This is a genomic window from Campylobacter lari (assembly GCF_001017575.1).
Classification (GTDB): Bacteria; Campylobacterota; Campylobacteria; order Campylobacterales; family Campylobacteraceae; genus Campylobacter_D; species Campylobacter_D lari_C.
This window is the reverse complement of the sequence record NZ_CP011372.1, coordinates 1,150,231-1,207,901: the sequence shown is the minus strand read 5'-3', so window position 1 is coordinate 1,207,901 and position 57,671 is coordinate 1,150,231. Positions and strand designations below refer to the sequence as shown.

Genomic DNA, 57,671 nt, shown 5'->3' with positions numbered 1-57,671 from the left:
AATGCCATAGTGCCGGTTAAGCCTATGGAAGATCTTGGTTTAAAATGTTTTGTAGCCAAAGAATTACGTGAGGTTTTAGAATGGATGTAAAATTTGATGTAGTTATTATAGGTTCAGGTCTTGGGGGCTTAAGTGCGGGTGCTTTTTTAGCTAGAAATGGTAAAAGAGTTTTGATTTTAGAGCAGCATTCTTTAATCGGTGGTTGTGCTACTTGTTTCAAAAGAAAAGGCGCTTTGATTGATGCGGGGCTTCATGAGATGGATTTAGGTGAAGCAAAAACTGACATGAAGCATTTAGTTTTTGAAAAGCTTGGTATAAAGAATAAAATTGAAATTTTACCTTTACCAAGTGCTTGGAGCATTAAAAGTAAAAACTATAATTTGACCTTGCCTCATGGTATAGAAAAAGTAAAAGAGGTTTTAAAAAAGGAATTTCCACAAGAAAGTAAAGGTATAGATAAATATTTTAAAGCTATAAGATTGCAAGCTTATGCTATTCGAAGATTTCCTTGGGATTTAAAATTAAGCGAGTTATTGTTATTTCCATTTAGCACTGCTTGGATATTTATTAAAAACAGATTGTTTAATAAAAAAGTTTATGATGTTTTAAATGCTTATATTAAAAATGATAAGCTAAAAAAGATTTTAAATGCAAATTTAAGTTATTATCATCATGATAGTAAAGAATTTATTTTTTCTTATCATGCTATGGCGCAAAAACATTATTACGATGGCGGAGTATACATTAAAGGTGGCTCGCAAGCTTTAAGTGATGCTTTGGCTGAGGTTATCAAAGAAAATCAAGGGCAGGTTTTAGCCAAGGCTGAAGTTGTTAAAATACTCACAAAAGATCAAAAAGCTTATGGAGTAGAATATACTCATAAAAATGAAACTCACATGGTTTATGCGCAAAAAATTATTGCTAATTGTGATCCTTTAATCGTATATAAAGACTTGCTTAAAGATTTAAATTTAACCCAAGAAATCAAAGCAATAGAATCTAAAAAGCGTGCTTGTTCTTTGGTAAGTGCTTATTTTATTTATGATAAAGATATTTCTAAAATTTATGAAAATATGGATTATTGTAATTTTGTATTTGAAGATGATTTTTTAAATAGTTCATATGAAAATACTAATATTTTAAAACTAGATATCAAAAAAAGACCTATGGCTTTTGTAAATTATTCTAAGGTTGATAGTGGCTTAGCTAGCGATAAATATATAGGTGTTGTAGCTTTTAGTTCAAATTATCAAGAATGGGATTTAAATAAGGAAGATTATAAAGCCAAAAAAGAAGAAGTATTGAAAGCCATAGTGCAAAGACTAGATGAGATTTTTCCGAATTTAAGCTCATACTTAATCCATCAAGAATTAGCCACTCCAAAAACTATACAAAGATATACTAAAGCTTATGAGGGTGCAATTTATGGATTTTCTCAAGATCAAGAAGGGGCTAAATATAGATTACATTATAAAAGCAAAAGTGTAGAAAATTTGTATTTTGCCAATGCTTTTATATTTCCTGGTGGTGGTTTTACAGGTGCGATTTTGGGTGGATATTTTTGCGCTAATAAAATGAATTTTCATTAAAATATAAGCAAATTTTTTCTATAATATTAGCTTTGAAATATTTATTCTGCTAAGGATTTTTAATGAAAGATTTATTTTTATTTAGTTCTTTTATAGATTCTAGTCACACTTTTGCATACTTTTTTCACTTAGGTATAGTAGTTGTGATTTCTTTGATTTTAGCAAAACTTGCTACAAGATCCATGCAAATTGTTCCAAGAGGTAGTCAGAATTTAGCTGAAGCTTATATGGAAGGCATTCTAAGTATGGGTAGAGATACTATGGGTAGTGATGAAGCTGCTAGAAGATATTTACCTTTAGTTGCAACTATAGGTTTTATGGTGTTTTTTAGTAATATTATAGGGATTATACCAGGTTTTGAGGCTCCAAGTGCTAGTTTAAATTTTAGTGCGACTTTAGCTATTATAGTATTTATATATTATCATTTTGAAGGTATTAGAACTCAAGGATTTTTTAAATATTTTGCACACTTTATGGGACCTGTGAAAATTCTAGCACCTTTAATGTTTCCTATAGAAGTGGTTTCTCATATTTCAAGAGTTATTTCTTTATCTTTCCGTTTATTTGGTAATATCAAGGGGGATGATTTATTCTTAGCAGTTATTTTAGCTCTTGTGCCTTGGGTTGCACCACTACCTGCTTATATGCTTTTAACTTTTATGGCATTTTTGCAATCTTTTATTTTTATGATTTTAACTTATGTTTATTTAGCAGGTGCAACTGTAGTTGATGAACATCATTAATATTGAAAAAGCAAAAATATTTTTTTTGCTTTTTCTTTTTTTAATCTTCTTCTTTTATTCTTTTTTAAACTCTTTTTGAAATAAAAAACGCTAGAATAATCAAAAAATTCTAAGGAAAATTTTAATGTTTGAAGTTGTTATAGGACTTGAAGTTCATGCGCAATTAAATACAAAAACAAAAATCTTTTGCTCATGTGCGACTTCTTTTGGAGTAAAATCAAATACTAATGTATGCCCAACATGTTTAGCTTTACCAGGTGCTTTACCTGTATTAAATCAAGAAGCGGTAAAAAAAGCCATAGCATTTGGAAAAGCAGTTAATGCAACTATAAATAAAAAAAGTATTTTTAATAGAAAAAATTATTTTTATCCTGATTTGCCAAAAGCTTATCAAATTTCGCAATTTGATATTCCTATAGTAGAAAATGGCGAGTTGTTTATCAATGTAAATGGAGAAAATAAACGCATAGGTATTACTAGAGCTCATTTAGAAGAAGATGCAGGAAAAAATATACATGAGAGTAATTTTTCAAAAGTAGATTTAAATAGAGCAGGTACGCCTTTGCTTGAAATCGTTAGTGAGCCTGAACTTAGAAGTTCTGATGAGGCAGTGGCTTATTTGAAAAAGCTTCATTCTATTATAAGATTTTTAGATATTTCAGATGCAAATATGCAAGAAGGCAGTTTTAGATGTGATGCTAATGTTAGTATTCGTCCAAAGGGCGATGATAAGCTTTATACTAGAGTCGAGATTAAAAACTTAAATTCATTTCGTTTTATCCAAAAGGCGATTGAGTATGAAGTAAAACGTCAAAGCGAAGCTTGGGAAGATGGAAAATACGATCAAGAAGTTGTACAGGAGACAAGATTATTTGATACGGTTAATTTAGTTACTAGAAGTATGAGAGGTAAAGAAGACTCTGCTGAATATAGATATTTCCCTGATCCTGATCTTTTACCTGTAATTTTAGATGATGAAATGCTAAATCAAGATATACCTGAACTTCCTGATGAGAAGAAAGCTAGATTTGTTAGTGAATTAGGTATTAAAGAAAGTGATAGTGAAGTGATTGTGTCTTCATTGGAGCTTTGTAGATATTTTGAGTATTTAATTGATCAAAAATTAAACCCAAAACTTTGTGTTACTTGGCTTACGACCGAGTTAATGGGACTTTTAAAAGGTGAGTTAACTATAGAAAACTCACCTGTAAAACAAGAAAAATTAGCTATTTTGATCAAACGTATAGAAGAAGGTGTTATTAGTGCTAAAGCAGGTAAGGATATTTTAGCTTATGTGTTTGAAAACACAGAAGTTGAAATTGATGATGCTATTGAAAAACTTGGTTTAAAACAAGTAAGCGATGATGGTGCTATTGAAAAGATTATAGATGAAATTTTAGCAAACAATGAAGATAAAGTGGCTGAATATAAAAGTGGTAAAGATAAACTTTTTGGTTTCTTTGTTGGTCAAGCAATGAAAGCGGGTAAAGGTGCATTTAATCCTGCCAAGGTAAATGAAATTTTAAAAGCAAAACTTGGTTAAATATGAAAATAGCAGTTATTGGTGCAGGAAAATGGGGAAGTGCTTTATATGATGCATTGAGTGCTAAAAATGAATGCGTGATAACTTCTTTTCATGAAAAAGATCTTTCTTATTTTGTTAGCACCAAAGAAGCTTTAGAATATGAATATTTAGTTTTTGCTTTATATGCTCAAGGAATACATGAGTGGCTTACAAATAATTTTAAAGATTTAAATCAAAAAATTCTTGTAGCTTCTAAGGGTATTGACTGTAAAAGTTTAAAATTTATGGATGAGGTTTTTAGCGAGTTTATAAGTAGTGATAGACTTTGTTTTTTAAGTGGTCCTTCTTTTGCAAGTGAAGTGCTAGAAAAAAAACCTTGTGCTTTGGTTGTTAGCGGTAAAAATCAAGATCTTTGCAATCAATTTGCAAGTTTTTTTCCAAATTATATTAAAACTTATACAAGTTCTGATGTTAAAGGTGCTGAGATTTGTGGTGCATATAAGAATGTTTTAGCAATTGCAAGTGGGGTTTGCGATGGCTTAAATTTAGGTAATAATGCAAGAGCTTCTTTAGTCTCAAGAGGCTTGGTGGAAATGCACCGTTTTGGGCAGTTTTTTAACGCTAAAGAAGAAACATTTTTAGGACTTAGTGGGGCTGGAGATTTATTTTTAACAGCTTCTAGTAATCTATCAAGAAATTATAGAGTAGGTTTAAGTTTGGCTAGTGGCAAAAATATAAAAGATATTTTAATGGAGCTTGGAGAGGTAGCAGAAGGAGTGCAAACTGCTTATGCTATACATTCTTTATCAAAACAATTTCAAATTTATACCCCGATTGTTAACGAAGTAGTCTTAATGCTAGAGGGCAAGAATGCTTGGGAATCTTTGAAAGATTTGATGTCATCGAAGGAGGAAATATCATGATTATCAAAAATGCAAAAATTTATGGTAAGCAAAAGCTTGATCTTAAAATAGAAGATGGAAAAATCACTCAAATTGCTAATGATTTAAATGATGATGAGCATATTGTTGATATAGAAGGTAAGACTTTACTTCCTTCGTTTATTGATTTAAATGTTAGTTTACTTGATAATGAATTTAGTATAGATAAATTATATGATCTTGAAAAAGCATGCTTAAAAGGTGGGGTGGGGACTATTGTTTTAAAAGATAGTTTAGAAGCTAACACTCAAGGCTATGCGCTTTATTTTGATAAATTAAAATCTTTAGATATTAATGTTTTGCCTACTATTAATGTATTAGATAAAGCAGAAAAATTAAAAAATATTGCTACCTTAATTGATATGGGCGCAAAAGGCTTAGAGCTTTCAAGTACTTTAGGTGCAAATTATTTAAGACAATGTATGCAATATGCTAATATGAAATCAACTCCGGTGTTTTTAAAGTGTTTTGATGAGAGTTTTGATGATCATGGAGTGATGAATGATGGACAAACAAGCTTTGAATTAGGACTAATAGGAATTAGCGATATAGCTGAAACTAGTGAAGTGGCAAAAATGAAAGAATTAGTGGAATTTTATGAAAACAAAGTTTGTTTTAGCTCTTTGGCAATTACAAGGTCATTTGAATTATTGCATGATCAGTATAGTGAAATTTCAATTCATCATTTAATCAAAGATGAAAGTACATGTGAAAATTTCAATACTCAAGCAAAAATCTTGCCTCCATTAAGAGCAAAAGATGAATTAATACGCCTTAAAAAATTACTTCAAGATAAAAAAATTACTTTCTTAAGTTCTTTACATACTCCTAGCACTAAAAAAGATTTAGCTTTTGATGAAGCAGATTTTGGAGTTAATGCCATAGCTATGTATATGAGTTTATGCTTTACGTATTTAATAAAAGAAAATATTTTAACTTGGAAAGAATTATGTGATTTTACAAGTTACAATCAAGCGCAATTTTTAGGATTAAATAAAGGAAAAATAGAATCTGGTTTTGATGCTGATTTGGTTGTGTTTGATGAAAATTATTCTTTTAATGGAGAAGGTTTATATGTAAATGATATCTTGCAAGGCAAGGTAGAGAAAAGCTTTATAGCAGGAAAAGTTTTTAGCATTTAAGCTAAAAACTTTTTATTTATTTTGCATAGCTTGTGCTACTTGAGCTGAGCTATTTCTAATTTTTTCCATACAGTCTCTAGCTTCTTTAGCTAAGTCCACACTTTGATTTACGCCACTTAAGCCATCTTTTATACTTTGTACTACTTCAGCAGTTACATTTCTAATAGAATTAATCGTAGTGGTAATTTCATTTACCGAATGTCCAGTTCTTTCGGCGAGATTTCTAACTTCATCAGCAACAACAGCAAAACCTCTACCATGCTCACCTGCACGTGCTGCTTCAATAGCAGCATTTAATGCTAAAAGATTAGTTTGATCTGCTATATCACTAATAGTTTGAATAATATTTTTAATTTCCTCTGACTGCTCATTTAGTGAAGAAACTAAATTGCTACTATTATTCATCATATCAGCAATGCCTTGAATATTTTGAACCGTATTTTCTATGACGCTATCACCTTCTTGAGTTAAATTATCATTTTGCTCAGCTAATTCACTGATAAGTTTTAATTTTTCCTCATCTCTTACAACTTGCTCAGTAATATCTGTTGCAAATTTAATAACTTTGTAAATTTCTCCATCATCATTTTTAATTGGATTATAGCTAGCTTCTAAATGGATTAGCTTATTGTTTTTACCAAAGCGTATGAATTTTCCTGATTGAAATTTACCACTTCTTAGCTCTTCCCAGAAGATTGTGTATTCTTTTGAGTTTCTAAACTTTTCCTCACAGAACATACTATGGTGTTTTCCTTTGATTTCATTTAGTGAATAGCCCATAGTTTGAGTAAAGTTTTCATTAGCATTTAAAATCTCTCCATAAGGATTAAATTCAATGATAGCCATAGAGCGATTAGCTGCATCTATGGTATTTTTTAGATCAAGCATTTCATAGTGTCTTTGAGTGATATCATTTGCAAATTTAATAACTTTATATACTTCATTATTTTGGTTTAAAATAGGGAGATAATTTGCTTCAAGATAGATGTCTTTTCCACCTTTTGCAATACGTCTAAAAAGACCATTTCTTGATTTACCGCTTTTTAAATCTCTCCAAAAATCAACATAACGTTGTGATTTTACAACTTCAGGCAAGCAAAACATACTATGGTGTTTTCCTTTGATTTCATCTAGAGAGTAATTCATAGTTTTTAGAAAATTTTCATTAGCGCTAATAATAGTTCCATCTGTTTGAAATTCTATCATAGCCATAGTTTTGCTGATAGCATTTAGTATATCTTGAAAAGCTTGATTAGATTGCTCTAATTGAGTAATTTGTTCATTAAATTTTTTCCTACTTGTAAACATAATAACTCCTTTTATTTTAATACTATTATAAATTATATATTTTTTTTAAAATAAATAATTTTCTTGTGTTAGCTTTTTGTTAAATTAGAGAATTTTTCTTGTAAAGAAGTTCTTATTGAATCATTGATTTTTTCACTATCATTTAGATATTGCTCGTTAAGTTTTTCAAACTCTTTTAAAAACTCAAAAAGAGCTTCTTCCCATAAGGCATTGCTTTTTTTACTTAAATTCATAGTTTGAATATGGTTAAGTTTTCTACTCATATTACTTAAATTTTCTAAAAATTCATCTTTATGATTTTCATTTTGAAGTGTAAAAGTGCCTCGCAAAAAATTATTTTTGATATTTCTTATTTCTTCATTGATTAGATCGCAAAATTCAGAATATATGTCATTTTTTATAGGTTCAAGCAAAGCTTGCTCATCTAATTTTAAGGTGTATTTTTTAATAGCAAAGAAAAGAATTAAAAAAGCTACCGCGCTAATTAAGAGATAAAAAGCCATTTTTTAAAATTCCTTGAAATGGTGCGGTTAGCGAGATTTGAACTCGCACACGCTGAGCGCACCACCCCCTCAAGATGGCGTGTCTACCAATTCCACCATAACCGCGTAAAGCCCTAAAAGGGCTTAAAAATTAAGCTGCTACTAATGCTTGGAATGGATTAGCATAAAGAGCGATAAGAGCAATAACAAGTGCATAAATAACTTGAGCTTCAATCATCGCCAAAGCAATAAACATAGTAGTCATTAATTTACCACCAAGACCAGGATTTCTAGCAGTACCTGCTATAGTTGCTGCTGCAGTGTTACCCATACCAATAGCTCCACCTAAAGCTGCAACACCAAGTCCTAAACCTGCTGCTAAGATAGAAAAAGAAGCTAACCATTGATTCATAGAACCTTCAGCTGCAAATGCAAAACCGCTTAAAGCTAGCATTAAAAATACGATTTTTTTCATAGTTTTTCCTTATAAAAATTTAAATCCTTTCGGCTTGCGTATCCCTACTCGTGATTTATAAAAGCGAAATTATATATCAATATAGCTTTAAAATTATTGAAATTTAAATTAATATATCTATTTTAAAACAAATTAAAGTTTTTTTTAGCTACATTAAAAGTTTTTTATAGTTTTATAAATTTAAGGTTATTTTTATGAATGAAAAATTTTCTAAAATAGGTTTTGTATTAGCAGTAGCAGGCTCAGCTGTTGGGCTTGGAAATGCTTGGAAATTCCCAACTTTAGTAGGACAAAATGGAGGCTCAGCCTTTGTGCTTTTGTATTTACTTTTGACTTTGGGAGTAGGTTTTGTGATATTTTTAGCCGAACTTAGCATAGGAAAACTTAGTGAAAAAGACCCTGTAAATGCTTATTATACTTTAGCACCAAAACACAAAAGAGCTTGGTCTATAGTCGGTTTTTCACTAATAGGTGCTATTTTAATTGTTTCTTTTTATAGTGTGATTATAGGATGGATTGTGAAGTATGCTTATTTTGGATTTTTTCCTTTACCAAAAAGCATAGAAGAAAGTGGTGCTATTTTTGGAAATTTACTTTCTAATGATGTTTTATCTCAATTTATATGTTTTACTTTTGTATTTATAGTGATTTTTTATGTAGTATCAAAAGGTGTTAAAAGTGGTATAGAAAAACTCAATGTTTGGATGATGCCAAGTTTATTTATACTACTTATTTTAATGCTTGGGTATTCTTTTAGTATGGATGGTTTTTCTAAAGCGAGTGAGTTTTTGTTTTCTCCGGACTTTTCCAAGCTTGGGGTAGGAGCGTTTTTGAGTGCTTTAGGACTTGCTTGTTTTTCTTTATCTATTGGAGTGGGCTCGATTATAACTTATTCAGCGAGTTTATCAGATAAAACAAATTTTATTACAAGTACTATTAATATTATTATTATTAATATTATTATTGGTATTATGATGGGGCTTATTGTATTTACTTTTATATTTGAATTTAATGGAGATCCAGCTCAGCAAGGTCCAGGTTTGATTTTTGTATCTTTAATGAGTTTGTTTTCAAATATTGATCCAATCGGTTTTTTACCTTTAGGAAATATTTTAGCTGTGGCTTTTTTTATAGCTTTATTTTTTGCAGGGATTACTTCAGCAGTTTCCATGATAGAGCCTTTAACTTTTTACTTAATCAATTCTTATAATTTTACAAGAAAAAAAGCTTTGATTTTTATAGCTTTCATTGTATATTTTTTGGGAAGTTTGTGTATTTTATCAGGAATTGAGTGGAGTAAAGATTCTTTAGAATTTTTTGGAAAAAGTTTTTTTGATATATTGGATTTTATAGCTTCAAATTTAATGATGCCTTTGGGTGGATTATTTGGTGCAATTTTCGTAGGCTTTGTGCTTAAAAAAGAAGCTTTGCAAACTTTATTTTATCCTTATATGAGGGGTAAATACTTTGAGTGCTGGTATTTTTTTGTAAGGTATATCTCGCCTTTAGCGGTGATTTTAATCATGGCAAAACAATTATTTTTTTAAGGTTAAAAGATGAATGAAAAATTTTCTAAAATAGGTTTTGTATTAGCAGTGGCAGGTTCAGCTGTTGGGCTTGGAAATGCTTGGAAGTTTCCAACTTTAGTGGGTAATAATGGCGGATCAGCTTTTGTAGTGGTGTATTTGCTTTTAACCTTAGGTGTGGCTTTTGTGATATTTTTAGCCGAACTTAGCATAGGAAAACTTAGCGAAAAAGATCCTGTAAATGCTTATCATACTTTAGCACCAAAGAACAAAAAAGCTTGGTCATTTGCGGGATTTTTTATGCTTGGTGCTATTATTTTAGTGTCTTTTTATAGTGTTGTTATAGGTTGGATAGCAAAATATGCTTATTTTGGGTTTTTTGAACTACCTAAAGATACAAATGAAGCAGGCGCTATTTTTGGAAATTTACTTTCTAATGATGTTTTATCTCAATTTATATGTTTTACTTTTGTATTTATAGTGATTTTTTATGTAGTATCAAAAGGTGTTAAAAGTGGTATAGAAAAACTCAATGTTTGGATGATGCCAAGTTTATTTATACTACTTATTTTAATGCTTGGGTATTCTTTTAGTATGGATGGTTTTTCTAAAGCGAGTGAGTTTTTATTTGTGCCTGATTTTTCAAAATTAAGTGTTAATTCTATATTAGATGCACTAGGGCTTGCATTTTTTAGTATGTCTTTGGGTGTTTGTGTGATTTTAACTTATGCAGCAAGCTTGCCTGATAAAACAAATTTTATAAGTAGTGCTTTAAATATTATTATTATTAATACTATCATTGGTTTAATGATGGGGCTTATTGTATTTACTTTTATATTTGAATTTGGAGCTGATCCTACCCAACAAGGTCCAGGGCTTATATTTATATCACTAACAACACTTTTTGCAAAATTAGGATTTTTAGGAAATGTTTTAGCTATAGCCTTTTTTATCGCATTGTTTTTTGCAGGAATTACTTCGGCTATTTCCATGATAGAACCTTTTACTTTTTATCTTATAAATCGTTATCAAATTTCAAGAAAAAAAGCTTTGGTTTTTGTGGGTATGATTGTTTATTTTCTTGGAAGTTTATCTATACTTTCTTTTTATCATGTAAGTGCGCCAAGTTTAAATTTCTTTGGAAAAAGTTTTTTTGATATTTTAGACTTTTTCATACAAAATTTATTAATGCCAATTTCTGCTTTAATTACAGCATTTTTTGTGGGTTTTGTGCTTAAAAAAGAAGCTTTACAAATTTTATTTCAACCATTTATGCGCGGGATATATTTTGAAATTTGGTATATCTTTTTAAGATATATTTCTCCATTAGCAGTGATTTTAATCATGGCTAGACAGCTTTTTTTCTAAGGCATTAATATGAATGATAAATTTTCTAAAATAGGTTTTGTTTTAGCCGTTGCAGGCGGGGCTATAGGACTTGGAAATGCTTGGAAATTTCCAACCTTAGTAGGGCAAAATGGAGGCTTTGCCTTCGTGCTTTTGTATTTGCTTTTGACTATTAGTATAGGATTTTGCGTATTTTTGGCTGAAATTGCTATGGGAAGATTAAGTCAAAGTGATCCTGTTAATGCTTATAAAAGCTTGGCAACTAAATATGCTCAAAAATGGAAATTTGCGGGATTTTTTATGCTCGGTGGAATTTTTGTATTATCTTTTTATCTTGTTATTATGGGTTGGGTTTTAAAATACATGATAACTTCGATTTATTATTTGCCTAGCAATACCCAAGAAGCAGGAGTTTTATTTGGAAATTTAATACAAAATAGTATTTTAGAAAGTAGTTTGTATTTTTTGGTTGCTTTTTTTCTTACCTTGTTTATTGTTTCAAGAGGGGTTAAAAGTGGTATAGAAAAACTCAATGTTTGGATTATGCCAAGTTTGTTTATCATGCTTGTTTTAATGCTAGTGTATTGTTTTTTTCAAGATGGTTTTAAGGAAGCTTTTGCTTATTTGTTTTATCCTGATTTTACTAAGCTTAGTTTAAACTCTGTTTTAACAGCTTTAGGTCTTGCTTTTTTTACTTTATGTTTGGGTATAGGTTGTATTACTACTTATGCAGCTTCATTAAAAGATGATACAAATTTAATTACAAGTTCAATTGTAATTGTACTTTTAAATATTAGCATAGGTTTAATGATGGGGCTTATTGTATTTACTTTTATATTTAAATTTAATGCTAATCCCGCAGAAGGTGCTGGACTTGTATTTATATCTTTAACAACTTTGTTTTCTAATTTAGGCACTATTTTTGGGCATTTTTTAGCCTTTTATTTTTTCTTGGCTTTATTTTTTGCAGGGATTACTTCAGCAGTTTCTATGATAGAACCTTTTACTTTTTATCTTGTGAATGAATATAAAATTTCAAGAAAAAAAGCTTTGGTTTTTATAGGCTTTGTGGTTTTTCTTTTAGGGATGAGTTGTATTTTATCTTTTAGTGCTAGTTATGGAGCTAGCTTTAGCTTTTTTGGTTTAAGTTTTTTTGATATTTTAGATAAATTAACTTCTAATTTTATGCTCCCACTTGGAGCTATTGCAAGTGCTATTTTTGTGGGATTTTTTGTAGATAAAATGAAAATCTATAATTTATTTTCTAAATTTATGAGTAAGGCTGTTTTTGAAGTATGGTATTTTTTACTTAGATTTGTTGCGCCTGTTGCGATTATTATCATTATGTTAAATCAAATTTTATAAATTTATTTTTTAAGAAAGTAGAGTTATAATTTCAAAGATGTAAAAATAAGGAAAAATTATGGCTAAAAAGTTAATTGATGTAATGGATACCACATTTAGAGATGGTTTTCAATCTGTTTATGGTGCTAGAGTTTTAATGAATGACTTTTTTCCTGCCCTAGAAGCAGCTAAAGAAGCAGACATTAAACATTTTGAATTTGGCGGTGGAGCTAGGTTTCAAAGCCTATTTTTTTATTTAAACGAAAATGCCTTTGAAATGATGGATAAATTTAGAGCCATCGTTGGAAAAGAAGCAAATTTACAAACTCTTGCAAGAGGGGTTAATACCGTAGCACTTGATACAGGTAGTAAAGAAATTATTGACTTGCACGCAAAAATGTTTGCAAAACATGGCACAACCACCATAAGAAATTTTGACGCATTAAATGATGTAAATAATTTAAAATTTAGTGGAGAATGTATAGTTAAGCATGGTTTAAAACATGAAATTACTATTACTTTAATGGATTTACCTCCAAAATGTAAAGGTGCACATGATGTACCTTTTTATGAAAGAATTTTAAAAGAAATCCTACAAGCACAAATTCCTTTTGATAGTATTTGTTTTAAAGACGCAAGTGGAACTTCAAATCCAAATAAAATTTATGAAGTTATTAAAATGGCTAGAAAAAACTTGCCTGAAAATATGCATATAAGATTACATACGCATGAAACTGCAGGGGTGAGTATAGCATGCTATTTAGCAGCTTTAGAGGCAGGTGTTGATGGTATAGATTTAGCTGCTGCTCCTGTTAGCGGTGGTACTTCTCAGCCTGATATTTTAACTATGCTTCATGCTCTAAAGGGAAGTAATTTTGATCTTGGTCTGGATGAAGAGAAAATTTTAAAATATGAAGAAGTGTTAAAAGATTGCTTAAAAGATTATTTTCTACCACCTGAAGCAACAGCGGTAAATCCTTTAATACCTTTTTCACCTATGCCAGGTGGGGCATTAACTGCTAATACACAAATGATGAGAGATAATAATATTTTAGATAAATTTCCTCAAGTTATAAAAGCCATGCAAGAAGTAGTAGAAAAAGGTGGCTATGGTACTTCGGTTACTCCTGTATCGCAGTTTTATTTTCAACAAGCTTTTAATAATGTAATGTTTGGTCCTTGGAAAAAAATCGCAGATGGGTATGGTAAGATGGTTTTGGGATATTTTGGAAAAACTCCTGTTGCGCCAGATCCTGAAGTAATTAAGCTTGCAAGCGAGCAATTAAAATTAGAACCAACTATAAAATTAGCCACAGATATTGCTGATGCAGATGAGAGTAAAAGCATAGCTTATATTAAAAACTTATTGGAAAAAGAAAATTTAGAAACAAGTGAAGAAAATATTTTTATCGTTGCAGCTTGTAAAGAAAAAGGCATAGCTTTCTTAAAAGGCGAAGCTAAGGTTAATGTTAGAAAAAATAGCAAATTAAAACCAAGTCTTGTTAATGAAAATCAATTTACCGTTTCAGTTAATGGTAATAAATACCATGTGGAAGTAAGTGCAGGTTTTGATAGAGATGTTAATGTTAAAAGTGCTGTCAAGGTAAATTCAGACAAAACAGAAGTGAAAAAGGCACAAGTAGATGATAGTGCTAATGCCATCGTTGCGAGTATGAATGCAAATGTATTTAAAATTTTAGTCAAAGAAAATGATAGTGTAAAAGCAGGGCAAGTTGTAGCTGTACTTGAAGCTATGAAAATGGAAATTGAGGTTAGCGCAAGTAAAGATGGAGAAATCGCAGAACTTTTAGTAAATGCTGGTGAGAGTGTAAGTGAAGGCCAAGCTTTAATGACTTATAAATAAGGAGGCAAAAATGATAGGTTTAGAAAATTTAGGTTTAGAAAACATCGGACAAGTTTTTCATAATCTTAGTTATGATGAGCTTTTAAAGCACGAAAAAAACAACAATGAAGGTGTATGTACTAAAAATGGTACCTTTAGTGTGGATACGGGAATTTTTACCGGAAGAAGTCCTAAGGATAAATATTTTGTAAAACAAGATCCTTCACAAAAATATATTGCTTGGGGTAAGATTAATCAACCTATTAGTGAGGAATTATTTGAAAAACTTTTAGCAAAAGCTAAAAAGCAACTTAGTAATAGTGATATTTATATTCAAGATGCATATTGTGGAGCTTCATTAAAAAGTCGTAAAGCTGTGCGTTTTGTAACGCAAATTGCATGGCAAGCGCATTTTGTAAAAAATATGTTTATTCGCCCAAAAGAAGAAGATCTTAAAGAGTTTAAACCTGATTTTGTGGTATATAATGCTTGTAAATGTGCGAATGAAGACTATGAAAAAGATGGTTTAAATTCAGAGGTTTTTGTAATTTTTAACATAGAAAAAAATATAGCAGTAATTGGTGGAACTTGGTATGGCGGAGAGATGAAAAAAGGAATTTTTTCTATGATGAATTATTGGCTTCCACTAGAAAATAAACTTCCTATGCATTGTAGCGCTAATGTCGGAGAAAAAGGCGATGTGGCACTTTTCTTTGGGCTTAGCGGTACAGGCAAAACCACTCTTTCAACCGATCCAAAAAGAAAATTAATAGGCGATGATGAGCATGGTTGGGATGATGAGGGTGTGTTTAATTTTGAAGGAGGTTGTTATGCAAAATGTATCAATCTTGACCCTCAAAGTGAGCCAGAAATTTATGGAGCTATAAAGCAAAATGCACTTTTAGAAAATGTAGTTTTAAAAGATGATTTAAGTGTTGATTTTAATGATGGTTCTAAAACTGAAAATACTAGAGTTTCTTATCCGATAGAACATATTTTAAATCACGAGCCAAGCCTTAGTGCGGGTCATCCTAGCAATATCATTTTCCTTTCAGCAGATGCTTTTGGTGTTTTACCTCCGGTTAGTAAGCTTAGTAAAGAACAAGCAATGTATTATTTTTTAAGTGGTTATACTGCTAAAGTAGCAGGAACTGAAAGAGGTATTACTGAGCCTGTTGCGACTTTTTCGGCTTGTTTTGGGGAAGTGTTTTTGCCATTACACCCAACTGTTTATGCAAAACTTTTGGGCGAAAAAATTAGCAAGCATAATGTGAATGTTTATTTGGTAAATACCGGTTGGAGCGGTGGAGCTTATGGTGTAGGCAAAAGAATGAGTATAAAAGCTACTAGAGCTTGCATTAATGCGATTTTAGATGGTAGCATACAAAATTGTGAGTTTGAAAACTATGATTTATTTAATCTTGCAGTTCCAAAAGAGTTAGCAGGTGTAGAAAGTAAGCTATTAAATCCTATTAATACTTGGGAGGACAAAAAAGCTTATGAAGAAACTAAATTAAAGCTTGCGAAAATGTTTATAGAAAATTTCAAACGCTATGAAGATGTAAAAGAAGGAGCAGAATTTAAATTAGCTGGTCCTGCTATCTAAAAAGAGTTAAGCTCTTTTTAGAATAGTGATTCAGGATTGATTTGGGTTTCTTTATTTTTTGGAAGCTCAAATCCACCTAACATATGAAAATGTAAATGAAAAACTTCTTGTCCGCTATTTTTTCCACAATTTGTGATTAATCTATACCCACTTTTATCTAGTCCTAAAAGAGTAGCTAGTTCTTGGATAAATTGTGTCATTTCGCTCATTAATTCAGGTCTTAATTCTTGAAAGTTTTCAAAATGCTCTTTTGGAATGATTAAAATATGAATAGGTGCTTTAGGATTGATATCATGAAAAGCTAAAAATTTTTCACTTTCTAAAACTTTATTAGCAGGAATTTTTCCTTCTACGATTAATTCAAATACGGTTTTTTCTCTCATTTAATAGTCCTTTTTTTATTATTTTTGCTAATTTTAAATAATTTTACATTAGAATGTTTAAAAAAAATTTAGTTGGAGCTAAAATTGCAAGATATGTTAGAAAAAATTGCTTCTGCAAATACTTTAGCAGAACTTGAAAATATAAAAGTAAGTGTTTTGGGAAAAAAAGGTATTTTGACTTTAGAATTTGCAAAGTTAAAAGATTTGCAAGGTGAAGAAAAAAAAGAATTTGCTAATGGTTTAAATAAAGCAAGAGATGAATTTAATGAAGCTTATCAAATAAAATTAAAAGAATTAGAAGAAAAAGCTTTAAATGAAAAAATGAAACAAGATGTGCAAGATTTTAGCTTTTTTGATGAAACTTCAAATGCAGGTGCTTTGCACCCAATCATGCAAACTATGGATAAAATCATAGAATATTTTACAGCTTTAAATTTCAGTATAGAAAAAGGGCCTTTGATTGAGGATGATTTTCATAATTTTGAAGCATTAAATTTACCACAAAATCATCCTGCAAGAGATATGCAAGATACTTTTTATTTTGAAGATAAAACCTTGCTTAGATCTCAAACTTCTCCAGTGCAAATTAGAACTATGCTATCTCAAAAGCCACCTATTAGAATGATAGCACCAGGTGCAGTTTTTAGAAGAGATTTTGATATTACCCATACGCCTATGTTTCATCAAGTGGAAGGACTTGTGGTAGAAGAGGGAGATAAAGTCAATTTTGCAAATTTAAAAGATATGCTAGAACACTTTTTAAAACATATGTTTGGTGATGTAAAAGTGCGTTTTAGACCCAGTTTTTTTCCTTTTACAGAGCCATCTGCTGAAGTAGATATTTCTTGTGTGTTTTGTAAAGGTTGTGGATGTAGGGTTTGTAAGCAAACAGGATGGCTTGAAGTTTTAGGATGTGGCGTTGTTGATCCTAATGTTTATAAATTTGTTGGTTATAAAAATGTAAGTGGCTATGCTTTTGGTTTGGGTGTGGAGCGTTTTGCCATGCTTTTACACAAAATTCCTGATTTGCGTTCTATGTTTGAAGGCGATTTAAGATTATTGGAGCAATTTAGATGATTATTAGTAGAAATTGGTTAAATGAATGGATTGACTTAAGTGAAATATCAACACAAACTATAGTAAATACTTTAAATTCTATAGGATTAGAAGTTGATAGTTTCAAAAGTGTTAAAGCTCCCCAAAAAGTTGTAGTAGGTAAGGTTTTAGAAAAAGTTAAACATGAAAATTCAGATAAATTGAATATTTGTAAAGTAGATGTTGGGAATGAAATTTTACAAATTGTTTGTGGAGCAAAAAATGTTGATAAAGATCAATTTGTAGCCGTATCTTTAGTGGGTGCCGTACTTCCAAATGGACTTGAGATAAAACCTGCCAAACTTAGAGGAGTTGAATCTATGGGTATGATTTGCTCTTCTAGTGAGCTTGGTTTTGGAAAAAGCAATGAAGGTATTATGGTTTTAGATGAAAGCATGGGAGAATTAGTTCTAGGAAAAGCTTTAAATGATTATGAACTTTTTAATGATGAATTAATTGAAATAGAACTTACTCCAAATCGCGGAGATTGCTTGAGTTTATATGGTGTTGCTAGAGATTTAAGTGCAGCACTTGATTTAAATTTAAAAGAATTAAATCCTTTAAAAGAAAGCGAAAATAGCGTAGGTATAGGAAGAATACTAAGTGTTAAAAATCAAAGTGATGTTGAAGGCTTTTTTGCTTATAAAGCATTAGAGATTAAAGAAGAATTTAAGTTAAATATCACGATACAAATTCGCCTTGCCTTGATTGAAGCATATAAAAATAATAATATAGAAAATCTTTTAACTTATGCAACTCATGCAAGTGGGGTGATTTTTTGTGCTTATGATTTTCATAAGCTTTGTAAAGAATGTCAAATCGATGAAAAGATTGTTTTAGAAATTAAAACTCAAAAGCATGGGGAATATGGGGTTTATTATAATGATGAATTAATTGCTTTAGCAGGTATAGAGCAAGAAGATAAATTTAAAATCAATGATGAAAGTAAAATCATTATTATAGAAGCAAGTTATACTCATCCTCAAACTATAGCAAATGCAATAGCCTTTTATAAAAAGAAAAATGATACTATATATCGTTCTTTAAGAGGTAGTGAGCCTAAGCTTTCTTTGGGAATGGAATATTTATTTAATGAGTGCTTGAAGATTAATGCTATAAGTGTTTTTTCAGGAAGCCAACAAGTTTTTAAAGAAAATGAAGCAAATATTATTGGTATTTTTGGTGCAGAGATTGATAAAATCATTGGTATGCCTATAGATAAAAATAATTTAGTAAAAATTCTTAAAAAACTAGGCTTTGAAATAAGTGTGGTAAATGATGAACAATTTAATATCAAAATCCCACTTCATCGCAGTGATATAGCAAATATAGCTGATATTAGCGAAGAGATAGTAAGAATTATTGGCATTGACAATATCCCATCAAAAGCTTTAGAATTTAAAGAAAAAAATCGCTTAAATAAGGTATATTTTGATTATCAAGAGCTTAAAAATTTAAGATTAAAAGCAAGTAGTAATGGATATTTTGAAAGTGTGCATTATGTTTTAGATAATGAAGAAGAATTAAGTCAATTAGGATTTAAATGCATTAAAAATAAGCTTATTAATCCTATCACTAATGAGCTTAATACTTTAAGAAGTACTTTGATAAATCATCTTTTAAATGCAGCAAGTTTTAATCTAAGAAATTCAAAAAAGAAAATCAAACTTTTTGAGTGTGGTAGTGTTTTTGATGAGTTTTCAAACGAGCATGCTAAATTTGCAATGATCTTTAGTGGCTACAAAGAAGAAGCTAAAATTACAAATAAGGCCAAGCCTGTTTTGGTAGATTTTTATACTTTTTTAGCAGAATTAAAAAGCATTATAGGTGAGTTTAGTTTGCAAAAATCAGAATATGCATTTTTAAGCCCATATGAGCAAGCAAATGTATATAAAAATGGCAAGCGTATAGGGTTTATAGGCAGAGTGCATTTAAGTATAGAAAATAAAAGAGATTTGACTAAAACTTATATTTGTGAGCTTGATTTAGAAGGCTTAAAACAAGATTTTAAAACCGCTAAAGCTTATTCTAAATTTCCATCTATGAGCAGGGATTTAAGTATAGTTATACCTAAGGGTTTTGAATATGAAAAAATCAAACATACTATTGCTAAATTAGATATTGAAAGATTAGAAAGTTTTAGAGTGGTAGATTTATACACAGATGAGAATTTAGGCGATTTTTATAGCTTGACTATTAATTTAGTATTTAGAGATTTTGAAAAAACCTTAGAAGATAATATTATTCTTGGATATATTGATAAAATCATCAAAGCTTTAGATGATGAGCATGGTTTAAAACTTCGATGAAAATCAGTCCTATTGGTTCTTTTGCAGCAGAGCTTGAAGATATAGCTTCTGATAAGTCTATATCTCATCGCTTTGCTATCTTTTCTTTGCTTACTCAAGGAACTTGCAAAATTAAAAATTATTTAAAAGCCCAAGATACTTTACATACTTTAGCAATTATTCAAGCTTTGGGAGCTGAGGTTGAAGAAATTGATGGGATAATTTGCATTAAAGCTCCAAAATATATAAAATCTCCAAATTGTGTTTTAGATTGTGGCAATTCAGGTACAGCTATGAGACTTTTAATAGGTCTTTTAAGCGCTATTGAAGATGAAATTTTTGTACTTAGTGGGGATTGTTATTTAAATGCTAGGCCGATGAGACGTGTAAGTGAGCCTTTGATGAGTTTAGGGGCTAAAATTTATGGAAGAGCTAATGCAAATTTAGCACCTATTTGTATACAAGGAGCTAAGTTGGATGGTTTTGATTTTAGTAGTAATATTGCTTCAGCTCAGGTAAAATCAGCTTTAATCTTAGCAGCTTTATTTGCCAAAAAAGAAAGTTATTTTAAAGAAATTGAGCTTTCAAGAGATCATAGTGAGATTATACTTAATAAAATGGGAGCTTGCATTGAATATCTAAATGAGGATAAAACTTTTATCAAAATCAATCCTTTAAAAGAAAAATTAAAAGCATTTGAAGTATGTGTGCCAAATGATCCATCATCGGCCTTTTATTTTGCCTTAGCTGCTTGTATTTTACCTCATTCAAAAGTAGTTTTAAAAAATGTTTTGTTAAATAAAACACGCATTGAAGCCTTTAAAATTTTAGAAAAAATGGGTGCAAAGATCACTTATAATATCACCAATGAAGATTTTGAAAGTATTGGAGAAATTTGTGTTGAAAGTGCGCCTTTAAAGGCGGTAAATGTGAGTGAAAATATCGCATGGTTGATTGATGAAATTCCAGCTTTGGCCATAGCTTTTGCTTGTGCAAAGGGAAAAAGCGTTATAAAAAATGCTGAAGAATTGCGCGTAAAAGAAAGCGATAGAATCAAATCAATTGTATTAAATTTGCAAAAATGTGGCATAAAGGTAAAAGAATTTGAAGATGGTTTTGAAGTAGAAGGCGGCGAAGCTAAAAGTGCTAAAATAGAAAGCTTTGGAGATCATAGAATTGCGATGAGTTTTTTAATTTTAGGTTTAAGATGTGGAATGGAAGTAGATGATAGTGAATGTATTAAAACTTCTTTTCCAAATTTTATTGAGATTTTAAAGCAAATAGGAGCTAAAATTTGGAGATTGAACTAGCAAAAAGCTATGGATTTTGTTTTGGGGTAAAAAGAGCTATTAAAAAGGCTGAACAGATTAAAGATGCAGCTACCATAGGTCCTTTAATCCATAATAATGAAGAAATCACAAGACTTTGGAAAAATTATAATGTTAAAACATTAAATGATATTAATGAATTAAGCACAGAAAAAAAAGCTATCATTAGAACTCATGGTATCACAAAGCAAGATTTAGAAAAATTAAAACAAAAAGATATAGAAATTTTTGATGCAACTTGTCCTTTTGTGACTAAACCTCAAAAAATTTGTGAGCAAATGAGCAATGAAGGCTATGAAGTTGTGATTTTTGGAGATGAAAATCATCCTGAAGTAAAAGGGGTAAGAAGTTATGTAAGTACTAAGGCTTATGTAGTGCTTGATGAAAAAGAATTGCTTGATATTAAATTGCCTTCTAAAATTGCAGTGGTATCACAAACTACAAAAAAGATAGAAAAATTTATGGAAATTGTGAATTTTTTAATGCTTAGGGTTAAGGAAGTGCGTGTTTTTAATACCATATGCGATGCGACTTTTAAAAATCAAGAAGCAATCAATGAGCTTGCTAAAAAAAGTGATGTAATGATAATAGTTGGAGGAAAAAATTCAGCTAATACTAAGCAACTTTTTTTGATAGCAAAAAACTACTGTGAGAATAGCTATTTAATCGAAAATGAAAAAGAAATTCAAAAAGAATGGTTTAGTGGCAAAGAAAAATGTGGTATTAGCGCGGGTGCTTCTACACCTGATTGGGTGATTGATTTGGTTTTGGAAAAAATCAAAGAATACACCAAAATTAACTAAGTTTAAAGAAAACAATACTATAATCAAGAATTAAAATTTAAAACAAAGGACCACGATGAGCGAGGTGAACAAAAAAGTTCAAAACAGACTAGAGGATATTATCATAGAAGAAGATTTTGAGCAAATGCTTGAGGAATCTTTCAAGTCTGATGAGGAGGCAACTACACAGGGTATAATTGTCGCGATTAAAGGCGATGAGGTATTTGTAAATGTAGGGCAAAAATCAGAAGGTATTTTAGCAATAGAAGAAATTCAAAACGACAAAGGCGAATTTATCTTCAAAGAAGGCGATACATTAGAAGTTGCTATAGTGGGTTCTCGCGGTGGCAGATCTTTACTTTCTCATAAAAAAGCTTTAAGAAAGCAAAAAGTTAAAGAATTTATCGATAATTATAAAGATGATGAAAGTATGTTTGATGTAAAAATCATTGGTAAAAATAGAGGTGGCTTTGTGGCTGTGGATGAAAATGGAGTAGAATTTTTCTTGCCAAAATCACAAAGTAGCTTTAAAGATTCAAATAACATCATCAACAAAACTTTCAAAGTTAAAATCATCAAAATTGATAAAGAAGCTCAAAGCATAGTAGTTTCTAGAAAAAAAATAGTAGATGAAGAAAGAAAAAAACGCAAAGAGATTATCTCAAATGTGTTAAATCAAGAAGAAATTATAGAAGGTATTGTTAAAAAAATCACTACCTATGGTATGTTTGTTGATGTAGGCGGTGTTGATGGTTTGGTTCACTATAGTGAAATTTCTTATAAAGGGCCAGTAAATCCTAGTTCATTATATAATGAGGGTGATAAGGTTCCTGTAAAAGTGATTAAATATGATAAAGATAAAAAACATCTTTCTTTATCTATCAAACTTGCTATGCCTGATCCTTGGGATGAAATTAAAGATGGTTTAGAGGTTGGTGACACTATTAAGGTTACAGTTTCAAATATAGAGCCATATGGTGCTTTTGTTGATTTGGGAAATGATATAGAAGGATTTTTACATATAAGTGAAATTTCTTGGGATAAAAATGCTAAAAACCCAAAAGATTATATTAGCGAAGGCCAAGAGCTTGATGTAGAAGTGATTGAGATTAATGCTAAAGAAAGAAGACTTAGAGTTTCATTAAAAAATTTATTAGCAAAACCTTTTGATGAGTTTTTAAAATCACATAAAGTAGGTGATGTGGTAAAAGGTAGTGTTACTTCTGTGACTAATTTTGGAGCCTTTGTAAAAATTGCAAACTTAGAAGGTTTATTGCATAATGAAGAGGCTTCATGGAATAGAAACGATAAATGTAAAGATATGTATAAAGTTGGTGATGTTATAGAAGTTAAAATCATCAAATTAGATAAAGAAAATCAAAAAATTTCTTTAAGCACTAAAGAATTGCAAAAAAGTCCTGTGCAAGTTTATGCGCAAAAACACCAAGTAAATGATATTATCTCAGGAAAAATTAGAGATATTAAGGATTTTGGAGTTTTTGTAGAGCTTGAAGAGGGTGTTGATGCACTAATTCACAAAGAAGATTTAGGTAATATTGATTTTTCAAGTTTAAAAGTAGGCGATACAATAGAAGCTTTAATTGTTTTCATTGATGAAAAGAAAAATAGAATTCGTTTAAGCGTAAAAAGTCTTGCAAGAATGAAAGAAAGAGAAGCGTTAAACGAAATCAATGATAATGATAAAGTAACTTTAGGTGATATTATCAAAGATCAACTTTCTTAATAACAAATGAAAAAATATACCCTTTATGGTATTTTAGGCTTTTTAAGCCTAGCTTTGATTGTTGCTTTTGTTTTTATGGTGAGATATGTAAATGTTGGAAATTTACCTGTCTCACAAAATATTAAATATTCTTTTGATGAGATAAAAAAAGAATTGCCGCAAACTTGGCAAGATAAGCTTTCAAATCTTAAAATTAATGATTTTTCTCCAGCAGCGAATGAATTTTATATGAGTTTTAATATGGATGATTCTGTAGTAAAACCAAAACAAAAATTTTATATGCTTGATGTAAATAAAAATGATGTTTATTCTATGTTTTGTTTAAAGCAAACATTGCATTCTTTTTTTATCAAATACACTTTAACACAAAGCAAAGATGAAGTGGCAATTTATTTAGATACAAATAATGAAAAAGTTTTAAACGCACTGATCGACAAATTAAAAATTTACAACATAAATGCAAAATTAAAGGAGGTTTGGTTATGAAAAAAATTATTGTATGTGATGCAATATTAGACAAAGGTGTGGAACTTTTAAGAAAAGCTGATGATGTAGAACTTATTGAAGCAGCGCATTTACCTAAAGATGAGCTTTTAACAAAATTAAGTGATGTGGATGTAGCTATTACTAGAAGTTCAACAGATGTGGATTTGAAATTTATCAATGCATGTTCTAATTTAAAAGCTTTAGTTAGAGCAGGTGTTGGGGTTGATAATGTTGATATAGATGAATGCTCTAAAAAAGGCATTATAGTAATGAATGTACCAACGGCTAATACTATAGCAGCAGTTGAACTTACTATGAATCATCTATTATGCTCTGCAAGATCTTTTGTCAATGCTCATAATTTTTTAAAAATACAAAGAAGATGGGAAAGAGAAAAGTGGTATGGTGTTGAACTTATGAACAAAACTTTAGGGGTTATAGGTTTTGGTAATATAGGTTCAAGAGTAGCTGTACGCGCAAAAGCTTTTGGTATGAAAGTTATAGCTTATGATCCTTATGTGGTAGCTTCTAAAATGACTGATTTGGGTATTGAATGTGTGAATTCTTTAGATACAATTTTAACTCAAAGTGATTTTATTACCATACATACACCAAAAACAAAAGAAACAACAGATATGATTTCTTTTGAAGAAATTTCTAAAATGAAAGATGGCGTAAGATTGATAAATTGTGCCAGAGGTGGTCTTTATAATGAAGATGCTTTGTGTGAGGGGTTAAAAAGTGGTAAAATAGCTTGGCTTGGTATTGATGTATTTAATAAAGAACCTGCAACCAATCATCCATTTTTAGACTTTGAAAATGTTTCTGTTACTTCTCATCTTGGTGCAAATACTTTAGAAAGTCAAGAAAATATAGCTATCCAAGCATGCGAGCAAGCTTTAAATGCTGCAAGAGGAATTTCTTATCCTAATGCTTTAAATTTACCAATTAAAACTGAAGATTTGCCAAGTTTTGTAGCACCTTATATTGAGCTTATTTCTAAAATGGGCTTTTTGGCTGCTCAGCTTGATAAAACTCCTATTAAGGCTATTAAACTTGAAAGTGAAGGACAAATTAGCGAGTATAATGAGTCTTTACTAACTTTTGCAACAGTGAGTGTTTTAAGAGGTATTTTAGGTGAAAATATTAATTATATTAACGCACATTTTGTAGCTAAAGATAAGGGCGTAGAACTTTCTTCTTGTATTTTGCCAAGTAGTGGTTATAGCAATAAAATCACTATAAAAGTAATCACAGATAATTCTAACCTTTCTATTTCAGGAACTATTTTTGGTGAAAATGAACAAAGGATAGTAGAGTTAAATGGCTTTGATGTAGATTTTAAACCAAAAGGGAAAATGATAATTTTAAACAATAATGATATACCAGGAGTTATTGCTAATGTTAGTGGAATTTTAGCTAAAAATAATGTCAATATAGCTGATTTTAGACTTGGTAGAAATGGCTTTGGAAAAGCTTTAGCTGTGATTTTGCTTGATGCAAAAATTTCAAAAGCTTTGCTTGAAGAATTAAGAGCAGTTGATGCTTGTATTTTTGCAGAATATGCAGAAATTTAAGGCTTTTTATAAGCCTTAATTGTTACAATTATTTTTTAATTTTAAAATTAAGGAAAATATATGGCTTCTTATGGAATGGGAGATTTAAAAAAAGGTTTAAAAATAGAAATTGATGGTATTCCTTTTAAAATCGTAGAATATCAACACGTAAAACCAGGAAAAGGTCCTGCTTTTGTACGTATTAAAATTAAATCTTTTATCGATGGTAAGGTTTTAGAAAAAACTTTCCATGCAGGAGATAAATGCGAATCTCCAAATTTAGAAGAAAAACAAATGCAATATCTATATGATGATGGTGAAAATTGTCAATTTATGGATACTCAAACTTATGAGCAAGTTGCAATTAGTGATGAAGATGTGGGTGAAGCTAAAAAATGGATGCTTGATGGAACCATGGTGGATGTTTTATTTCACAATGGAAAAGCAATCGGTGTGGAAGTACCTCAAGTAATGGAGCTTAAAATTATCGAAACAGCACCAAATTTCAAAGGTGACACTCAAGGTTCAAACAAAAAACCAGCTACTTTAGAAACAGGTGCAGTAGTACAAATTCCTTTCCATGTGTTAGAAGGGGAAGTAATCCGTGTTGATACTGTGCGTGGAGAATATATAGAAAGAGCAAATAAATAATCCCTTATTAAGGGATTATAAAGTTCTTAATTTATTAATCTCATCTCTAAGCATTGCCGCTTTTTCAAATTCAAGATTTTTAGCTGCTTCTAACATTTGTTTTCTTAATTCTTTTACTATTTTAGCACGTTCTTTTGCAGGCATTTTTTCAAGTTCTTTGCCTTTGCGATAAATTTCTCCTTGCTCAAGTTCATGTTTTAAACTTTCTTCTATGTTTCTTTTTGCTGATGTTGGTGTGATGTTGTGTTTTTTATTATAAGCTTCTTGTAAAGTCCTTCTTTCATTGGTAGTATCGATAGCTTCTTGCATAGATTTTGTGATTTTTTTGGCAAAAAGTAAAACTTTTCCATTGACATTTCTAGCAGCACGTCCCATCGTTTGAATGAGTGCAGTGGTGCTTCTTAAAAAGCCTTCTTTATCTGCATCCATAATGGCTATAAGAGAAACTTCAGGCAAGTCAAGTCCTTCTCTTAAAAGATTAATTCCGATTAAAATATCAAAAGCACCACTTCTTAAACCACGGATGATTTCATTACGCTCTATTGCGTCAATTTCTGAATGCATGTATTTTACTTTTAAGCCAAGTTCTAAGTAGTATTTACTAAGCTCTTCAGCCATTTTTTTAGTTAAAACGGTTATTAAAACTCTTTCATTGCGTTCTATAACTTTTTTAGCTTCATCGTATAAAATTTCTACTTGATTTTCACTATCTTTGATTTCTATTTTAGGATCTAAAAGCCCTGTTGGACGCATGATTTGATAAAAAATATTTTCTTTGCTTAATTCTAGTTCTAAAGGCGCAGGTGTAGCTGAAACAAATAAAAATTTACAATTTTTATTAATAAATTCATCAAACATCAAAGGTCTATTATCTAAGGCGCTTGGCAAGCGAAAACCATAATCAACCAAAGTTTGCTTTCTACTTCTATCCCCTGCAAACATCCCACGAAATTGTGGTAAAGATACATGGGATTCATCTACAATGACTAAAAAGTCTTGGTTTTTAATGGCAAAATAATCAAAAAGAGTATAAGGTGTATCACCGCTTTTAAGTCCTGTTAAATGCAAAGCGTAATTTTCAACTCCTTTACACATGCCAGTGCTTTGAAGCATTTCAAGGTCAAATTCTACTCTTTGTTTTAGCCTTTGTGCTTCTACGAGTTTATTTTCATTTTCAAAATAAGCAAGGCGTTCGTTTAATTCAGCTTTTATGCCTTTTATAGCCTCTTTAAGCCTAGCCTCACCTACACTAAATTGACTGGTTGGGTAAAGTATAAATTTTTTTAAATCTTTACCTTTTTTATTTTCTAAGACATTATAATGATACATCGCCTCAAGCTCATCGCCAAAAAACTCAAGTCTAATAGCTTCATCCTCATAATAAGCTGGATATATATCTACTATATCTCCATTTACTCTAAAATCAGCTCTATCAAAGAAATTATCATTGCGTTTATAACCCATATCTACAAGTTTTTTTAAAAGTTCTTTTTGTGAAATTTGCATATTTAGTTCTAAAATTAAAACCATACCTACATACTCACTTGGATTTCCTAAACCATAATTTGCCGAAACACTAGCTATACAAATAACATCATCATAACTTAAAAGCGAAGCACTTGCACTTAGTCTTAATCTTTCTAAATCTTCATTAGTGGAACTATCTTTTTCTATAAACACATCCGTTCTTGGTATATAAGCTTCTGGCTGATAATAATCATAATAGCTTATAAAATACTCCACATGATTATTTGCAAAAAAGCCTTTAAATTCACTATAAAGTTGCGCGCATAAGCTTTTATTGTGACTCATGATAAGAGTGGGCATGTTTAAGTTTTTAATGATATTTGCCATAGTGAAAGTTTTTCCACTGCCTGTAACACCTAGCAAGGTTTGGTATTTATTACCTGCTTTAATGCTTTTTACTATACCATCAATGGCTTGTTTTTGATCAGGACTTGGCTTAAAATCACTAGTAAGTTCAAACATAAATTTTCCTAACTTGTATTTTTGCTAATTTTACACAAAATTTTTTGTAAAAATTTAAATTTTAAAACAAAAAGCTATGCAAAATTAAATTTTTTTTTGTTACAATTATGTGTTTAAAATACTCTAAATATAAAATCAATAAAGGCAAGAAAATATGTATGATGAAAGAATAATCAACACAATGACAGATAAAGTAAATGAGCTTTTGGCTAAATATAATGAAGTATGTGAAATCAATGAAAATTTAAGAAATGAATTAGTAAGTGTAAAAGCACAAAATGAAGCTAAAAACAATCAAATTGCACGCTTAGAAGAAGAGCTTAAAAATAAAAATATTGAAAGCGAAGATGTGATCAAAAAAATAGAGGCAGTTCTTGGCAAACAATAACCAAAGAAAAGTTACAATTAATGTCTATGCAAAAGACTTTGTTGTAACATGCAGTAATGAATTTGCAAATCATCTTGAAGATGAAATTGCTTTAATTTCTGGAGGCACAGGCAAGATAGAGCTTGCAAATTTCATTAATGCTTTTGTAAAACTTAGCTACGAAAACTATATCTTAAAAAAAGAACTCAATAAACTTATCAATACTATCGATGAAGAAATAAAATAAATGCAAACAAAAAAAGCTTTTGCTTTGATAGAGCTTGTTTTTTGTATGATGATTATTGCTATTCTTAGTGTAATTGCTTATCCGTATTTTTCTTTTGGAAAAAACGATGCTAAACTCATTCAGATAAAAAGTGAGGTAGAGCTTATCAATGCTTCTTTGTCTTTACTTAGAAATCAGTTTTTATTTAAAGAAAGTAAGGATTTTCCAGTAATTTTAGATGAAGCTTTAATAAATAGTGAAAACCAAAAATTATTTGTATGTTCTAGTTCTCAAAATCATAAAAATACAAAACAATGTACTTACAGCGTTTTAGAAAAACCAATCATTTCATCTAAAAAATCGTGGATGAAAATAGCAAATACTCAATATAGATTTTTTATAAATTCTAAAAATTACATAGATTTTTCTTATAATAGTGAAAAAGTTTTTTTAGAATGTGTGAGTTTAAATTGTAAGGATTATGGGTTTTGAATTTTTATCAACTTGCTATTAAAGGATATTATTTAGATACCTTAACTTATGAAAGTGAGGAAGAATTTGAAATTTTAGATGAGGTAGTAGTTGATCTTGCAAGAAAAAAAAATCTCAAAGCTATAATTTTGCAAAAATGCTCAAAGCCTGATTTTAAAACTCAAGCTATAAAAGAAAAAACAGGTTTTAAACTAACACAATACCAATATGAACTTGCTCAATTTATTGCTTATTATTATGCTAGTAAAATAGCTTTTGTTTTGGGTATGTTTGAAAGTATTAAAGAGTATAAAAATGAAAAAATTCATATAGAAAAAACACCTAGTTTAAGTAAAAATCAGCAAGAGGCTTTGGAATTTATAAAAACCAAACAAACTAGTTTGCTATTTGGTGATACAGGAAGTGGTAAAACTGAAATTTATATTAGCTTGATAAAAGAATATTTAGAGCAAGGAAAGCAAGTTTTACTTTTAATGCCAGAAATCGCTCTAACTCCACAAATGCAAAAAAGATTAAAAGTGTATTTTGACGAGCATTTTTTCTTGTGGCATTCTAAAATTACTAAGAAAAAAAAGCAAGAATGTTTGCAAGATTTAGCAAATTCAAAAGCTCTTTTAGTAGTGGGAGCTAGGTCAGCTTTGTTTTTACCTTTTGAGAATTTAGGTTTGATTATTATTGATGAGGAGCATGATAATTCTTATAAAGCTTCTAATAATCCAAAAATCAATGCAAGAGATTTGGCTTTATTTATAGCAAAAAAAATGCATATAAAAGTTCTTTTAGGTTCTGCTACTCCAAGTGTTGTAAGTTTTTATAAACATCCTTGTTTTAGACTTAAAGGAACTTTCTTTGAAAGCAAAAAGCAGTTTTTATACGATGAGAGTGAGCTTAGTGTTTCATCAAAATTGCTTTTAGAATTAAAAATTAGCTTGAGAAATAAAAAGCAAGCCGTGGTATTTTTACCTACAAGGGCAAATTTTAGACAAATTTTATGCAAAGAATGTGCTAATACCATTAAATGCCCTTTTTGTTCTATTGCTTTGAGTTTGCATAAAAATAAAAATGCATTAAAATGCCACTATTGTAATTTTACTAAAGAAATCGATCAAACCTGTCCAACTTGCAATGGAGTTATGCTTGAAGCTAAAAAAATGGGTACAGCAGAGCTTTGTGAGCTCTTAGAAAAAGAATTAGCTGAGTTTAATCCTATCATAAAAAGATTTGATAGTGATGAGATTAGCAGTGTAAAAAAGCTTGATATGATTTTAAAAGATTTTAACCAAGAGAAAATTGATATTTTAGTAGGTACTTCCATGCTTGCTAAAGGACATGATTATCATAATGTGGATTTGAGTGTGATTTTGGGGCTTGATGAGTATTTATTTAGACCTAATTTTAAAGCTTTGGAAGAGACTTTGGCTCTTGCTATGCAAGTAGCAGGTCGTGCAGGTCGAAAGGGTGAGGGTAGGGTGCTTTTGCAAACTAAGAATAGATCTTTTTTTGAAAAATATATACAAGATTATGATAGTTTTTTAAAAGATGAATTAAATGCTAGAAGCGGGCTTTACCCTCCATTTAAAAGACTTTTAAGGCTAATTATTGAAGATGAGGATAAAAACAAAGCTTTAAATTTGTGTGAATTTATAGCTAATAAAGTTCAAGAATTAAAACAAGTGCAATTAGTAGGACATGGTGCTTGTGGTATTGAAATGCTAAATAAGAAATGGCGTTTTTATGTATTATTGCGTGCTAATACTCATCAAGAACTTGTAAAATTTGAGCATTTTGTTTTAGACTTTAAAAATATTACTTGTGATATAGATCCAGTTGATTTTAGTTGATTTTAATTTTTGCAAAGTCAAAAAAGTATACAATAAAACAAAAAAAGTGAGTTTACGATGGGATATCAAAGATACAAAACAAGACAAATAAAAGTAGGTGATGTTTTAATAGGTGGTGATGCTCCTATTTCGGTGCAATCTATGCTTTTTACCAAAACAAGAGATATTGAAGGTTGTTTAGAGCAGCTTAACAAGCTTTATTTTGCCGGTGCGAATATAGTGCGTTTAGCTTGTTTGGATATGGCAGATGCAAGAGCTTTAAAAGAAATCAAAGCAAAAAGTCCCTTGCCTTTAATAGTGGATATACATTTTAATCACAAGTTAGCAGTTTTTTGCGCTGAATTTATCGATGGGGTGAGAATTAATCCAGGAAATATAGGCTCAAAAGAAAATATCAAAGAAGTGGTGCAAGCTTGTAAACAAAGAAAAATTCCTATTAGAATAGGGGTAAATCATGGTTCTATAGAAAAGCAATTTAGCGATAAGTATGGTTATAATATAGAAGCTATGCTTGAGAGTGCTTTGTATAATATAAAATTACTAGAAGATTTAGACTTTTTTGACATTAAAATTTCTATGAAAACTTCAGATGTGCAAAATACTATAAAAGCTTATGAGGCTCTAAGACCACTTTGTGATTATCCGTTTCATTTAGGAGTTACTGAGGCAGGAACTAAATTTCATAGCACGGTTAAAAGCTCGATTGCTTTAGGAAGTTTACTTCTAAAAGGTATAGGCGATACGATGAGAGTTTCTATGACAGGAGAGCTTGAAGAAGAGATCAAAGTAGCAAGGGCTATTTTGCAAGATAGTGGAGTGCAAAAGAGTGGAGTAAATATCATCTCATGTCCAACTTGTGGAAGAATTCAAAGTGATTTGATTAAAGCGATTAAAATAGTAGAAGAAAAAACCAAACATATAAAAGAGCCGTTAAATATAAGTGTTATGGGTTGTGTTGTAAATGCTCTGGGTGAAGCTAAAGGTGCTGATGTGGCGATTGCTTTTGGAAAAAATCAAGGTTTAGTTATAAGACATGGTGAAGTGGTGGCAAAATTAAAAGAAGATGAGCTTGTAGATAGATTTTTACTTGAAGTAGAAGATGAGGTAAAACTTAGAGAAAAAGATTAATTTTTTTCTAAGTGAGTTTTTTGCATATTTTGTAATTTTTTAGAAATTTTTACTTTATAAATACTTGGATTTTGAAGTTTTTTTAGTTTAAAATCTAAACCATCAATACTTTTTTTATGATATTCTTGAATATTTTTCAAGTTAGGAAGCTCATAAACTAATTTTCCATCTTTAAAAATAAGCTCATGTAAATTTTTATATGTACAACCTTGATAATTTTTGATACTCTCATCATGTGTATATAAAATATCAAAACTTGCTTTATTGTTTTTATAATACCTTATAAGTTTTTTAAAATGCGGTAAGGTTGTTTTGCTTGAGCTTGCACTGATTTTTATTTTAGGGATGATTTGATTGTTTTTTTCTAATGCAACAAGCTTATAAACAGCTCCAAAAATAGGCGAACTTGCCGAAGTAATAAGCTTTTCTCCAATGCCAAAAGCATCGATTGGAGCTTTGTTTTTTAGTAATTTTTCTACGATAAACTCATCTAAAGCATTGCTAGCTATGATTTTACATTTTGTTAAGCTAGCAAGATCTAGTTTTTTTCTAATATATCTAGAGATCTTAAACAAATCTCCTGAGTCAATACGAATGGAATAATTTTGCATAGAATCTTGCGCATTTAATTCATTAAAAACTAAAATAGCATTTTCAATACCATTTTTATAATCATAAGTGTCAATCAAAAGACTTATATTATCTTTATAAATTTGACAATATGCTCTAAAAGCACTTAGCTCATCATCAAACATTTGTACCCAAGCATGAGACATGGTTCCGCTAATAGGAATGTCAAATTTTTTTCCAGCTAAAGTACAAGCACTTGCATGAAAACCACCTACAAAAGCAGCTCTAGCACCATTTAAAGCCGCACTTTCTCCATGGGCTCTACGAGAACCAAATTCTAAGAGTAGTTTTTCTTTTGCAATTTGAGCAATTCTGCTAGCTTTAGTGGTAATTAGACATTGATGATTTAGAGTTAAAAGTATGAAAGTTTCTAACAATAAAGCCTCTATTACAGGTGCTTTGATAATCATTAAAGGTGTATTAGCAAAAACACATTCACCTTCTTTAACGCTTAGTATATCTCCACTAAATTTTAAGGTTAAAAGGTAATTTAAAAAATCATCATCAAATTTGTGAGTATTTTTTAAAAAATCTATATCGCTTTGAGAGAAATAAAAATGGTTAATATGATTTATGATTTGCTCTAGTCCACAAAAAACAGCATAAGAAGCATTATCAGGAGCTTTTCTAAAAAAAACTTCAAAATAAACAATTTGCTTATGCATATTTTGCTTAAAATATGCATAAGCCATACTTAGTTCGTAAAAATCACATAATAATGAAGAATTCATATAAGGATTTTTACTAAAAAATTAATCCATCTGGCGACGCAAGAAAGCAGGAACATCAAGCTGAGAAATCACTTCTTCATCAAATCCACCACTAGCTTTGCGCAAATTCATATAACTATTTTTTTTACTTTCTTCTTGTTCTTTGGCATTTTCTATTTCAGCTTTATCTTCAAAACCTGTAGCAATGATAGTTACTTCAACACGATCACCCATACTCTCATCAGTAGTTGCACCAAAGATTACTTTTGCATTTTCATCTGCTATATCGCTAATGCTTTGAGTAGCTTGTGAAATTTCTATCAATGAGCATTCAGGACCAATTTTATAATGGATAATTACGCCTTTAACGCCTTTCATAGTCATACCATCTAATAATGGAGATTCTATAGCACTTGATAATGCGTCCATGATAGCATTTTCGCCTTCTCCATGACCCACGCCCATTAAAGCTAAACCTCTATGGCTCATAACGGTTCTAACATCAGCAAAGTCAACATTAATATCGCCATCTTCTAAAAGGATAGACACCATACCTCTAACAGCTCTAGCTAAGATATCATCTACTAGTTTGAATGCTTCTTTTATACCTGCCTTTTTTGGAAGTATGCTAAGAAGTTTTTCATTTTGGATTACAATGATAGAATCACTTTCTTTTTTTAATTCAGCCAAGCCAGCTTCTGCTAATTTTTTTCTTTGTTTTCCCTCAAATGCAAAAGGCATAGTTACAACTGAAACGGTTAATGCACCTACTTCTTTAGCAGCTTGTGCTACAACAGGAGCCGCACCTGTACCAGTTCCACCACCAAGTCCTGCTGAAATAAATACTATATCGCTTTGACTTAAAGCAGCTTTTACTTCTTCGAAACTTTCTCTTGCGCTTTCTGCTCCAATTTCTGGTTGCATTCCAGCACCTAAACCTTTGGTTTTTTTCTCACCTAGTTGAATTCTAGTTTTTGCTAAAGATTTAGCTATGGCTTGCGCATCAGTATTTGCTGAAATAAGATCAAGATCATGCAAGCCCATATTTACCATATGATCTATCATATTACCGCCACCACCACCGCAGCCTATAACTTTTATTTTTGCGCCTTTTGCGTGTTGCATTTCTTCTACTAGATATTCGCTCATTGTATCTCCTATTAGAACTGGTTTATTAGTTTATTCCAAAATTTATGCATAAAGCCTGATTTTTTATCTTTTTTGGTTTCAACTTTTGTTAATTCTGTTTTTTTCTCTTCAAAGTCTTTTTGATCTTGGAAAATTTCTTCAAAATCTTTATTTTCTTCTTCGTGCTCTTCTATGGTGAGATTTTGTTTTATCTGTTTATTGATAAATTCAGGTTCTCCTTTATATCTTAGTTTCTCATTAGAGTCTAATTCATAAGGAGTAAAATGTCCACCACCATATAAGCAAAGACCTATAGCACAGCTATTTTCTGCATCTTCAAAAATTTCTTTAAAGCCATCCATAGTATCTTTTTTTGCGGTCGCTATTCTAACAGCTTTATTATCAAAATAAGCTGAAGCAAGTTTGTCAAGTCCTGCAAATTTTGTCATTCCACCTGTTAATACTATACCTGCTCCTGCTTGATTTGCACAAGCATTATCACTTAGCATTTTAGCTAAAATAATAATAGTTTCTTCAATTCTTGCATAAATTACATTAGATATAACTTCTACTGAAACTTCATTTTTTCTTTTTTCATCACCCATATATGGTATTTGTATGATAGAATTTTCATTTTGTGCTAAAGAAGCGTAGTTTAGTTTTAATTTTTCTGCTTCTTTTGGTGGAGTATGTAAAGCTATAGATAAGTCATTAGTGATATTTACCGAGCCAATTTGTAGGCATTCATTATAGCGTATAGAATTACCCGCATGAATGACCATATCACAAACTGCTCCACCCATATCGATTAAAATAGCACCCAATTCTTTTTCACTATCATCAAAACATGCAATAGAAGAAGCATAGCCTGAAAGAACGATGTTATCTACTCTAAGATCAGCAAGCTCAACTGCTTTTTTTAGATTTTTAATATGCACTTCTTGCGAGATTACAATATGTGTTGAAACTTCAAGGCGATTTCCGCTCATTCCTAAAGGATCTTCTACATGTTCAAGATCATTTACTTTAAAATTATAAGGTAATACATGAATGATTTCATATCCACTAGGTATATTTGCAGTATGTTTTGCTGTGCTTACTGCTCTGTGAATTTCTTTAATACCTATTTCATGATTTGGTATATTAACTACACCTATGCTATCTACGCTTTTTGCATAAGCACCTGAAATAGATACAATTACCTTATCATAATGCACGCCTGACATCATTTGTGCATCAGCTACTGCCTCTTCTATAGATTTTGAGGCAAGTTCTATATTGGTAATTGCTCCTTTTTTTATACCATTTGATTTTGATTTTCCAAAACCAATGATTTTGAGTCCTTCTTCGCTTTTTTGTGCTAAAATAGCACAAGTTTGTATTGAGCCTAAATCAATTCCTAAAATATTCAATTTGTATTTCCTTTATAATAGCGTTGAATTGGATATAATTCTATAAGTTTTTTTAATAATTCTTCCTTAAGTAAAGCTTGCTTGGTTTGCTTAGCGCTTTGCTCTATGATAAATTTATAAATTTCTTCTTTATTTTTATTTTCTAAAGTTTGCTTTGTGATTTCATAAACAATCGCTTTATCATCAAATAATACATAAGATTTAGCTTTGTTTGAGTCAAATACGTGCATTAAAAACTCGCTAAATTCGGTATCATTCATCATATCACCTACTTTTGTATTTTTAGCTGAATCGCGACTATAAGTTCCTATGTCTATGCCTTGAAAATTATCTAGGGCAAGTTTTGCTTTTTCTTCCAATAAGGCTTTGGTTTTTTCTTTGAGATAAAGTTTACTTACCTCGTTTTTAGCTTGCTCAAAAGTCATAGTTTGTATAGGATTTATTTTTATAACTTTTGCAACCATATAACCATTTTCAAATTTAAAAGGCTTAATAAAATCATTTTCTTTAGCTTTTTGTATATTTTCCAAAGGATAATAAATATCAGCATCGCTGATTGTGATATTTTTATCAAAACTAAGCTCATTTTTTCTTAAAGCTACATAGCTTTCATTGGCTTTAAGTTTAAGTTTAGAAAGTTTTAAGTCTTTGATAACTTTATCTTTGCTTTGTTCTAAGCTTAGAATTTTCCCCGCAAAATCTTTATAATCATTTTTATTTTCTTCGTAGTAAGCTTGGATTTCTTTGTCATCAACTTTGATTATATCAGGGTTTAAAAAATAAGTTGCAAGTTCGTAGCTTTTTTGTGTTTTATAAAGTTCTTTATTTTTCTCCCAAGTTTGTTTTAGTTCTTTTTCATCAATTGTTATATTTTTGTTATCAAGTTTTATAGCTTGGACTTTTAAACTATCTTGCATTAAAAAACTTGCACCAAACATATCAAGTTCATTTGGTTTGATTTGTAAATTTAAAATAGCATTGATTTTTTTAAGTAATAACTCATCATGAATGATTTTTTCATAAGTTTTTGGTGCATAGTTGTTTCTTGCAAGCAGATTGTAGTATAAATTTTTGTCAAAAACACCTGAAGTATTATGAAAGATTTTTTGATGTGCTAAATCATAAGCAATTTCTTCCTCGCTTACATTCAAACCTAAGGTTTTAGCATAAGAAAGTAATAGTTTTTCTTGTATAAGTTCATTGATAGCTTGGGTGTCTAAGCCATCTTTTTGTGCCTGTTCTTGTGTGTAATTACCATTGTTTAGCTGAGAATAATAGCCAAATAGTTGAGAGTATTTAAGATTAAACTCATCATAGCTTATTTTTTCATCGCCTACTTTTGCAACAGAATTTGATCTGTCGGTGTTAAAATCATAACTCCCCCAACCAACAAAACCTGCTCCAACAAAAGCAATAACACTAATCCAAATAGTTACAACTAAATATTTTTTATGATGCTGCATCCAAGTGAGCATTTTAACCCCAATCCATAATTAAATAAATTAAACCATAAATTATAGATAATTTGTGATTAATAAAAAATTAATTTTAAAAGATTATGATAAATTTGTTTCAGCTAAATGGATGATTTTGCAAGAATTTTCAATTAAATCTATAATTTTGCCTAATTCATAACTTGTTCTACCATAAGCAAAGATGCCATAACCTTTTACAACAACAAAATTTTGTTTTTGCTCTAGCATAGAGCGATAAATTTCAGTTTGTGATCTATCTTCCCAGTCTTCATAACTTTTGGGATTATAAACTCGAATTTCTTCTAAAAAAATTTCACCAAAATAATCTTGAGGTGTTATAAAATCATGATTTAAACTCATGGATAAGGTATAAGCTGGGCAAGCAAAACATATAAATTTAGCTTCAGGTATGTTTTCATATATACTTTTATGGATTTCAGAATCGCTACTAGCTTCATCCCAGCTATAATCTTTTGCAAATTTTAAAATACTTAGATTTTTTTCATCTAGTTGATTTAAAAACGCATTATTTTTATTGATAATAAATGATCCTTGAGATAATTTAGCTGAAACAGAGCCGTGACAAATTCCAAAAAAATTTTTTTTAAACATTGAAGTAGAAAGTATTTTAATTTGAGAAATGATATTTTCTTTATTCATCAAAAACCTTGTTTTAAACTTAACTAAGATATTATACTAAAAAATATTTTAAAGGTTTATTTTGCAAAGTCCACATATTCCTGTTTTATTGCAAGAAGTTTTAGATGCTTTTGATGATTTTGATGGTGGAGATTTTTTAGATTGTACTTTGGGTTATGGAGGACATTCTAAAGCATTATTACAAGCCCATGAGAAACTAAGATTAATTGCTTGTGATAAAGATTTAGAAGCTTTAAATTTTTCTAAAGATTTTTTAAAAAATTTTCAAGATAGGGTAAGTTTTAACCATATAGGTTTTAAAGATATTTTAACTCAAATTTCAACGCAAAACTTAAGAGGAATTTTAGCTGATATTGGTGTATCTTCTTTGCAACTTGATAAAAATGATAGAGGTTTTTCACTAAATTCTGATTTTTTAGATATGAGAATGGATCAAAATAATCCTTTAAGCGCTAAAGAAGTAGTTAATTTTTACAGCAAGGAAGCTTTGGAGCAAATTTTTAAAGACTATGGAGATTTAACACCGGTTGCTTCAATGCTTGCTCAAAAAATTATCAATGCAAGAAGTCAAAAAGAGATTGTAAGTGCAAAAGAATTAAGCCAAATTATAGGAAATGCTAAGTTAAAAGGACGCAATGTATCTTTAGCTTTGCTTGTGTTTCAGGCTTTACGCATAGAAGTAAATAATGAACTTGGTGAGTTAAAATCCTTACTTGAAAATATAGAAAAAGCAAAATTAAAAGATTGTAAATTAGCTATTATTAGCTTTCATTCTTTGGAAGATAGGATAGTAAAAAATACTTTTAAAAGATGGGAAAAAGACTGTATTTGTGATGAAAGAGCTATAAAATGTGAATGTGGCAAAGGACATAGTCTTGGGAAAATTTTAAGTAAAAAAGCTATAAGTGCCTCCAAAGAAGAAATAAGCTATAATAGCAGATCAAGTTGTGCAAAAATGAGAATTTTTTATTTTAGGTAAATAATGGTTGAAGATGATTTTTTAAAAGAAAAACAAAATATACGTGAAAAAATGTTGAAATATTCTAGGGCTATTAAAGAAGGTAGGCCTTATGAAGAATATGAGCAAAATTTCAATGAAAGTGATCGTATATTAAAAAATAGAATACAACGTAAAAAAAGACCTAAATTTACAGATTTTGATGAAGAATATGAAGAAAAACCTAAAAAACAATCCGCTATTTATTTAAAAGAAGATTTGATTAATGTTAAATTAGAAGAAAAAAAACCTTTTAAATTACAACTTAATTTTTTCAAAAAACAAAAAGAAAAATTTGATAAAAAAAATATTGCAAATTCTAAAGCAATTAATAATAAATCAATACAAGAAGTTAAAAAAATAGAAAAAAAGCAAGAAAATAAAGATTCTATTCAAATATCTAAAATTCTTACTCAAAGTAATGTCTTTGTCGCTTCAAAATTTCAAGATTTAAAAGAAAAAAGAAAAGAAAAGGCCAAGCTCAAGCAAGAATTAAAAGAGCAAAAAAAAATCGAACAAGAAAAAATAAAAAAAGCTCAAGAAGAATTAAAAGAAAAAGAAAAATTAGCCAAACAAGAGCAAAAAATTTTAGAAGAAAAAGTAAGACTTGAAGAAAACCAAGAATATAATCAAGAAGATAAATACGAGCTTTTAGACAGTATAGTAAGCGAGGAAAATAAAAATTTAAGTCCTAAAAATTTATTATACGCAGGTTTAATGATAGCATTTGCTTTGTTGATATTTTTCCCACAAATTTATATTAGAAATCAAATTTATTATGTAAGTAGAGATATAGCAGATTTAAGATCGCAAGAACTTGTTTTAGATGAAGAAAACAAAGAACTTAAAAGACAGCTTGAAGCACTGTATTTTCAAAATCAGGTTTTAGACTTTTTAGATTAATCTTGTGTTTGAATGATTTTTTCTAAAACATATTGCTCAAGTTGATTTTTTGGGATTTCTTCTTTGATAGCTTGATTGTAGATATTTTCTGCTATTTTTGAGTATTTTTCATAAGCAAAATATGGAAAATGTAAAGCCCAAGCTTTTTTTAGCAATCTTTTACTAATAATTTTTCTAGTATAAATTTTAAAAATATCATAGCCAATAAAAACACAAGCAGTGACAAAAATAGCACTTAAAATACTAATATGAAAATCAATAATTGTTAAAAAATAATGACTAATGATAAGCATAGGAACTAAAATAGCTATACAAAAAAATGCATAAATAAGATAAGAATTAAACACCTTAAATTTAAAATTTAATTTTGCAGGATCTATCATCATGCCCTCATTAAGCAAGGCATTTGCTTCTAGTAAATCCTTTAAATTAACAGGTTGATTTGAAACTTTAAAAATAAAGTTTAAGATAAATTCTTGTATTTTCATTTTTTACCCAGTTAGTTTGTGATTTTTGTGATTTTAACATTTTTGTTTTTAAATAAACTAAAATTTTAAGTCTTGTAAATGAAATCTTGTGATAAAATTTATGTTATTTTAATATCAAAACGGAAGAAAAATGGCAGATTCTAGATTTATGATGAATGTAAAAGGTATAGCTAAAAGTTTCATACCTAGAAAAATTTATCAAAATCAATTACAAAATATTTTAAAAGAAATTTTAAAATCAAAAAATATAGATAATATTATTACTCGCTTAAATTATTACAATCTACAAAATGATTTTTTTGATATAAAAAATTTTCAAAATTATGAAAAAATAGGAAAATTTCCTTTTAAAAAAACTTCCTATGCTTATGATGCTTATGCAATTAGTAAATATTTTAATGATGATTTTTTGTGGATTAAAGGTTTTGGGGATATTAGTTATAATCTTAAATATCCAAGTATAGCTAAATCAAGACCAGTTAAAAATGGTTTTAATAACATCATTTTAAAATTAGATAAAAACAGACATTTTGATTTTATACAAGATAAAAATCAATTTGAAGATAAGAAAGACTTGCTTTTTTTTAGAGGTGCGATTTATCAGCCTCATCGTATTAAATTTTTTGAAAAGTATTTTGATAATCCTCGTTGTGATATTGCTCATGTTGGTGGTAGAAAAATTCAAGCCGAAAAATGGATTAAGAATTTAAATTTTAAAATTAGTAGAGTCCATCAAACTCAGTTTAAATTTTTACTTTCACTAGAAGGTAATGATGTAGCAAGTAACTTAAAGTGGGCAATGAAAACAAATTCGTTAGTTTTAGCTCCAAAAATGCGCTATGAAACTTGGTTTATGGAAGGAAAATTAGTTCCAAATGAGCATTTTGCTTTGATTGATGATGATTATGAAAATGTAGAAGCTTTACTTGATTATTATTTAGCTAATCCATATAAAGCAAAAGAAATCATACAAAATGCCCATGCTTACATAGAGCAATTTTTGGATGAAAAGATAGAATTTTATATAGGAATTTTAGTTTTAGCTAAGTATTTTTATTATTCTAATCAGCTTGATTTGCCAAAAGATATTGTTGATTTATTTGATTAAAAGGAGGGTTTATGCAAGAAATGGAAATAGTATTTTTAAATGATGAGTTTGTAAAAGCTAGTGAAGCTAAAGTGAGTGTTTTTGATAGAGGTTTTATCTTTGGGGATGGAATTTATGAAGTAGTTCCTGTGGTAAATGCAAAAATAGCTGATAAGGAAGAATTTTGGGAGCGTTTTGAGCGCAGTTTGGCTCAAATTGAATTACAAATTCCTTATACAAAAGAAGAATTTGAAAATATTTTAGAGCAATTAATCATTAAAAACTCTCTTAAAGAAGGTGGACTTTACATGCAAGTTACTAGAGGGGTTGCTAGTAGAAATTTTGCTCTTTTAAAGGGGTTAAAACCTACTATTATGGCTTTTGCTTTTGAATGCAAGGTGATTGAGCATGAGCATGCTAAAAACGGAGTGAGTGTTATTTCAACAGCTGATTTAAGATGGAAAAGAAGGGATATAAAATCAATTTCTTTATTAGCTCAATGTCTTGCAAAAGAGGAAGCTGTAAAAGCTAAGGTTTTTGAAGCTTTTATGGTGGAAAATGCTTTAGTAACGGAAGCTTCTAGTAGTTCAGCTTTTATTATAAAAGATAAAACTTTAATCACTAAGCCATTTTCTAATGAAATTTTACCAGGAATTCGCCGTAAAAATATCTTGAAATTTGCAAAAGAACTTGATCTTAAAGTAGATCAAAGAGCTTTTAGTATGAAAGAAGTATATGAAGCTGATGAGGTCTTTATTTCTGCAGCTACTTTTTTGATTTTGGGTGTTATAAAAGCAGATAGCAAGGTAATTAATGATGGTAAAGTAGGTTTTTATACTCAAAAGTTAAGAGAAAAATATGTAGAAAAAATACAAAAAGAGGTTTTTTAATCAAAACCTGCATTTGTAAATTCTTTAGGATTATCAAGAGCGTAGCGGAATTTTTCCCAGTCTATTTGTTTATCCCAAATAGCTACGATTAAAGCTGCTACGCTATTACCGCATAAATTTCCTACCGCACGAATTTCAGACATAAATTTATCCACACCCAAAAGTATAGAAATAGCAGCCACAGGTAAAACCTCTCCCAAGCTTGCTCCTAAGCCATTGTTAGCTTCTGCTATATGCATATTAGATAAAGCTGCCAGCGTACTTCCTAGTATGATAAAACCTGAACCAGTTACACCAACAGCACCTTTTGAAGCTATCATTAGTACGATTAAAATGCTAATTTCATGCATCAAAGAAAGTTCTACATTAAAAGCTTGTGCAAGAAAAATCAAACTCATAGCTAAATAAATATTAGTACAATCAAGATTGAAACTATACCCAGTCGGTAATACTAAACCCACGGTGGCCTTTGAAATTCCTGCTTTTTCAAGTTTTCTCATAAGTGGAGCTAGTGCTGATTCACTAGAGCTTGTGGCAAAAACTATCAAAACTTCTCTTGAAATAAAACGCATAAATTTAAAAATATTAACTTTAGCAATAAAACAAATAAGTCCTAAAACTCCAAAGATAAAAAGCAAAGAAGCAAATAGCATAACAACAAGCAAATATCCTAAATTTAATAAAGAATCAAGCCCATATTTTGCCACTAAAAATGCCATCGCAGAAAAAGCAGCAATAGGAGAAAAATACATAATAATTTCTAGAATTTTAAAAACAAAGCTTTGCATTATTTCTAAGGTTTTTTGTATAGCTTTTCTCTCATCAACCCTCATAAGTGAAACAATAAAAGCACAAGCTAGAGCTATAACTAAAATTTGCAAGGTTTTTCCTTCGCTAAAAGCAGCGATGATGTCAGTAGGTATAGCATCTTTTAAAATATGCAAAATCTCATTTTGCGCGCTTATTTCTATGTTTTTATTAACAAATTGAGCTACGCTATCTTTATCTAAGGTGCTTGGATCAAGATTCATTCCTTTTCCAGGTCCCATAATATTTGCCATAAAAATACCAATAGCTAAAGCAAAAGTACTCACTACTTCAAAGTATAATAAAGCTTTAGCACCTATACTTCCAACTTGCTTTAAACTCTCAAGACTAACAACTCCTAAAACAATGGTTAAAAATATAATAGGCCCTATGAGAATTTTTAAAGCTTGTATAAAATAATCTACCCCGATTTTACTAGCTAATGCAAGTTCTTTATCTAATAAGCCAAGGCTAATGCCAGCTATTATTCCTATAATTACCCAAAAACCTAAATTTTTTAACATTTTTTTGATTTTACTTGGTTTTTTATGGGTAATTACTATCATAAAAACTCCTTTATAATTTAAAAACGACACATACTAGCAAAGAAAAACTTATTTTTATAACTAAAATAAATAAAAAATAAACAATAATCCTAAAAATAAGAATTTTTTAGCTTATTTTGTAGATAAAAGTAGCATTTTGTAGTATTTTCATCTGATTTATTATGAAATAAATAATGATAATGTTTATCTAAATTTAAGAAAGCTAGTACTATACTTGCGACTATGATTTTAAAAATGAATATCATTTTTGGAGAAAATAGTGTTTAGAAAAATAAGTTTATTAATGATTTTTTTATTTTGTTCTATTGTTTATGCAAGAGAGATTGATTATCAAAAAGAAGCTCAAGCAATCAAGCAAATTTTAAATGAAAGTATGATTTTATATAAAGAAAATAAAAATTTAGAAGCGAAAAAAAAGGCAGAAGATGCTTATTTTCAACATTTTGAAACCATGGAAGGTTCTATTGGGCGTAATGTCGGTAGAAAAGCCATTGTTATGGAGCGTAAATTTGTTAATTTAAGAAAGCTATATAAAGATAAAGAAGATTTTTCTAAAATAGAAGCTTTGATTAGTAGTTTGTATTTTGATTTAGATGAAATAGTTCCTATTTTAGAAAAAGGCTTTCAACTTAAAGCTGAAGCTAGTGATGTAAATTATGATAAAAAGGCAGCTGAAAGCTCGTCTTTAAAAGCAGAAAAAGAGCGTCAAGCACAAGCTGAAGCAATGTTTGCAGCTTTGCTTGAAGAGAATGTTAAAGAACAAACTTCACAAAATTCAACTCAAAGTTTGATTGCTCAGGAACAAAGCACTCAAAAAGATGAAGCATTGCTAGCTTTGCAAGAAGCTTCGGCTTTGGATGCAAGATTACAATTTTTAATGGATTCGATGATTTCAAAGCTTGATCAGGCTGCATTAGCTTTTGTAAATAAAGACTATCAAAAAGCTAAAGATTTGATTCAATCAGCATTGTTTGAAGATTATAGAAATTCAAAAGTAGAAGTTTTAGTAGCAAGATATACTAAGGCAGGGGTGGATAAAAAAATTCAAACTAAACTTAGAACTATTATAAGAAAAATCAACGCTAATACTTTAGATGAAAAAACTATTAGAGATGAAATTTCAAATATATCAGATTTATTATATGAAGCGTTTTTAGCATTGCCTAAAGAAGAATTAGCTTTACTTCAGGTTAAAGGTTTTGATGAGAGTGCTATGAGTACTAAAAACTATACTAAAGTATATGATGATATGAAAATTGCTCTTAATGATATTTTGCAAAATTATGAGGGATTTAATTTAAATAGCATAGATGCTTTACAAAATGTGTATTTGGATATTTTTGAAGCAAGTGGTATGGAAAGTAAAATTGGTGCTATTGATAGCGCTTTGAAATTAAAAATAGAAAGTTATTTTTCAAAAGGCGTTGCGCTTATTAAAGCAAGTGCTTCTAAAGAAGAATTAAAACAAAATTTTGACGAGCTTAGTGCCTTAGTAGAAGGCTCTTTAGATAAAATTCAAGAATCCTCACCTATGTCTTTATTTATATGGGCTTTAGGTATTATTTTAAGAGAGGGTTTGGAAGCTTTAATTATCATTGTAGCTATAGTTTCATACCTAGTTCAAAGTGGCAATAAAAAGCGTTTAAATATAGTATATTCAGCACTTTGGAGTGGAGTGTTTTTAAGTTTTGTAACCGCATTTTTTATTTCATGGATTTTTAAAGAACAAGCAGGGCAAAGTAGAGAGTTGCTAGAAGGCATTACTATGCTTGTGGCTGTTGCATTATTATTTTATGTAGGTTTTTGGCTTTTATCAAATGCACAAAATAAAAAATGGGCAAATTATGTAAAAACTCAAGCAGTTGAAGCTATCTCTAATAATTCAGCAAAAACCTTATGGTTTAGTGTATTTTTAGCTGTATATAGAGAAGGTGCTGAAACTATTCTTTTTTATCAGGCTTTATTATTTGATGCAAAAACAAGCATAGATTATAGTTTTATATTTATAGGATTAGCTAGTGGATTAATTATACTTATCATACTTTATTATTTATTAAAAGCTGGTGCTTTAAAAATACCAGTAAAACAATTTTTCTATATAACTTCATACATTATTTTTTATATGGTCTTTGTCTTTACAGGCAAAGGCATTGGTGAGCTCATAGAAGCTAAGGTTATCACCCCAAGCTTACTTCCTTTTGATTTTGAAGGAATTTTATGGCTTGGAATTTATCCTTACTATGAGAGCATCATACCTCAGTTTATGGTTTTAATCTTACTCATTATGGGTATTTTTATAACAAAGCAAATTTCAAATAAAAGGGAAAAAATATGAAAAAAACTTTATTAAGTTTAGGCGCAGCAGCTAGTATTTTAGCTAGTTCAGTTTTTGCAGCAGAGGTGCCAATTGGCGATCCTTATGAGTTAAATGGTATGGAAATAGCAGCGGTTTATTTACAACCAATCGAAATGGAGCCAAGAGGGATTGATCTTGCAGCAAGTTTAGCAGATATTCACCTTGAAGCAGATATTCATGCATTAAAGGGCAATAAAAACGGCTTTCCAGAAGGCTTTTGGATCCCTTATTTAACTATAGCTTATAAGCTAACTAATCTTGATAATGGTAAAGTAAAAACAGGAACTCTTATGCCTATGGTTGCAGATGATGGCCCTCACTATGGTGCGAATTTAAAAATGGATACAGGTATAGGAAATTATGAGTTAGTATTTTTAATAGAAAGCCCAGAAAAACAAGGTTTTGGACGCCATGTTGATAAAGAAACAGGTGTTGGTAAATGGTTTGAGCCGTTTTCAGTTAAATACAACTTCAAATACACAGGAAAACCTAAGTGATTTTTCCCTAGCTTTTTGCTAGGGTTTATTTATGAAATTATTGATTTTATAAATAAATTCTATCAAAGAAGAGCCTATGTCGATTTATTTTGTACATTTTTTTGGAGTATTTTTTTCTTATGCGCTTTTGAGTGCTTTATTTTTTTATAATCTAAAAAATTCTTTAGTGTTCAAACTTGCTTTTGTAGGTTTTGTTTTTTCTTATTTTGCTTTTTTTATTAGCGCTAAAACACTAAGCTATGATTTGTTGTATTTTTCTAATGATATTTTATTTGTTTTATTGTTTTTGGGCATTATCATTTTTTCTTTTTTAAAAAATAATTTTTTAAAAGAAAAAATTCAAGCAATATTGCTTTTTTTATTATCTTTTGCTTTTGGTGTAAAATACTTACATATTTCTATTGACTTTCCTATATTAAGCACTAATTTTTTAGATTCTTTAGCGATTAGCTCTTTTGGGCTTATTTTACTTGCTTTTGTTGTGTGTTTTGGGGTTTATCTTTTTACAAGATGGCTAAGAGAATTTAAATTCAAGTTTTTAAATTTATTTTTATTTATTATCGTAATTTTTTATCTAAATGAAGCTTTAGCACAAATTTTATTACACCTTATGAGAGAAGGCGTGATAGAAACAGAAAGCTTGTATTTAAGCTATGTGGCAAAAAGTGTGTATTATGCTAAATTTTATACTTATGGATGGTTTGTGTTATTAGGGCTTTTTATAGTTTTAGCTCTAAAGCAAAGAGTAAGTGAAAATACTAAGAAAAAAGATTTTGATATAGAATTTAGAAAAAATCAAGCAAAAAATTCAACTATAACTAATTTTAGTGCAAGTATTTTTAGTGCTATGATTTTAAGTCTTTGTATTTTTCTCTTTTATGACATGCATGCTTCAAGACCGGTAACCATAGATGAACCAACCTATGTAGAGCCAAATGAAAATGATGAATTTGTCTTTGATGTAGCTATTTTAAGAGATAATAACTTACACCGCTTTGCTTATATTAGCGATGAGGGTAAAGTGGTAAGATTTTTCTTAATCAACAAAAGAGAAGATAAAGACTCACCAGTAGCTGTTTTTGATGCTTGTAGTATATGTGGGGATATGGGTTATGTTAAAAAAGGTGGAGAGTTAATTTGTATCTCATGTAATGTTAGAATTTTCTTACCAAGTGTAGGTAAGGCAGGTGGGTGTAATCCTATCCCTATGAAATATAAATTTGAAAATGGCAAAGTTATTATACCTTTTTCAGAAATTTTAGATGGGGTAAATTTTTTCACTCAAGTAGTAGAAAAGAAAGTTTATGATCCTATTGATAATACTGAACTAATTAATTTAAAAGCGCCAAGATCTTATGTTTATAAAGGAAGAACATATTTTTTTGCTAATGAAAAAAACTATGAAGAGTTTAAAAATGATCCTTTAAAATACATCGATATGAATAAGACTTCAAAATATAGAATTCATAATTTATTAGGAAATGACTATGCAAATTAAGATTGTAAAAAATTCCATTTTTCAAAATAAAATTCAAAAATCTCTAGCCTTGCTAACGATTTTTTTAGCTACTTTACTTATGGCTACGATGTTAAATCTTACTTTGGGCATAGGTAATGAAATCACAAAAGAATTAAGAAGTTATGGATCGAACATTTTAGTTTTACCTAAAGGTGCAAGTTTAAGTGTAGAAGTGGGTAATAAAATCTATGAGCCTTTGAAAAATCAAAATTTTTTAGAAGAAAGCAAACTCCATACTATAAAAGAAATTTTTTGGAGAAATAATATCAACGCCTTTGCACCATTTTTAGATACCCAAGTAAAAATTCAAACTCCAAATACAAATTATGAAAATATCTCTTTAGTGGGAACTTATTTTGATAAGGCTATAAAGGTGCAAGATGATGATGATTTTTATGCAGGTATTAAAGAATTATACAAATATAGTCAAATCAAAGGAAGCTACCCAAAAGATGATAGTTTAGATGAAATAATGCTAGGAAAAGACTTAGCACAAAAATATGATTTAAAAATAAATGATGAAATTACTCTTGTGCAAAATGATCAAATTTTTAAAACAAAAGTTGTTGGTATTATAGACTTAACTCAAGCTTTTTCAAATAAAATCATTACTTCTTTACTTTTAGCACAAAAACTTTCTAAAAAAGAAGGTTTGTTTGCTAAAGCAGAAGTTTCAGCTTTGACTATACCTGAAAACGATTTAGCACAAAAAGCAAGACGCGATGTAGATAGTCTTAATCAGCTTGAGTATGATCAGTGGTATTGCACTGCTTATGTAAGTTCTATTGCTTATCAAATCGCAGAAGATTTTAAAGGTGCTAGCACAAAAGTAGTGAGTGCGATTTCAGATGCAGAAAGTTTGATAGTGTCTAAAATTCAATCTTTAATGGGTGTAGTTAGCATTATATGTTTAATCGTAGCTTCCATAGCCATATCATCTTTAATGAGTGCAGATATTTTTAGAAGAAAAAGCGAAATAGGACTTTTAAAAGCTTTGGGTGCTAGCACTTTGCAAATTTATATGATTTTTGCACTAGAAGGGGTTGTGGTAGCTTTAGTTGGAGCAGTTTTTGGTTTTGCTTTTGGCGTTGGGGTTTCAGAAGTTATTGCTCTAAGTATATTTGACCATACTATTGCTATATCTTGGATTATTTTACCAATTTGTTTATTTTTTGCGATGCTTATAGTATTTTTAGGATGTTTGTTCTCTATCAAAGGAATTTCTAAACTTTCTACTTCAGAGGTTTTATATGGGAAATAATTTTTTTATGCAAGAGGTTTTTAAATCTCTTATTTTTTCTTATAAAAGAGTTTGTATTATTTTTATAGCTGTGTTTATGGGTGCTATGGTTAGTGCTTCATTTTTTAATATTTATTTTGATATTGACACAAAATTATCTAAAGAATTAAAAGCTTATGGAGCTAATTTTATCATCACGCCAAAAGATGATGAATTTTTAAGCATGGATGAGTTTAATCAAGTTAAAGAAAGCTTGAAAGCAAAGGCTTTAACCCCATTTTTATATGGTTTTTATAATCTTGAAAGCTCAAGTGCGGTGGTGGTTGGGGTTGATTTTGCAAATTTAAAGCTTACTAAGCCTTTTATGGAAGTTTTAAAAGGAAGTTTTTCTTTGAGTGATTTTAGTGGAGATAGTGCCTTTGTAGGGGCTGATCTAGCTAAACAGCTTGAACTTAAAATAGGACAAGAATTACAAATTTATAATCCAAGTATTTCCAAAATAGTCAAAGTAAAAATCAAAGCTATTTTAAGAAGTAACGATGAGCAAGATGGGGTTTTAATTATCTCTTTAAAAAAAGCTCAAGAGTTAGCAGCTAAAGAAGTTATAAATTATGCTCAAGCTATTTTGCTAGGTGATTATGAAAGTTTAGATCAAAAAGCAAAAGAACTTAGCAAGGCTAATGTAGAAGCTAAAGTCATAGCCTCAGTATCCATTAGCGAAGGTGTGATTTTAGAAAAGATCAAAGCTTTGATGGCTTTGATTAGCTTAACGATTTTACTCATTAGTTCTTTGAGTGTAAATACAACTCTTAGTGCAGTGATTTTTTCAAGAAAAAAAGAAATAGCCTTACACCTTGCACTAGGAGCTAAGCATAAAGAAATCATCAAGCTCTTTGGAGCTGAAGTGTTTATTTTAAGTTTAAGTGCGAGTTTGCTTGGTGCTTTTTGTGGGTATTTTTTGGCAAATATTTTTGGGTATTTGATTTTTAATGCAAGTATAGACTTTAGATTGCTTTCAGTATTTTTTGCGGTGCTTGTTTCTTTGGTATTTGCATTTTTTGCAAGTATTTTACCGCTAAAAAAAGCTTTAAAAATCAATGTTTGTGAAAATTTAAAGGGTGAGTGATGAAAAATATTATAAAAATTTCAAATTTAAATCGTAATTTTAATGAAGTTAAAGCTTTACAAAATATCAACCTAGAAGTAAAGCAAGGCGAATGGCTAGCTATCATGGGTCCATCAGGTTCAGGTAAATCAACACTTTTAAATATACTTTCTTTAATGGATACTCAAAGTAGTGGGGAGTATTTTTTAGATGATAAAGAAGTTGGAAATTTAAGTGAAGAAGAAAAAAGCGTGATTAGAAGAGAAAAAATAGGCTTGATTTTTCAACAATTTCATTTAATACCTTATTTAAATGCCTTAGAAAATGTCATGCTAGCACAGTTTTATCACTCAAGTATAGAACAAAAAGACGCTATAATAGCACTAGAAAAAGTAGGGCTTTCACACAGACTTACGCATTTACCAAGCCAACTAAGCGGCGGGGAGCAACAAAGGCTATGTATAGCAAGAGCTTTAGTGAATGATCCTGAAATTTTATTAGCAGATGAGCCAACTGGAAATTTAGATGAGGCAAATGAAAAAAACATTTTAGAACTTTTTTGTAAATTAAAACAAGATGGTAAAACCATAGTTTTAATCACTCACAATCCAGACTTAGCAACCTTTGCTGATAGAACTATCATTTTAAGCCATGGAGTGATGAAAAGTGAAAATTAAAAGTATAATTTTAGCTTGTTTATGTTTAGTTTTTTTAAGTGCATGTTTTGAAAACAACAATAAAAATGGCGGCAAAGTAGGCTTAAAAGCACCAGAAATCGCAGCTAAAAATTTAGAAGGTGAGAAAATCAAACTAGCTGATTTTGATAATCTCATTGTTTTAACCTTTGTGGAGCAAGGTTGTGCATCTTGTTTAAAAGACTTGCCACTCTTGGAAAAACTAGCTAACGAATATCCTAAAAAAATGACCGTTTTAGCCCTTGATTCTATAGATAAAGGTAAGGATTTTGAAGAATTTGCTACAAAATATGATTACAAAAATATCATATTTTTACAAGATGATTTGGATATCTCATGGCAAAGATTTAGCGTTTTTGCAGTGCCAACTACTTTTGTCATTAAAGATGGAGTTGTACAAGATAAAATCATAGGAGAAAAACCATGGTCGCAATTAAAAGCTTCTATTGCTTCTTGGCTTTAATAAGCGTTTTTTTCTTTAGTGCATGCTCAAATAATGAATTTCAAACCCTAAATTCAAATCAAAACTATACTTTTAAATATGATGGTTTTGAAAAAACCTTAAAAACACAAAATGCAAATCAAGCTTATGCTTTATTTTTTTTCACGCAAGATTGCGGTGCATGTAATGTGCAAATTCCTATGCTAAACGAGCTTTATAAAGAAAGAAACTTTCCTATTTTAGCGGTGCTAAATGGAGCTAAGTTGAAAGAAGAAGCTCAAAAAATTCTTTTGGAAAAAAAGTTAGATTTGCCACTTTTATATGAAGCCAAAGCAAGTTCATTTTTGTCTAAAGCTGTGGGTGGAATTTATGGCGTACCTGTGATAGTTTTTTTTGATGAAAAAGGTAAAATAAATGAAAAATTCATCGGACTTACCCCAAAAAGTGTTTTAGAAAATAAGATTAAATTTTTACAATAGTTATTATTAGAAATATTAATATTATTATGTTTGTAGTATTTAAGATATTTACTATCTTAAATTATACTTAAGGAAAAATTTATAAATAAAATATTAATATTCCGAATGCATTAACAATTAACTAGTAATGTTTACTAGTTAATACAAACAAGCAATAAACCAATCAAACACATTAATCATTTTTCGAAAGGACTTTTTCAATGCATATAAGTACAGCTAAAAATCGCCTCACGGGGGGGGGATACGATAATTTTCGTTTTAACTCAAATACTTTAAATTCTTTAAAAAACTATAAAAACTCTAATCTTTTAAAACTTTCTTTATTTACTATTTTTTCACTAAGTTCTTTAGAAGCTGCCACTCAGGCAAATTATGATAAAACTTCTAATGCTTATATAATTAAAAAACACCATTATGAGAACAATGATGTCTATGATTATAATCTTGATACTTATAAACTCTTAAGTGGTAAAAACTTCTATGGTCAAATGGCTACTAATAAAAATCTTTCAAATATCACTTTAATCTATGATAATCCTAAAGATAAAGCTCATGCAAAAATGAATGATTTATATTTTAAGCAAGACATACTTACTCCAAGTATTAAAGAAGATATTTTTGTAGTTAATGGATTTCATAGTTCTAACTCAGCTAATACTACCCTAAATCAAATCAGCTATATACCTTTTTTAGTTTCTGCTTATACTTTTAATGCAAAAGCTAATAATAATACCTTAGTATTAAAAGCAGGGGAATTATCTTCAGTATATTATTTAAAACCTACCGATAAAGAAGTAATTAATCCTAAAGCTAGTGGTTTGGATAATAAATATAATTTTTTAATCACTCCAGCTATAGCTAGAAAAGGTGAAGTAAGTAATAATACTTTAAATTTCTTAAAAGATGCCTATGTAAATATGGGTGTTGAAAACACCTATACCTTACCTTTAAATGGTGCTCCTTATGTATTAGGTGCTTTTGGTGTGGATGCTAATGCTAATAATAATACAGTTATATTAAATAAAGGCGTAAAGATAGACTTTCATACTACCCCTTATAGACAAAGCACTTTAGGGGATAATATCTTTGATGAGAGAATGACTCATGTAAATGGAGCCATTACTTATAATGCTAATGCTAAAAATAATAAAGTTATTATAGATGGAGCTTCTTTATTAGTCCATGGTCCAAGTGGAGCATATTCAACATCAGCTGCTACTCACTTAGGAGGAGCTTTTGTGGATGTTAATAATAATCAAAGCTATGAAGTAAGTAATAATAGTGTATTAATCAATGATTTAAAACTAGATTTAAGAGTAGATACTAAAAATACCCCATTAGCTTATAATGCTGTCTTAGTAGGAGAAATCTATGGGGGTAAAATCATACAAGGTAATGCTTATAAAAACACCATAGATATAAAAGACTTACAAACCTTATTAGCATTAAATACTAATGTAGAGGTAAAAGCTCTTTTAGACTTTTATGCAGGTATTACTAATAATGGTATAGCTAATGATAATAGCATTAGCATTAATCTAAAAAAACCATTTGAAATTAATTCTAATTTTACAGGTAAAAATGAGTTTAATCTTTATGGTGGGGTAGCGACTAAAGGAGCTAATAGAAATAGTATTCATATCAATGGGGATTTAACCCAAGGTATTACTGTTGAAAATCATCAAGATAAAATTCAAATCACAGCAGCACAAACTCTAAGTTCTAAAGCAAATAATAATAGCATTAATATTAAAAACTCAAACATTGCTATGCCTTTATATTTATATGGAGTAAGCAAGGTTAGTTTAAATGATAAAGATTATTATGCAAGTAGTGCTAATGCTAATAGTATAGTTTTAGATAATGTAAAATCAGGTAGAAATCTCACTGCTATTATAGAAGCTGATAATTTAGAAAAAAACACTATAAAATATAATCTTGTGCAATCTTTATCAAATGCTTCTAATATAGATAAAGGTTCTAAAATCATTTTAAGAGCTAATGAAAATGCTAATGATAATACTTTAAATATTAAAGATTATTCAAGTGCGGCTAGTTCTAATGTTTATGTTATTAATGCTAATACTGAAAGTGCTAATAATACTTTTATCTTTGATAATCTAGCCCTAGGCACAGCTTCTGATAAAAGAGAAGGTGAAGTAGTAATTAGTGCAGGTATAGCTAAGAACACTCATGATAATTATACTCATATAAATAATTTAAATATAGATGAGTATAAAAACAACAAAGCTATATTTATAAGTGCTTCTGGTGTATATAGTGAAAATGATAAAAGCTATAATAATACCTTATATCTAAGTGGTAATACTAATATTTTTAATAATACTAATATAGATGTATTAGCAGGTAGCTTTTTACAAACTAAAGAAGATAATAACTTTGTATCAAAAGCTCTAATGCATAAAAGTGGCACTAATAATCATTTAGTATTAAATACAAATATAAAAGCAAATACTATCAATAACTTTGATCATTATAGCTTTATCTTAAAAGATGATACTAAAACTTATTTAAGTGCTAAAGAAGCTATTAATCTTTCTAAAGATAGTTCTATTAATGTATATACAAACAATAATGTAAAAAATAAAAGCTTTATTTTAATGCAAAGTGAAAAAGGCTTTGTAGATGCAAACAATAAACAACTAAATCAAAAAGACTTACAAAGCTTATTAGAAACTATTACTAAAAATAATCAAAGCTTACATAAAAACATCAAAGCAAAAGTTCAAAAAGCTAAATATACTCTAAGTGTAAGTAAAGATGCAAAAAGCATAGTAGTGAATTTAAACTAAAGCAATATACCAAAAAGGATTAATTATGAAAAAGTTAGCAAATCATATCATACTCTCAGGTGTAACTGTATCAATGTTATTATCACCTATGGTGGCAGCAGATAAACCACTTAATCCAAATCACTTACCTAGTGGGGGTAAATTTACTCATGGGACTAGCGGGACTATAAATATTAATGGTAATAACATGGATATTATGGGTAATGGAAAAAACTCAGTCATACAATGGGGTGGTGGCTTTAGTATAGGTAAAGATGCACAAGTTAATTTTGGAAAAGGACAAAGTGGTCAAAACTACCTAAACATTGCTCATGGTACTAGTAAATCTATGATAGAAGGTTTATTAAATGCAGGTGGTAATAATGTCTTTTTAATCAATCCTAATGGAGTAATCATTACTAAAACAGGAAATATCAATGCTAATCGCTTTGTGGCTTCGACTTCGTCGATGAGTGATGATGATATGTGGAAATTTGCTAAATCTACACAAGCACAAGGTGCAGCTTTTTCACCTATATTTAAACCACAAAAAGCAGGTAATGTAGTAAATATGGGTAATATTAATGCGAATAGTCTTTTATTTCAAGGTAATAAAGTACTTTTAGATGCTGATACTAGTTGGGATAAAGAACACAATGGCGTTAAATTTGGAATAATTAAAGCAGGTAATATAAACCTACAAGGAAATGAAGTTTATGTTAATGCTGCTAGTATAGATGCTAATTCATTAAATCGTAATACTCCTGGTAGAAGAGCGATAGAAATTCATGGAAAAGGTCATGCGTATTTAGATGCTACGGGATATTATTATAATACAAGTGCAGGAAACACAATTTTAGCTCTTAAGGAAGGTGCTAGCAAGGATTTTGCTGTAGAAGGGACTGTTTTTATAAATTCTGTGCAAGATTGGTGGCATTTTGCTAAAGGATGGAATGAAAGAGATGATTTTAGAAAAAATTCCCCAATTTTTTATAGACTTACAACGGATTTGGATTTTGGAGGACAAAATTTTGCGAATTATTGGTTGGATTTAAATGGTGATGGCAAAAAACAAACTAATGAGTATACCAATATGATTATAGGTTATTCGGATGATAATGCTTTTTATAGAAAATTTTTAGGTCAAGGTCACACCTTGAAAAATATGTATATAGATACAACAGGGTTAAATGATATACAATATGTAGGAATATTTGGAAAAGCTTCTAAAGGTTTTGGTGGAATATCTGATTTGATTATTGATTATAACAATAAATATATAAAAACAGAAGGAGCAAGTCATGTAGGTGGACTTATTGGAGATGTGGAAGGAGAAGATGGATATATTTTTAGTAAATTTTATAATATAGTTGTTAAAAATATTGACTATATCAAAGCAACTAATGGAAAATATGGTAATCTTTTTGTAGGTGGTTTTGCTGGATCTTTGGATAATATTAAAGAAGCAAGTAATATTAAGCTTAGCAATATAAAGAAAATTGAAGCAAGTACTTCAAATATTGATGAGATGGTTGCAGTCGGTGGTTTTGTTGGACGCATTGATTATGATTATATTGATGTACCTATTTCTCTGTTTACTGGATTTGAGAATATAGAAATAATCGGAACAGATGAGATTAAGGTTAGTTGTAATGATGTGGCTTGTTCTAGTGCAACAGCTGGCGGCTTTGCTGGATTTTTATTTTTAAATAGTTCTAATTTAAAAATGAATAATATTACATTAGATGGCATATCTAATATTCAATCAGATAATAAAAAAGGTTTCTCTGCTTCTGCAGGTGGTTTTATAGGTGAAGGTGAATTTATGGGTTATCAAAAAGATGGAGTTAGTTTTAGTAATATAGCTATAAAAAATTTAAAAAGCATTAATGCTAATGGTTCTGCATGGGGAAGTGCTGCTGGATTTATGGGATATTATAGAAGCGGACAGCCAAACTATAAAAGAAATTTTAAAGACATTTTTATATATTTTGATCCAGAAGCTACAATCACAACTACTGGATCTCAAAAGACAAATAATTTTTTCTTTACAACTCAAAAGAATGATTTTGATGAAACTTATGATAATATATTTGTCTATTATAAAAATGGAACTTTAAACGATACTTATGGAAATATGGGTATAACAGATCAGAGCTATAATGGCGATGAATTAAAACAAGAATTTGAGCAAAAAATAGCAAATATCACCAAGCCAAGTTTTAATGAAAAACCAGAAGATGTTGATGGAACACCAGGTTTATTTCCATATGAAAAACCAGATGTAGAAGCTATAAAAAATCAAAAAGTTGAGTTTCAAAAAGAATGGTACAATAAGGAAGTAGTTCAGGCTATATTGGATGATATCTTAAACGGAAAATATAGAGTAAGTATTAATAAATTTGGCGAGATTGTATTTCATGTAAGTACTGTAGGTGGGGTTGAGATTACGCTAGATTCTATTAAGCAAAGTTTGGATTTTCTTGATACACTCAAAGAAAAAAATTCAGGATTTGATCAAACAGTTGAATTAAAAGATATTTATGCAAAATACAATAAAGCTTTA

At 29.7% G+C, this 57,671-nt stretch carries 49 protein-coding genes, 1 tRNA gene and 2 pseudogenes (2 of these 52 only partly in view); 38 read left to right on the top strand and 14 right to left on the bottom strand.

Features of this window, described 5'->3' with window-relative positions; translation table 11 throughout:
* The 6 genes from radA to CD56_RS06240 all read left to right on the top strand — a co-directional run.
* On the top strand, positions 1 to 90 hold the 3' end of the coding sequence (gene radA / locus CD56_RS06265) for a DNA repair protein RadA (protein WP_047208527.1). Its footprint begins 1,251 nt before the window's first position; 90 of the gene's 1,341 nt are visible here — the last part of the coding sequence; its start codon lies beyond the left edge, outside the window; the stop codon is at positions 88 to 90.
* Positions 81 to 1,589 carry a phytoene desaturase family protein gene (locus tag CD56_RS06260; protein ID WP_052768385.1) on the top strand — a complete coding sequence of 503 codons (1,509 nt, stop codon included), beginning with the start codon at positions 81 to 83 and terminating at the stop codon, positions 1,587 to 1,589. The genes radA and CD56_RS06260 overlap by 10 nt, the downstream gene beginning before the upstream one ends.
* Positions 1,590 to 1,651: 62 nt before the next feature.
* Positions 1,652 to 2,332, top strand: a complete 681-nt coding sequence (locus CD56_RS06255) for a F0F1 ATP synthase subunit A (RefSeq protein WP_047208526.1) — start codon at positions 1,652 to 1,654, stop codon at positions 2,330 to 2,332.
* Positions 2,333 to 2,456: 124 nt separating this feature from the next.
* The gene (gatB, locus tag CD56_RS06250) at positions 2,457 to 3,875 is read left to right on the top strand and encodes an Asp-tRNA(Asn)/Glu-tRNA(Gln) amidotransferase subunit GatB (protein ID WP_047208525.1); all 1,419 of its coding nucleotides are present in this window, start codon (positions 2,457 to 2,459) and stop codon (positions 3,873 to 3,875) included.
* Between the two features lie 2 nt (positions 3,876 to 3,877).
* Positions 3,878 to 4,780 carry an NAD(P)H-dependent glycerol-3-phosphate dehydrogenase gene (locus tag CD56_RS06245; RefSeq protein ID WP_047208524.1) on the top strand — a complete coding sequence of 301 codons (903 nt, stop codon included), beginning with the start codon at positions 3,878 to 3,880 and terminating at the stop codon, positions 4,778 to 4,780.
* Positions 4,777 to 5,940 (top strand): metal-dependent hydrolase, encoded by a 1,164-nt coding sequence (locus CD56_RS06240; RefSeq protein WP_047208523.1) that lies wholly within the window; start codon positions 4,777 to 4,779, stop codon positions 5,938 to 5,940. Before CD56_RS06245 ends, CD56_RS06240 begins: the two co-directional genes overlap by 4 nt.
* Before the next feature lie 12 nt (positions 5,941 to 5,952).
* Here the strand turns inward: CD56_RS06240 and cetZ (CD56_RS08560) are convergent.
* The 5 genes and pseudogenes from cetZ (CD56_RS08560) to CD56_RS06220 form a co-directional block, all read right to left on the bottom strand.
* Positions 5,953 to 6,378 (bottom strand): annotated as a pseudogene (gene cetZ / locus CD56_RS08560) (energy taxis response protein CetZ); the annotation flags it as partial.
* A gap of 102 nt (positions 6,379 to 6,480) precedes the next feature.
* Positions 6,481 to 7,146: pseudogene (cetZ, locus tag CD56_RS08555) on the bottom strand (energy taxis response protein CetZ); the annotation flags it as partial.
* Between the two features lie 170 nt (positions 7,147 to 7,316).
* Complete coding sequence (locus CD56_RS06230) at positions 7,317 to 7,751, bottom strand: hypothetical protein (protein ID WP_047208521.1); 435 nt, start codon at positions 7,749 to 7,751, stop codon at positions 7,317 to 7,319.
* 19 nt (positions 7,752 to 7,770) lie between these two features.
* Positions 7,771 to 7,856, bottom strand: a tRNA-Leu gene (locus tag CD56_RS06225).
* Between the two features lie 25 nt (positions 7,857 to 7,881).
* Positions 7,882 to 8,205: a F0F1 ATP synthase subunit C gene (locus tag CD56_RS06220; protein WP_012661906.1), complete on the bottom strand. Its 324-nt coding sequence runs from the start codon at positions 8,203 to 8,205 to the stop codon at positions 7,882 to 7,884.
* 194 nt (positions 8,206 to 8,399) lie between these two features.
* Here CD56_RS06220 and CD56_RS06215 point away from each other — a divergent pair, with 194 nt between their 5' ends.
* From CD56_RS06215 to pckA, 5 genes are read left to right on the top strand one after another with little or no spacing between them, the layout of a single operon-like run.
* A complete protein-coding gene (locus tag CD56_RS06215; protein ID WP_039642064.1) occupies positions 8,400 to 9,752 on the top strand; it encodes a sodium-dependent transporter in 1,353 nt (450 codons plus the stop codon).
* A gap of 9 nt (positions 9,753 to 9,761) precedes the next feature.
* Entirely contained in the window at positions 9,762 to 11,099 is a 1,338-nt protein-coding gene (locus CD56_RS06210) for a sodium-dependent transporter (protein WP_047208520.1), read from the top strand.
* A 9-nt stretch (positions 11,100 to 11,108) separates the two neighbouring features.
* Positions 11,109 to 12,443: a sodium-dependent transporter gene (locus tag CD56_RS06205; RefSeq protein ID WP_047208519.1), complete on the top strand. Its 1,335-nt coding sequence runs from the start codon at positions 11,109 to 11,111 to the stop codon at positions 12,441 to 12,443.
* Positions 12,444 to 12,501: 58 nt separating this feature from the next.
* Positions 12,502 to 14,286 carry a biotin/lipoyl-containing protein gene (locus CD56_RS06200; RefSeq protein WP_047208518.1) on the top strand — a complete coding sequence of 595 codons (1,785 nt, stop codon included), beginning with the start codon at positions 12,502 to 12,504 and terminating at the stop codon, positions 14,284 to 14,286.
* A 10-nt stretch (positions 14,287 to 14,296) separates the two neighbouring features.
* Positions 14,297 to 15,871: a phosphoenolpyruvate carboxykinase (ATP) gene (gene pckA, locus CD56_RS06195; RefSeq protein WP_039642058.1), complete on the top strand. Its 1,575-nt coding sequence runs from the start codon at positions 14,297 to 14,299 to the stop codon at positions 15,869 to 15,871.
* Between the two features lie 17 nt (positions 15,872 to 15,888).
* On the opposite strand, the gene CD56_RS06190 is transcribed toward pckA, so the two are convergent.
* A complete protein-coding gene (locus CD56_RS06190; RefSeq protein ID WP_039626806.1) occupies positions 15,889 to 16,254 on the bottom strand; it encodes a histidine triad nucleotide-binding protein in 366 nt (121 codons plus the stop codon).
* A gap of 93 nt (positions 16,255 to 16,347) precedes the next feature.
* Between CD56_RS06190 and pheS the strand changes: the two genes are divergently transcribed.
* Genes pheS through efp form a run of 8 tightly spaced genes read left to right on the top strand, consistent with a single transcriptional unit; the run spans position 16,348 to position 26,184 of the window.
* Positions 16,348 to 17,331 (top strand): phenylalanine--tRNA ligase subunit alpha, encoded by a 984-nt coding sequence (gene pheS, locus CD56_RS06185; protein ID WP_373274314.1) that lies wholly within the window; start codon positions 16,348 to 16,350, stop codon positions 17,329 to 17,331.
* Positions 17,328 to 19,658, top strand: a complete 2,331-nt coding sequence (pheT, locus tag CD56_RS06180) for a phenylalanine--tRNA ligase subunit beta (protein ID WP_047208517.1) — start codon at positions 17,328 to 17,330, stop codon at positions 19,656 to 19,658. The genes pheS and pheT overlap by 4 nt, the downstream gene beginning before the upstream one ends.
* Positions 19,655 to 20,947, top strand: a complete 1,293-nt coding sequence (gene aroA, locus CD56_RS06175) for a 3-phosphoshikimate 1-carboxyvinyltransferase (protein WP_047208516.1) — start codon at positions 19,655 to 19,657, stop codon at positions 20,945 to 20,947. Before pheT ends, aroA begins: the two co-directional genes overlap by 4 nt.
* Entirely contained in the window at positions 20,932 to 21,768 is an 837-nt protein-coding gene (locus tag CD56_RS06170) for a 4-hydroxy-3-methylbut-2-enyl diphosphate reductase (protein WP_039618941.1), read from the top strand. The genes aroA and CD56_RS06170 overlap by 16 nt, the downstream gene beginning before the upstream one ends.
* Positions 21,769 to 21,823: 55 nt before the next feature.
* Positions 21,824 to 23,491, top strand: coding sequence for a 30S ribosomal protein S1 (locus CD56_RS06165; protein ID WP_047208515.1), 1,668 nt, complete (start codon positions 21,824 to 21,826; stop codon positions 23,489 to 23,491).
* A 6-nt stretch (positions 23,492 to 23,497) separates the two neighbouring features.
* Complete coding sequence (locus tag CD56_RS06160; RefSeq protein WP_047208514.1) at positions 23,498 to 23,977, top strand: hypothetical protein; 480 nt, start codon at positions 23,498 to 23,500, stop codon at positions 23,975 to 23,977.
* Positions 23,974 to 25,554, top strand: a complete 1,581-nt coding sequence (locus CD56_RS06155) for an alpha-ketoglutarate reductase / D-3-phosphoglycerate dehydrogenase (protein ID WP_039618935.1) — start codon at positions 23,974 to 23,976, stop codon at positions 25,552 to 25,554. The genes CD56_RS06160 and CD56_RS06155 overlap by 4 nt, the downstream gene beginning before the upstream one ends.
* A gap of 60 nt (positions 25,555 to 25,614) precedes the next feature.
* Positions 25,615 to 26,184, top strand: coding sequence for an elongation factor P (gene efp, locus CD56_RS06150; protein ID WP_039618934.1), 570 nt, complete (start codon positions 25,615 to 25,617; stop codon positions 26,182 to 26,184).
* 15 nt (positions 26,185 to 26,199) lie between these two features.
* Here efp and uvrB read toward each other — a convergent pair whose 3' ends face one another.
* Positions 26,200 to 28,173 (bottom strand): excinuclease ABC subunit UvrB, encoded by a 1,974-nt coding sequence (gene uvrB, locus CD56_RS06145; protein ID WP_047208513.1) that lies wholly within the window; start codon positions 28,171 to 28,173, stop codon positions 26,200 to 26,202.
* Positions 28,174 to 28,327: 154 nt separating this feature from the next.
* On the opposite strand from uvrB, the gene CD56_RS06140 reads away from it, so the two are divergent.
* From CD56_RS06140 to ispG, 5 genes are read left to right on the top strand one after another with little or no spacing between them, the layout of a single operon-like run.
* Entirely contained in the window at positions 28,328 to 28,561 is a 234-nt protein-coding gene (locus tag CD56_RS06140) for a hypothetical protein (RefSeq protein WP_012661890.1), read from the top strand.
* Positions 28,548 to 28,787 carry a hypothetical protein gene (locus CD56_RS06135; RefSeq protein ID WP_012661889.1) on the top strand — a complete coding sequence of 80 codons (240 nt, stop codon included), beginning with the start codon at positions 28,548 to 28,550 and terminating at the stop codon, positions 28,785 to 28,787. Before CD56_RS06140 ends, CD56_RS06135 begins: the two co-directional genes overlap by 14 nt.
* Positions 28,788 to 29,258 carry a type II secretion system protein gene (locus tag CD56_RS06130; RefSeq protein ID WP_047208512.1) on the top strand — a complete coding sequence of 157 codons (471 nt, stop codon included), beginning with the start codon at positions 28,788 to 28,790 and terminating at the stop codon, positions 29,256 to 29,258.
* Positions 29,255 to 31,099, top strand: coding sequence for a primosomal protein N' (locus CD56_RS06125; protein WP_047208511.1), 1,845 nt, complete (start codon positions 29,255 to 29,257; stop codon positions 31,097 to 31,099). The genes CD56_RS06130 and CD56_RS06125 overlap by 4 nt, the downstream gene beginning before the upstream one ends.
* Positions 31,100 to 31,156: 57 nt before the next feature.
* Positions 31,157 to 32,227, top strand: a complete 1,071-nt coding sequence (ispG, locus tag CD56_RS06120; protein ID WP_047208510.1) for a flavodoxin-dependent (E)-4-hydroxy-3-methylbut-2-enyl-diphosphate synthase — start codon at positions 31,157 to 31,159, stop codon at positions 32,225 to 32,227.
* On the opposite strand, the gene CD56_RS06115 is transcribed toward ispG, so the two are convergent.
* The 5 genes from CD56_RS06115 to CD56_RS06095 all read right to left on the bottom strand — a co-directional run bounded on the left by CD56_RS06115 (position 32,224) and on the right by CD56_RS06095 (position 38,242).
* Complete coding sequence (locus CD56_RS06115; RefSeq protein WP_047208509.1) at positions 32,224 to 33,588, bottom strand: nicotinate phosphoribosyltransferase; 1,365 nt, start codon at positions 33,586 to 33,588, stop codon at positions 32,224 to 32,226. The genes ispG and CD56_RS06115 overlap by 4 nt on opposite strands.
* Positions 33,589 to 33,609: 21 nt before the next feature.
* Positions 33,610 to 34,716 carry a cell division protein FtsZ gene (gene ftsZ / locus CD56_RS06110; protein WP_039618922.1) on the bottom strand — a complete coding sequence of 369 codons (1,107 nt, stop codon included), beginning with the start codon at positions 34,714 to 34,716 and terminating at the stop codon, positions 33,610 to 33,612.
* Between the two features lie 11 nt (positions 34,717 to 34,727).
* Positions 34,728 to 36,107 (bottom strand): cell division protein FtsA, encoded by a 1,380-nt coding sequence (gene ftsA, locus CD56_RS06105; RefSeq protein ID WP_047208508.1) that lies wholly within the window; start codon positions 36,105 to 36,107, stop codon positions 34,728 to 34,730.
* Positions 36,104 to 37,582: a peptidylprolyl isomerase gene (locus CD56_RS06100; protein WP_047208507.1), complete on the bottom strand. Its 1,479-nt coding sequence runs from the start codon at positions 37,580 to 37,582 to the stop codon at positions 36,104 to 36,106. The genes ftsA and CD56_RS06100 overlap by 4 nt, the downstream gene beginning before the upstream one ends.
* An 81-nt stretch (positions 37,583 to 37,663) precedes the next feature.
* Positions 37,664 to 38,242 (bottom strand): class II aldolase and adducin N-terminal domain-containing protein, encoded by a 579-nt coding sequence (locus tag CD56_RS06095; protein ID WP_039628741.1) that lies wholly within the window; start codon positions 38,240 to 38,242, stop codon positions 37,664 to 37,666.
* A gap of 61 nt (positions 38,243 to 38,303) precedes the next feature.
* Between CD56_RS06095 and rsmH the strand changes: the two genes are divergently transcribed.
* Both rsmH and CD56_RS08290 read left to right on the top strand, forming a co-directional pair.
* A complete protein-coding gene (rsmH, locus tag CD56_RS06090) occupies positions 38,304 to 39,221 on the top strand; it encodes a 16S rRNA (cytosine(1402)-N(4))-methyltransferase RsmH (RefSeq protein ID WP_047208506.1) in 918 nt (305 codons plus the stop codon).
* A gap of 3 nt (positions 39,222 to 39,224) precedes the next feature.
* A complete protein-coding gene (locus CD56_RS08290; RefSeq protein ID WP_047208505.1) occupies positions 39,225 to 40,142 on the top strand; it encodes a hypothetical protein in 918 nt (305 codons plus the stop codon).
* Here CD56_RS08290 and CD56_RS06080 read toward each other — a convergent pair.
* Complete coding sequence (locus CD56_RS06080) at positions 40,139 to 40,630, bottom strand: hypothetical protein (RefSeq protein WP_039628736.1); 492 nt, start codon at positions 40,628 to 40,630, stop codon at positions 40,139 to 40,141. The genes CD56_RS08290 and CD56_RS06080 overlap by 4 nt on opposite strands.
* A 130-nt stretch (positions 40,631 to 40,760) precedes the next feature.
* Here CD56_RS06080 and CD56_RS06075 point away from each other — a divergent pair, with 130 nt between their 5' ends.
* Positions 40,761 to 41,738, top strand: a complete 978-nt coding sequence (locus CD56_RS06075) for a glycosyl transferase family 90 (RefSeq protein ID WP_047208504.1) — start codon at positions 40,761 to 40,763, stop codon at positions 41,736 to 41,738.
* A gap of 11 nt (positions 41,739 to 41,749) precedes the next feature.
* Positions 41,750 to 42,607 (top strand): D-amino acid aminotransferase, encoded by an 858-nt coding sequence (locus CD56_RS06070; protein WP_039628732.1) that lies wholly within the window; start codon positions 41,750 to 41,752, stop codon positions 42,605 to 42,607.
* Here CD56_RS06070 and CD56_RS06065 read toward each other — a convergent pair.
* Positions 42,604 to 43,980 carry a cation:dicarboxylate symporter family transporter gene (locus tag CD56_RS06065; protein ID WP_047208503.1) on the bottom strand — a complete coding sequence of 459 codons (1,377 nt, stop codon included), beginning with the start codon at positions 43,978 to 43,980 and terminating at the stop codon, positions 42,604 to 42,606. The two genes, CD56_RS06070 and CD56_RS06065, sit on opposite strands and share 4 nt — an antisense overlap.
* 283 nt (positions 43,981 to 44,263) lie before the next feature.
* On the opposite strand from CD56_RS06065, the gene CD56_RS06060 reads away from it, so the two are divergent.
* From CD56_RS06060 to CD56_RS06015, 10 genes are all read left to right on the top strand, one after another.
* Complete coding sequence (locus tag CD56_RS06060) at positions 44,264 to 46,315, top strand: FTR1 family iron permease (RefSeq protein WP_047208814.1); 2,052 nt, start codon at positions 44,264 to 44,266, stop codon at positions 46,313 to 46,315.
* Complete coding sequence (locus tag CD56_RS06055) at positions 46,312 to 46,833, top strand: ferrirhodotorulic acid transporter, periplasmic binding protein (RefSeq protein WP_012661874.1); 522 nt, start codon at positions 46,312 to 46,314, stop codon at positions 46,831 to 46,833. The genes CD56_RS06060 and CD56_RS06055 overlap by 4 nt, the downstream gene beginning before the upstream one ends.
* A 76-nt stretch (positions 46,834 to 46,909) precedes the next feature.
* Positions 46,910 to 48,331 carry a Fe-S-containing protein gene (locus CD56_RS06050; protein WP_047208502.1) on the top strand — a complete coding sequence of 474 codons (1,422 nt, stop codon included), beginning with the start codon at positions 46,910 to 46,912 and terminating at the stop codon, positions 48,329 to 48,331.
* The gene (locus tag CD56_RS06045) at positions 48,321 to 49,613 is read left to right on the top strand and encodes an ABC transporter permease (RefSeq protein ID WP_047208501.1); all 1,293 of its coding nucleotides are present in this window, start codon (positions 48,321 to 48,323) and stop codon (positions 49,611 to 49,613) included. The genes CD56_RS06050 and CD56_RS06045 overlap by 11 nt, the downstream gene beginning before the upstream one ends.
* On the top strand, positions 49,603 to 50,718 hold the full coding sequence (locus tag CD56_RS06040) for an ABC transporter permease (protein WP_047208500.1): 1,116 nt from the start codon (positions 49,603 to 49,605) through the stop codon (positions 50,716 to 50,718). The genes CD56_RS06045 and CD56_RS06040 overlap by 11 nt, the downstream gene beginning before the upstream one ends.
* A complete protein-coding gene (locus CD56_RS06035; protein ID WP_039618899.1) occupies positions 50,718 to 51,374 on the top strand; it encodes an ABC transporter ATP-binding protein in 657 nt (218 codons plus the stop codon). The genes CD56_RS06040 and CD56_RS06035 overlap by 1 nt, the downstream gene beginning before the upstream one ends.
* Positions 51,364 to 51,855 (top strand): TlpA family protein disulfide reductase, encoded by a 492-nt coding sequence (locus CD56_RS06030; protein WP_052768384.1) that lies wholly within the window; start codon positions 51,364 to 51,366, stop codon positions 51,853 to 51,855. The genes CD56_RS06035 and CD56_RS06030 overlap by 11 nt, the downstream gene beginning before the upstream one ends.
* Entirely contained in the window at positions 51,816 to 52,313 is a 498-nt protein-coding gene (locus CD56_RS06025; RefSeq protein ID WP_047208499.1) for a TlpA family protein disulfide reductase, read from the top strand. Before CD56_RS06030 ends, CD56_RS06025 begins: the two co-directional genes overlap by 40 nt.
* A gap of 200 nt (positions 52,314 to 52,513) precedes the next feature.
* A complete protein-coding gene (locus CD56_RS06020) occupies positions 52,514 to 55,126 on the top strand; it encodes a hypothetical protein (protein ID WP_052768383.1) in 2,613 nt (870 codons plus the stop codon).
* A gap of 25 nt (positions 55,127 to 55,151) precedes the next feature.
* Positions 55,152 to 57,671 carry the 5' portion of a two-partner secretion domain-containing protein gene (locus CD56_RS06015; RefSeq protein WP_047208498.1) on the top strand. The gene runs 552 nt beyond the window's last position, so 2,520 of the gene's 3,072 nt are visible here — the first part of the coding sequence; the start codon lies at positions 55,152 to 55,154; the stop codon falls past the right edge of the window.

Excerpts from the sequence above, each read along its gene's own strand:
- ftsZ (WP_039618922.1), bottom strand. The coding sequence starts at position 34,716 with ATGAGCGAATATCTAGTAGAAGAAATGCAACACGCAAAAGGCGCAAAA.
- CD56_RS06115 (WP_047208509.1), bottom strand. The coding sequence starts at position 33,588 with ATGAATTCTTCATTATTATGTGATTTTTACGAACTAAGTATGGCTTAT.
- CD56_RS06240 (WP_047208523.1), top strand. The coding sequence starts at position 4,777 with ATGATTATCAAAAATGCAAAAATTTATGGTAAGCAAAAGCTTGATCTT.
- CD56_RS06025 (WP_047208499.1), top strand. The coding sequence starts at position 51,816 with ATGGTCGCAATTAAAAGCTTCTATTGCTTCTTGGCTTTAATAAGCGTT.
- CD56_RS06140 (WP_012661890.1), top strand. The coding sequence starts at position 28,328 with ATGTATGATGAAAGAATAATCAACACAATGACAGATAAAGTAAATGAG.
- CD56_RS06190 (WP_039626806.1), bottom strand. The coding sequence starts at position 16,254 with ATGAGAGAAAAAACCGTATTTGAATTAATCGTAGAAGGAAAAATTCCT.
- CD56_RS06065 (WP_047208503.1), bottom strand. The coding sequence starts at position 43,980 with ATGATAGTAATTACCCATAAAAAACCAAGTAAAATCAAAAAAATGTTA.
- CD56_RS06045 (WP_047208501.1), top strand. The coding sequence starts at position 48,321 with ATGCAAATTAAGATTGTAAAAAATTCCATTTTTCAAAATAAAATTCAA.
- CD56_RS06260 (WP_052768385.1), top strand. The coding sequence starts at position 81 with ATGGATGTAAAATTTGATGTAGTTATTATAGGTTCAGGTCTTGGGGGC.
- aroA (WP_047208516.1), top strand. The coding sequence starts at position 19,655 with ATGAAAATCAGTCCTATTGGTTCTTTTGCAGCAGAGCTTGAAGATATA.
- gatB (WP_047208525.1), top strand. The coding sequence starts at position 2,457 with ATGTTTGAAGTTGTTATAGGACTTGAAGTTCATGCGCAATTAAATACA.
- CD56_RS06035 (WP_039618899.1), top strand. The coding sequence starts at position 50,718 with ATGAAAAATATTATAAAAATTTCAAATTTAAATCGTAATTTTAATGAA.
- CD56_RS06130 (WP_047208512.1), top strand. The coding sequence starts at position 28,788 with ATGCAAACAAAAAAAGCTTTTGCTTTGATAGAGCTTGTTTTTTGTATG.
- pheT (WP_047208517.1), top strand. The coding sequence starts at position 17,328 with ATGATTATTAGTAGAAATTGGTTAAATGAATGGATTGACTTAAGTGAA.
- CD56_RS06060 (WP_047208814.1), top strand. The coding sequence starts at position 44,264 with ATGATTTTTTTATTTTGTTCTATTGTTTATGCAAGAGAGATTGATTAT.
- CD56_RS06230 (WP_047208521.1), bottom strand. The coding sequence starts at position 7,751 with ATGGCTTTTTATCTCTTAATTAGCGCGGTAGCTTTTTTAATTCTTTTC.
- CD56_RS06215 (WP_039642064.1), top strand. The coding sequence starts at position 8,400 with ATGAATGAAAAATTTTCTAAAATAGGTTTTGTATTAGCAGTAGCAGGC.
- CD56_RS06050 (WP_047208502.1), top strand. The coding sequence starts at position 46,910 with ATGTCGATTTATTTTGTACATTTTTTTGGAGTATTTTTTTCTTATGCG.
- CD56_RS06255 (WP_047208526.1), top strand. The coding sequence starts at position 1,652 with ATGAAAGATTTATTTTTATTTAGTTCTTTTATAGATTCTAGTCACACT.
- pckA (WP_039642058.1), top strand. The coding sequence starts at position 14,297 with ATGATAGGTTTAGAAAATTTAGGTTTAGAAAACATCGGACAAGTTTTT.
- CD56_RS06055 (WP_012661874.1), top strand. The coding sequence starts at position 46,312 with ATGAAAAAAACTTTATTAAGTTTAGGCGCAGCAGCTAGTATTTTAGCT.
- CD56_RS06210 (WP_047208520.1), top strand. The coding sequence starts at position 9,762 with ATGAATGAAAAATTTTCTAAAATAGGTTTTGTATTAGCAGTGGCAGGT.
- CD56_RS06220 (WP_012661906.1), bottom strand. The coding sequence starts at position 8,205 with ATGAAAAAAATCGTATTTTTAATGCTAGCTTTAAGCGGTTTTGCATTT.
- efp (WP_039618934.1), top strand. The coding sequence starts at position 25,615 with ATGGCTTCTTATGGAATGGGAGATTTAAAAAAAGGTTTAAAAATAGAA.
- CD56_RS06095 (WP_039628741.1), bottom strand. The coding sequence starts at position 38,242 with ATGAATAAAGAAAATATCATTTCTCAAATTAAAATACTTTCTACTTCA.
- ispG (WP_047208510.1), top strand. The coding sequence starts at position 31,157 with ATGGGATATCAAAGATACAAAACAAGACAAATAAAAGTAGGTGATGTT.
- CD56_RS06155 (WP_039618935.1), top strand. The coding sequence starts at position 23,974 with ATGAAAAAAATTATTGTATGTGATGCAATATTAGACAAAGGTGTGGAA.
- CD56_RS06205 (WP_047208519.1), top strand. The coding sequence starts at position 11,109 with ATGAATGATAAATTTTCTAAAATAGGTTTTGTTTTAGCCGTTGCAGGC.
- uvrB (WP_047208513.1), bottom strand. The coding sequence starts at position 28,173 with ATGTTTGAACTTACTAGTGATTTTAAGCCAAGTCCTGATCAAAAACAA.
- CD56_RS06165 (WP_047208515.1), top strand. The coding sequence starts at position 21,824 with ATGAGCGAGGTGAACAAAAAAGTTCAAAACAGACTAGAGGATATTATC.
- CD56_RS06020 (WP_052768383.1), top strand. The coding sequence starts at position 52,514 with ATGCATATAAGTACAGCTAAAAATCGCCTCACGGGGGGGGGATACGAT.
- CD56_RS06245 (WP_047208524.1), top strand. The coding sequence starts at position 3,878 with ATGAAAATAGCAGTTATTGGTGCAGGAAAATGGGGAAGTGCTTTATAT.
- CD56_RS06070 (WP_039628732.1), top strand. The coding sequence starts at position 41,750 with ATGCAAGAAATGGAAATAGTATTTTTAAATGATGAGTTTGTAAAAGCT.
- CD56_RS06200 (WP_047208518.1), top strand. The coding sequence starts at position 12,502 with ATGGCTAAAAAGTTAATTGATGTAATGGATACCACATTTAGAGATGGT.
- pheS (WP_373274314.1), top strand. The coding sequence starts at position 16,348 with ATGTTAGAAAAAATTGCTTCTGCAAATACTTTAGCAGAACTTGAAAAT.
- CD56_RS08290 (WP_047208505.1), top strand. The coding sequence starts at position 39,225 with ATGGTTGAAGATGATTTTTTAAAAGAAAAACAAAATATACGTGAAAAA.
- CD56_RS06100 (WP_047208507.1), bottom strand. The coding sequence starts at position 37,582 with ATGCTCACTTGGATGCAGCATCATAAAAAATATTTAGTTGTAACTATT.
- CD56_RS06040 (WP_047208500.1), top strand. The coding sequence starts at position 49,603 with ATGGGAAATAATTTTTTTATGCAAGAGGTTTTTAAATCTCTTATTTTT.
- CD56_RS06160 (WP_047208514.1), top strand. The coding sequence starts at position 23,498 with ATGAAAAAATATACCCTTTATGGTATTTTAGGCTTTTTAAGCCTAGCT.
- CD56_RS06080 (WP_039628736.1), bottom strand. The coding sequence starts at position 40,630 with ATGAAAATACAAGAATTTATCTTAAACTTTATTTTTAAAGTTTCAAAT.
- CD56_RS06075 (WP_047208504.1), top strand. The coding sequence starts at position 40,761 with ATGGCAGATTCTAGATTTATGATGAATGTAAAAGGTATAGCTAAAAGT.